Raw genomic sequence first — 53,759 nt, 5'->3', positions numbered from 1 at the left:
CACCCGTTCCCATACCGAACACGGAAGTTAAGCTTCTCAGCGCCGATGGTAGTTGGGGCACGCGCCCCTGTGAGAGTAGGACGTTGCCAGGCAAATGAAAAAAGGACAATCCGCGAGGATTGTCTTTTTGTGTTGGGATCAAACTTTTATCCAAAAATGAAAATTGGACACATTGTGGACACGAGAACTGGAGAAATAGAAGGTCGAGTCGACAAGAGGGTTTATAGAGGACAAGGGGAAAGGAAGAATTAGGAGCCGAATCCACAATAGCACTTATAGAGGACACGAGCAGTAGAAAAGTGAAAGGCCAAGTCCACAATAGTGATCTTCAATAAAAACAAACAAAAATTTATGATTTTTGAAAAGAAATCACCTATAGACATACACCCAATTGTGAAACACAACATAATATAATAAAGAGTATTCGAAAAATTGTATACAAATTTAAATTGCCGGGCAGAATGGGTGTATGGAGGTGGAGGAATTGAGTTCATTTTTAGCACATAAATATATTGAAGAAACTTGTGTAATTTGTGAGAATCTAAAACCAAAAGGCATACATCTATATACTTCGTTTATTTGTACCGACTGTGAAAATGATTTGATTCAGACAGATACAAATGATCCAAAATATAAATATTTCCTTAAACAGCTTAAAAAAATAAACACTCCAGAAATATTTTCATAACAAGTCCTTATGGGCTTTATTTTTTTTGTTAAAATAGATGAGACTATGTAAAGGAAGTATATAAAAAATGACTCAATCCCAGAAGCCCTTATATGAAGCATTAATAAAACATATAAAACAGAAGCCAATATCCTTTCATGTACCTGGACATAAATATGGGGAAATTAATCTATCACCATTTTATCAGCCTATCCTGCAGCTCGATGCAACAGAACTGACAGGACTCGATGACCTGCACTCTCCTGAAGAAGCCATCTTAGAGGCAGAAAACCTTTTAGCTGACATTTTCCAAGTAGAAAAAAGCTATTTTCTTGTAAATGGATCAACCGTCGGCAACTTAGCGATGATCATGGCAGCTTGTACAGAAGACGATACTGTCCTTGTTCAAAGGAACTGCCACAAATCTGTCCTAAATGCGTTAAAGTTAGCAAAAGTAAATCCAATCTTTTTGGAACCGGAATATAACAGGGAGTGGAAGGTAGCAGATGGGATTACTCCTGAAACAGCAGCAAAAGCGGTAAATCTATATCCCAATGCAAAAGCCATCATATTGACCTATCCAAATTATTATGGGTTAGCAACCGATGTACAAGAAATTATTGAACAGGCCCACCGGCATCAAATTCCTGTTTTAGTCGATGAAGCACATGGCGCCCATTTTATCACCGGCCAGCCCTTTCCGGCTTCTGCTGCGCAAATGGGAGCGGATATAGTCGTGCAATCCGCACATAAAACCCTGCCGGCCATGACGATGGGCTCATATCTGCATTTTAATAGTAAACTCATTGAAAAAACCAAAGTAAAAGAATACTTAGAAATGTTCCAATCCAGCAGCCCCTCCTATCCAATTATGGCGTCGCTTGATCTGGCCAGACATTATTTAGCAGGCTATGAGCAAAAGGACAAAACATTTTTACTAAAAGAGATCAACCGTTTTAAAGAGGAATTAGCAAAAATTCCGCAGATTAATGTGTTAGAGTTTCCTAATCATCATGGAGATTGTTTAAAAATAACACTTCAATCCCAATGCGGATTAAGCGGCTTTCAAATCCAAGAAAAATTAGAAGAGCAAGCTATCTATACAGAACTAGCCGATCCCTATAATGTCCTTCTCATCCTTCCATTATTAAAACAAGGACAGACCTATCCGTTGGAAGAGACGGCATTAAAAATCAAAACCATTCTAGAGGATCTTCCTTATCAAGAATGTAAGGAAGACTATCAGCCAGCTGCTGGCAGAATTTCAGGTCTAGCGATTCCTTATAAAGAGATGTCCAGCCTAAAAGAACAAGATATGCATATAAATAATGCTGTAGGCCATGTTTGTGCGGAGACTATTATTCCTTACCCGCCGGGCATACCCTTGCTGTTAAAGGGTGAAAAAATAACAGAAGAAAGGCTGACCCAGCTTAAAACACTGTTAGAATCAGGGGCTAGATTTCAGGGAGACACAAACTTAAGAAAAGAGTCCATCAGAGTTTTTATACAACATTAGATTTAAACAGTTTTGGAGGTTTTATTTGAATGAACAGCGGAACATTTATTACATTTGAAGGGCCGGATGGTGCCGGTAAAACAACGATTATCAGCATGGTGGCTGAAAAGCTTAACCACGCCCTATTAACAAGGGAGCCAGGTGGCATTGATATTGCCGAACAAATCAGAAGAGTCATTTTAGACAAGGAAAATACTGCGATGGACCCCAGAACAGAAGCCTTGCTTTATGCAGCAGCGCGCAGACAGCACTTGATTGAACGGGTGAAACCAGCGCTTAAGGCAGGAACAGATGTTCTTTGTGACCGGTTTGTCGACAGCTCCCTTGCTTATCAAGGCTATGCAAGAGGATTAGGAATAGACGAAGTATGGAGCATCAATCAATTTGCCGTCGAGAACTTAATGCCAAAGTTAACAATATACTTTGATATCGAGCCGGAATTAGGTCTGACGCGCATTAATAAAAATAAAGGCCGGGAAATTAATCGGTTAGATTTAGAGAACCTTGAATTTCACCATAAAGTACGAGAAGGATACCACCTCTTACTCGATCGCTTTCCTGAGCGTATTGTTAAAATCGATGCTTCTGGAACAGTAGACGAGGTTTTTAAAAAGACCTTACAGATTGTCGAAACAAAATTAGCTGAAAAATAGCCTTTATGTGAGGCTTTTTTTTATGGCTAAATTTCCACTTGAAATAAATCTGCTATAATATAGATAAAGGAAATAGAATCGGTTTAATAGAGGAGAGGTTGTTCGATGAAACTAATTATCGCTGTTGTACAAGACCAGGATAGCAACCGGTTATCAAAGGCATTAGTAGAGAATAATTTCAGGGCGACAAAGCTTGCCAGCACAGGCGGATTTTTAAAATCAGGCAATACGACCTTTATGATCGGGACCGAAGATATTCGCGTTGACCGTGCTCTCCAGATTATTAAGGATAACTGCAGGGCGAGAGATCAGCTCGTTTCCCCTGTGTCTCCAATGGGCGGGAATGCTGACTCCTATGTTCCATATCCAGTAGAAGTGGAAGTAGGCGGAGCAACAGTATTCGTCTTGCCAATCGAGCAATACATGCATTTTTAGATATAAACAATAAATTTTGACTTTGAGAATTGTCTAGCTCCAGCGCCTAGGGGCTCGGGTCATAAGCCAATCCGCCAAGAAGGCTAAAAGGCAAGCCTTCTCGTCGGCTCGTCTTATGCCTGTCGCCCCTGGTCAAGGCGCTTCCGCATTTCTTTCAAAAAAGTGAGTGATAATTGTGGTTAAAACATGGGATCAACTAGAAGAGCTGCAGCCAGCCGTATTGAAGATGATAAAAAACAGCTTTATAAAAAATCGAGTGGCCCATGCATATCTTTTTGAAGGCATGAAAGGGACTGGTAAAAAAGAAATAGGGCTGCTTTTGACGAAGTCCCTTTTCTGCGAGTCATTAACAGATGGCTTTAAACCGTGTGAGGATTGTAAAAATTGCCGTCGGATCAACCATGGGAACCATCCTGATGTTCATATTGTTGAACCGGATGGGCTGTCGATAAAGGTGGATCAAATCAGAAGCCTGCAGGCTGAGTTTGCGAAAAAGGGCTTAGAATCCTTGAAAAAGGCTTACCTAATCATCCATGCCGATAAAATGAGCAATAGTGCTTCTAATAGTTTATTAAAATTCCTTGAGGAACCCAATGCTGAAACCGTGGCGATTTTAATCACCGAGCAGCCTCAGCAAATATTACCTACGATTCTTTCAAGGTGCCAAACATTAAAATTTCAGCCATTATCCCCGCAAATTATGATTAAACAATTGGTGGAAAACGGCGTCGCACCCCAAAAGGCACCACTGTTAGCCCAGCTTACAAACAGCATCGATGAAGCGCTTGAACTAAATACCAATGAATGGTTTGCACAAGCCCAAAAAATAATGTTAAAATTATATGAAGTGTTGAGAAAAAATCCGTTAGAGGCGATGGTAACGCTTCAAAGCGATTGGTTCCCTCACTTTAAAGATAAAGAACAGATTCAACGAGGTTTAGATCTTTTACTTCTTATTTTTAAGGATTTACTATATATACAATTAGATAGGCAGGAGCAAATTGTTTTTAAAGGGGAAAGTGAGCGGTTAAATCAATTTGCCTTGCAAACATCCGGACGGCGTATATCGGAACAAATGTCAGCTATCCTTGAGTCAAAAAGGAAGCTTGCGGCTAATATGAATCCTCAGCTGATGATGGAACAGCTTGTGTTAAAATTGCAGGAGGGATCTTCATTTGTATGATGTTGTAGGAGTACGCTTTAAAAAAGCGGGGAAAATTTATTATTTTGATCCTGGAGACCTCTCAATTCAAAAAGATGATTTTGTCATTGTTGAAACGGTACGCGGCGTCGAATATGGAAGGGCAGTTATTCCCCGCAAACAGGTAGGGGAACATGATGTTGTTCTCCCATTGAAAAAGGTCGTTAGAATTGCAGACCCGAAGGATCGAATGATTGTTGATGAAAATAAACAAGCTGCCCAGGAAGCCTATGAAGTATGTAATGAGAAAGTAAATGAACATCAGCTGGATATGAAGCTGGTTGATGTTGAATATACATTTGACCGCAATAAAATCATTTTTTACTTTACGGCCGATGGAAGAGTCGATTTCCGTGAGCTAGTGAAAGATTTAGCGGCTATATTCCGGACAAGAATCGAACTTAGGCAAATTGGTGTCCGCGATGAAGCAAAGATGCTTGGCGGGATTGGCCCATGCGGAAGAATGCTTTGCTGTTCTACCTTTCTAGGTGACTTTGATCCTGTTTCCATCAAAATGGCGAAGGATCAAAATTTATCGTTAAATCCTACGAAAATATCTGGCTTATGCGGCAGGCTTATGTGCTGTTTAAAATATGAAAACGACGAATATGAATCTGCTAAAGAACAGCTCCCTGATTTAGGGGAAATCATTGAAACTCCACAGGGTGCAGGCAAAGTAGTAGGATTAAATATATTAGAACGAGTGCTTCAGGTTGAACTAAAGGAACAAGAACGGGTTCTGGAGTATACTTTGGATGAAATCGTTAAAGAAGGGGCCTTTTCTATACAATCCACAGATTAAGAGGTGTACGCCGTGGATAAAAAAGAAATATTTGAATCAGTAAGTAACATGGAAACACAAATTGGGAGTCTTTACCAACAGCTTGGGGAATTGAAGCAGCATTTAGCCGAAATACTAGAAGAGAATCATTATCTAAAGCTTGAAAATGAACATCTAAGGCGCCGTTTAGATGTAACCACGGAAGCAGAAAAAAAGGAAACAGAAGTTAAGAAGGGAGCTGCCCAATCGGGGGCAACTGCCATGAAGCCTTTTGATGTTGGGGAAGGATACGATAATCTTGCCCGTCTTTACCAAGAAGGCTTTCATATTTGCAATCTCCACTTTGGAAGTTTGCGCAAGGAAGGCGATTGTTTATTTTGCCTTTCCTTCCTTAATAAGAAATAGCTAAAGCCTTCCTTTAACAGGGAGGCTGTTTTTTTAGGAGGAAACTATGGTTATATTGAAGGAAGATGAGCGGCTTGATTATTTGCTTGCTGAAAATTTAAGGATTATTCAAAGTCCATCTGTATTTGCCTTTTCATTGGATGCCGTTTTGCTGGCAAGGTTTACGTATGTCCCGATTCAAAAGGGGAATTTAATTGACCTTTGCAGTGGAAATGGTGTGATTCCTTTGTTTTTAAGTGCCAGGACAAAGGGAAAGATTACAGGTGTAGAAATTCAAGAGCGGTTATATGATATGGCGGTTAGAAGTATTGAGTATAACGAGCTTCAGGACCGATTAACGATGATTCATGGTGATATTAAAGAAATGCCTAAGCAATTAGGCTTTGGAAAATTCGATGTTGTCACCTGTAATCCGCCTTATTTTACGACACCTTCTAAGGAAGAAATAAATCCGAATGAGCATTTGGCTATTGCTCGCCACGAGATTCTCTGTACGCTGGAGGATGCAGTAAAGGCTTCAAGCCAATTGGTACGTCAAGGCGGGAAAGTAGCCTTTGTACATCGGCCGGGGCGTCTCTTGGATATGATTACGTTGATGCGCACATATAGGCTTGAGCCCAAACGTATTCAGTTCGTTTATCCAAAGCAGGGGAAGGAAGCCAATACTCTTTTAGTCGAAGCGATTAAAGACGGCAGTCCCGACTTAAAAATACTGCCGCCCTTATTCGTCTATAATGAAAAGGATGAATATACACCTGAGATCCGAGAGATTTTATATGGAGAATAACAAACATTACTTTTATGTGTTAACCTGCCGGGATGGAAGCTTCTACGGGGGCTATACGAATAATCTTGAGCGCCGCCTAAGACTTCATAATGAAGGAAAAGGGGCAAAATATACAAGGGGACGCGGCCCTCTTGAGCTGACTTTTTATAAAGAATATGATAATAAAACGGATGCCCTTAGAGCGGAATACTACTTCAAAAGGTTATCACGAAAGAAAAAAATTGAGTTTTTAATGGAAGAAACGGGTGGATATAATGTGGCAGCAGAAAAGCTTTGATAATGAAGAACAAAAAGGTATTCTCTATCTTGTTCCTACTCCCATCGGAAATTTGGAGGATATGAGCTTTCGGGCAATCCGAATATTAAAAGAAGCAGACTTGATTGCTGCTGAGGATACAAGAAATACGAGAAAGCTCTGTAATTATTTTGAAATTGAGACGCCTGTTGTCAGTTATCATGAGCACAACAAAGAGACAAGTGGGGAAAAATTAATTCAAAGGGTAAAGGAGGGCCAAAAAATTGCTCTTGTCAGTGATGCGGGTATGCCGACGATTTCTGACCCAGGTTATGAACTTGTGCAGGCTGCTATAACCGAAAAAATGACGGTAGTGCCTTTACCGGGTGCCAATGCTGCCCTCACTTCCTTAATTGCCTCAGGGCTAAGCTGTCAGCCGTTTTATTTTTATGGATTTCTAGCCAGAAGTAAGAAAGAAAAGCGCTCTGAGTTAGAAGTTTTAAAGAAACAAACAGCTACGATCATTTTCTATGAATCACCGCACCGTTTAAAAGAAACATTAGCCATTATGCTTGAGGTTCTCGGGAATCGGAACATTGCCCTATGTCGAGAGCTGACAAAGAAATTTGAGGAATTTATTCGAGGCACCCTTGAGGAAGCAATGAATTGGGCCAATCAAGACGAAATTCGCGGGGAATTTTGTTTAATAGTAGAGGGAAGCACAGGTGAAGTCGAGGAAGAATATAGTTGGTGGGAAAGTTTTACAATTGAAGAACATGTTAATCACTATATTTCAGATAAAAAGATGGCCTCAAAAGAAGCCATCAAACAAACAGCAAAAGACCGCGGCTTAAACAAGCGTGAAGTTTATCAAACGTATCATATTGAATAAAATTAAAAGCTCCAGACCAATAATGATCTGGAGCCGTTTATATTAAAGATGTAAAAAAGAAAATATCTGCTTAATTTTTATTTTGCTAATTCAAAGCTGTTTTGAATTTCTTGAAGTAATTGCTCTGCACCTTCACGGCTAAGAATTAACTTGCCGCCAGCAAGTGCTAAATTGTCATCAGATACTTCACCAGTTACTTGGCAAGTCATGTTTGGCTTGTATTTCTTAAGGATGATACGATCATCATCCACATAAATTTCAAGAGCATCCTTTTCAGCAATACCAAGAGTACGTCTTAATTCAATCGGAATAACCACACGGCCTAATTCATCAACTTTACGAACGATACCAGTAGATTTCATTTTTAATATTCTCCTCTCATTAATAAAAAAGTATATTCTCTATTTTACAATTCGTCATTATTCGACAAATTTTTCTTAATTTCATAATACCAGCCATTCCCATATCCGTCAATTATTTTTATTTTGAAAAATAAAAGAAAATTTTTCCTTCAAGTGAAATTATTGATTTGATAGGGTTTTAGAGAATGTTTTTTCTATTAAACATGATTTTTAATATTATCGCAGTGTAAATTCAGTTCTGTTTTGATTCTGCAAAATTCGACAAATATCTACATAATCAGCATTTTAACAACATATATTTCGTTTAAGGTCCTATTTTTATGGGTGTATAAGGAAAATTTTTAAAAATGTTGGAAGCGAGGGATGGCGCTTTCTTGCACAAAAGTCCTTTTTTCGGTATATTTTGAGGATAGAAGCGGGAAAAAAGAGGCAATAATGGTCAGTAGGGTTAATGATTGCTGACCTAATAGGAGGAGTAAAAATGGAGGAAAAATTAAAGACCTTTTACCTAACGACACCAATTTATTATCCAAGTGGAAATTTACATATTGGTCATGCTTATACCACTGTTGCGGGTGATGCTATGGCTCGCTATAAGCGGATGAGAGGGTTTGATGTCAGGTATTTAACAGGAACAGACGAGCATGGGCAAAAGATCCAGCGTAAAGCGGAAGAAGCGGGAATTACCCCGCAGCAGTACGTAGACGGTATGGCTGAAGAAATTAAAGTCCTCTGGAAAAAGCTCGATATTTCCTATGATGATTTTATCCGGACGACTGAAGAAAGACATAAGCAAATTGTTCAAAAGATTTTTGCAAGATTGCTTGAACAGGGTGATATTTATCTCGATCAATATGAAGGCTGGTATTGTACACCTTGTGAATCCTTCTATACCGACCGTCAGCTTGTCGATGGAAACTGCCCGGATTGCGGACGCCCTGTCGAACTTGTAAAGGAAGAATCTTATTTTTTTAGAATGAGCAAATATGCCGACCGTCTTTTGCAATATTACGAGGAGAATCCTGAGTTCATCCAACCGGAATCCCGTAAAAATGAAATGATTAATAATTTTATTAAACCTGGTTTAGAGGATTTAGCAGTTTCAAGAACGACGTTTGATTGGGGGATTAAGGTCCCAGGCAATCCTAAGCATGTTATCTATGTATGGATTGATGCACTTTCAAACTATATTACGGCATTAGGATATGGCACAGAAAACGACGCTAACTATTTGAATTACTGGCCGGCTGATGTTCATCTGGTCGGGAAAGAGATTGTCCGTTTTCATACGATTTATTGGCCAATTATGTTAATGGCCCTTGATATTCCGTTGCCAAAAAAGGTATTTGCGCATGGCTGGCTATTAATGAAGGACGGAAAAATGTCAAAGTCAAAAGGAAATGTGGTCGATCCGGTTACGTTGATTGATCGCTATGGCCTTGATGCACTCCGCTATTATTTATTAAGGGAAGTCCCATTTGGTGCCGACGGAGTTTTCACACCTGAAGGCTTCGTGGAAAGAATTAATTTTGACCTGGCAAACGATCTTGGAAATCTGTTAAATCGAACTGTTGCAATGATCGAAAAATATTTTGCTGGTGTGATTCCAGCGTATTCGGGTTCTATCAGTGAATTTGATGATTCCTTGCTTCAAGTTAATCGTGAAACAGTCACAAAATACGAAGAAGCCATGGAGAAAATGGAGTTTTCTGTTGCGTTAACATCCATCTGGCAGCTAGTCAGCCGGACTAATAAATATATCGATGAAACCCAGCCATGGACACTAGCTAAGGATGAGGCTAAAAAAGCTGAGCTTGCAAGTGTAATGGTTCATTTAGCGGAATCGCTGCGCAGAACAGCCATTCTGTTAAAGCCGTTTTTAACACGGACTCCTGATGGGATCTTCAAACAGTTAGGAATAGAAGAGGAAGCTCTAAAAGCATGGGAAAGTCTTGAAGGTTTCGGATTGATTCCAAACGGAACGAAGGTAGCGAAGGATGCACCTCTATTCCCAAGACTTGAAATTGCAGAAGAAGTAGAATTCATTAAGACCAAGATGCAGGGCGGAACACCTGCGGCGGCTGAGGATAAGAAAGAGGAAAAACCTGAGGCCATCGATGAAATCTCCATTGATGATTTTATGAAGATTGACCTGCGTGTTGCCGAAGTTATCCAGGCAGAGCCAATTAAAAAAGCCGATAAACTGCTCAAGCTGCAGCTGGACCTTGGTTATGAAAAGCGCCAGGTTGTATCAGGAATTGCTCAATACTACAAGCCTGAGGAATTAGTGGGACGTAAGGTTATTTGTATAACAAATTTAAAACCGGTTAAATTACGCGGTGAACTATCACAGGGTATGATACTAGCAGGTTCAAAAGACGATCAGCTATCACTTGCAACCGTTGATCAAACCCTTCCAAATGGTTCTAAAGTAAAATAATTCTAAAATGTTACAGCGTCTAGGGGCTCGGGGTCATAAGCCAATCCGTCGAGAAGGTTAAAAAGCAACCTTCCCGCCAGCGTTTTATACCTGTCGCCCCTAGGAAAAAATGAACTGCTTTTTTCCCTGGTCAAGGCGCTTCCACTTTTCGATATAGAAATGTTCCACGTGAAACAATTTTCGGGACATTTCTATTTTTTTATTTATAGTATGACAAGGAAATCTATTGTGAAAAAAGGAGCATATGAAATGTTATTCGACACACATGTACATTTAAACGCAGAACAATACAATGAAGATTTGCAAGAAGTGATTGAAAGGGCTCTATCAGAGGGAGTTTCGAATATGGTTGTTGTCGGTTTTGATCGGCCGACGATTGAAAAAGCGATGGAATTGGCGGAAAACTATGAGTTTCTTTATGCCTGTGTTGGTTGGCATCCTGTTGATGCCATAGATATGACGGATGAGGATTTAGCTTGGATTGAGGAATTATCAAAACATCCAAAGGTAGTAGCAATCGGAGAAATGGGCTTGGATTATCATTGGGACAAGTCTCCAAAGGAAATCCAAAAAGAGGTTTTTCGCAAGCAAATCAGACTGGCTAAAAAAGTGAAGCTTCCTATTGTCATCCATAATCGGGAGGCGACGGCAGATATTGTGGAAATATTAAAAGAAGAAGGGGCTGAGGAAGTAGGGGGGATCATGCATTGCTACAGCGGCAGTCCTGAAGTGGCAAAAGAATGTGTGAAGATGAACTTTTATATTTCACTTGGCGGTCCGGTAACGTTTAAAAATGCCAAAAAGCCGAAGGAAGTAGCGGCAGAAATTCCGCTAGATAAATTGTTAATTGAAACAGACTGTCCCTATTTAGCTCCACACCCATACCGGGGAAAGAGGAATGAACCGGGTTATGTAAAGCTCGTCGCTGAGCAAATTGCCGAAATAAAGGGGGTAACATTAGAAGAAGTTGCCGAAGTAACGACACGAAATGCTAAAAAATTATTCGGCATAAACTGATAAGAGATTATGTCGAAACGATGAGAAGTTTGTCCAAATTTTTTCTTATAACAAAAAGTTCTACACGCCTCCTTTTCTACATAGGATTACCGTGTCGATAAGTTTTCCTTTGCAATTTTCCCAATATTATGCATAATTAAAAATACGTTCACAGGATAAGCAAGGGTTGACAGCCGGCAGCATGGTTCTCAATAATCTCTCCGAGAAAAGGAGGCGTTTTTCATCGTATTCAAAAACATGAAAAACCTGTTTTTCATGTCTTTGAGCGGGAGAAATTTGACCATTGCTTTTGCTAGTTTTGTAGTTTTGTTAACAACTCTTGGAATTCTTTTTTTTGAAGGATCAAAGAAAACTGTTGCAATTACTCTTAATGGCGAGCAAAAGGTCGTTAATACACATGCAGATACCGTCAAAGAGTTATTTGATGAACTGGATGTATCACTTCGCTCACAGGACTACTTGTTTCCAAAGGCGAACGCAAAGGTGAAGGACCACCTTAAGGTCGTTTGGAAACAGGCGAAACAGGTTAGCATTGTCAAGGACAACGAGAAGAAAACGATTTGGACAACAGCCGGTACAGTGGCTGAGCTCTTAAAGGAGCAGAAAATTGTTTTGAATGCACATGATCAAATCTCACCAAACCCAGAAGCGGCAATCCAAAATAAGCTGAGGGTCGGCATTAAAAAAGCCTTTAATCTAACCTATGTTGACAAGGGCAAAGCACAACAAGTTTGGACCACTTCGACTACGGTCGCTGACTTTTTAACGCAGCAGGGCATCAAGCTAAATTCATTAGACCGAGTTGAACCAACACTGACTGAAAGTGTGAAAGAAAATGGTGTTGTTAACGTCATCCGAGTAGAAAAGGTCACCGATGTAGTGGAAGAACCTGTTGAATTTGCCGTGGTAACCAAAAAGGATGAAGGGTTAGAAAAAGGAAAAGAGAAGATCTTATCAGCTGGTAAACATGGCCGTGTTTCCAGGCAATACGAAGTTTTACTTGAAAATGGCAAGGAAGTTTCAAGAAAATTACTTAGTGAGCAGATGATTGCAGAGAAGCAAGATAAAGTTGTGGCTGTCGGAACGAAGGAGTTATCTTTACAAGTTTCCCGTGGCGCAGTGGAAACGGGAAAAGAGTTTTATGTTACTGCAACCGCCTATACAGCAAATTGTAATGGCTGTTCAGGACGTACTGCAACCGGTCTTAATCTCCGTGCTAATCCAAACATGAAAGTTATTGCTGTTGATCCGAGAATTATTCCGCTCGGAACGAAGGTTTATGTCGAAGGCTACGGCTATGCTGTTGCAGCTGATACAGGCGGAGCAATAAAAGGGTACATAATTGATGTATTTGTGCCGTCTAATGCAGATGCGTATCGCTGGGGACGTAAGAAAGTCAAAATTAAAATTTTGCAGTAATTTACTTAGGTGCAGAGGGTCCTATCCTCTGCATTTTTACTTTTTCATTATTTTTTTAATACTTAACAACGAATAGTAACTAGATTTTTTAACTATGTTTTATGCTTTAATGTATGATGGCTTTTGATAATATAGACGACGAACATTACAAAAATGTTTCAAGTTTTTTTCAATTATTTTTATTTAATTTGGGAGAAGGATGAAAATTCGAGACAAGTTTCAGGAGCATCAGCTTCACACGACTGAAAGTGATAGCTTTTAAGAGGAGCGCTTAGGGGTTCGGGATCATAAGCCAATCTGTTGAAAAAGTTTAAAAAGCAACCTTCCCGTCTGCTCGTTTCATCCCTGTCGCCCAGGGCCACTAAGGAAGGCTCCGTAAGATAATCATCACAGAAACAGGCTCTGCTTGTTCTGAGGGCGCTTCCACTTTATGATATAGAAATGTTCCAAGCGAAACAAATTTTGGACATTTCTATTTTTTTATTAAGGGTATGATCAGCTTACCCCTGAAGCGGTGGTAGATATAATGTTTTCTGATTATTCGTTTATTTCAGACATGTTATTGCAATATAAATGCCACGAATGTAAACGATTTAATATCTCCCTGTTCTTTGTTTCAGAAAAATCTATGTTACGTTTATGTTAACTTAGCTACCAAAAGAGTCACCTAAGGAGATTCAAAAGGAGGCGTTTTTCATCGTATTCAAAAACATGAAAAACCTGTTTTTCATGTCTTTGAGCGGGAGAAATTTGACCATTGCTATTGCTAGTTTTGTAGTTTTGTTAACAACTCTTGGAATTCTCTTTTTTGAGGAATCAAAGAAAACTGTTGCAATGACTCTTAATGGCGAACAAAAGGTCGTTAAAACACATGCAGATACCGTCAAAGAGTTATTTGATGAACTGGATGTTTCACTTCGCTCACAGGACTACCTGTTTCCAAAGTCGGATGCAAAGGTGAAGGACCACCTTAATGTCATTTGGAAGCAGGCCAAACAGGTTAATATTGTGAAGGACAACGAGAAGAAAACAATTTGGACAACAGCCGGGACTGTGGCTGAGCTTTTAAAGGAGCAGAAAATTGATTTGAATGCACATGATCAAATCTCACCAAAACCAGAAGCGGCAATCCAAAATAAGCTGAAGGTCGGCATTAAAAAAGCCTTTAATTTAACCTATGTTGACAAGGGCAAAGCACAACAAGTTTGGACCACTTCGACTACGGTCGCTGACTTTTTAACGCAGCGGGATATCAAGCTAAATCCATTAGACCGAGTTGAACCAGCACTTACAGAAAAAGTGAAAGACAATAGTGTTGTTAACATCATCCGGGTAGAAAAAGTCACCGATGTAGTGGAAGAACCTGTTGAATTTGCCGTAGTAACAAAAAAGGATGAAAATTTGACAAAGGGCACAGAAAAAACATTAAAAGCTGGTAAACAAGGCAGTATTTCCAAGCAGTTTGAAGTTTTACTTGAAAATGGCAAGGAAGTTTCAAGAAAATTAATTAGTGAGCGGATGATTGCAGAAAAGCAGGATAAAGTTGTGGCTGTCGGAACGAAAGATTTATCTTTGCAAGTTTCCCGGGGAGCAGTAGAAACGGGAAAAGAGTTTTACGTTACAGCAACCGCCTATACAGCGAATTGTAATGGCTGTTCTGGGCGGACTGCGACGGGTCTAAATCTCCGCACTAATCCAAACATGAAAGTCATTGCTGTTGATCCGAGAATTATTCCGCTCGGAACGAAGGTTTATGTCGAAGGCTACGGCTATGCTGTTGCAGCTGATACAGGCGGGGCAATAAAAGGTTATATCATTGATGTTTTTATGGCGTCTAATTCTGATGCGTATCGCTGGGGACGTAAAAAGGTAAAAATAAAAATTTTAAATTAATATTTTTCAATGATGCAGAGGGTCCTTTCCTCTGTATTTTTACTTTTTGTTTGTTTTTCATTATACTTAAATTCGAATACATACTAGTATTTTTCCACTGAGTATTATACTTTAATGTATGAATGCATTGATAATATAGACGATGGACATTACAAAAATGTTTCAAGTTTTTTTCAAATATTTAATTATTTTTTCTGGAGGAAAAATGAAGATACAAGAAATTATTGTCGTGGAGGGTAAGGATGACACGACGGCGATTAAAAGAGCGGTGGATGCGGATACGATTGAAACGAATGGGTCTGCGGTGAATGAGTCCACCATTGAAAAGGTAAGGCGTGCCCAGGAAACAAGGGGTGTGATTATTTTTACAGACCCAGACTTTCCTGGAGAAAAAATCAGGAAAACAATCGCCGGAAAGGTCCCTGGCTGTAAGCATGCTTTTTTACCAAAGGAAGATGCGCTTGCTAAACGCGGCAGGGGACTAGGTGTTGAGCATGCCAGGCCAGAAGCAATTCGTGAGGCCTTAAAGGATGCGCAGGTCATGCATGAAACAATTTCTGAAGAAATATCCCAAGAGGATTTAATCATAGCCGGACTTATTGGCGGTGAAGGTTCTAAAGAGCGCCGAATCCTGCTGGGGAAGCTTTTGAAAATAGGCTACACAAATGGAAAACAGCTTCATAAGCGTTTAATGATGTTCCAAATCAGCAAACAGGAATTTGCAGAAGCACTTGCTATTGTTAGGCAGGAGGAAAACAATGAATAAAGATATTGCAACACCCGTAAGGACAAAGGCGATCCTTGAAAAATATGGTTTTTCGTTTAAGAAAAGCCTGGGGCAAAATTTCTTAATTGATACAAATATTTTAAAAAAAATCGTCAGTTTCGCAGACTTGACGGAGGACTCTGGTGCGATTGAAATCGGGCCGGGGATTGGCGCGCTGACAGAACAGCTCGCTCGCACAAGCAAAAAGGTCGTTGCATTCGAAATCGACCAAAGATTGCTGCCGATTTTAGCAGATACCCTATCACCGTATCCGAATGTCAGCATCATTCATAAAGACGTGCTAGCAGCGGACGTCAGGGCTGTTATGACTGAACACTTTGCCGGCCTCGACGATGTTATGGTGGTGGCGAATTTACCTTATTATGTAACGACCCCAATTATCATGAAGCTGCTAGAGGACCAGCTCCCAATCCGCGGCATCGTTTGTATGCTCCAAAAAGAGGTCGCAGACCGGATTTCAGCCAAGCCTGGGACAAAGGATTATGGCTCGCTCTCTATTGCCGTGCAGTACTATACAGAAGCGGAGACGGTGATGATTGTTCCGAAAACGGTGTTCGTGCCTCAGCCAAATGTTGATTCAGCCGTAATCAGGCTGATTAAGCGGGAGAGTCCGGCTGTCAGCGTCAAAGATGAAACTTTCTTTTTCCAAGTGACAAAGGCTAGCTTTGCGCAAAGAAGAAAAACTTTGCTTAATAATTTAACAAGTCAGCTGCCGGATGGGAAACAAAAGAAAGAGAGCATCATTAAGGCGTTAGAAGCCAGTGGAATTGAACCCTCACGAAGAGGTGAGACCCTCTCATTAGAGGAATTCGGCCGTCTTGCAGACGAACTATATTCATATTTCCATTAGACCTTTTTAGAAGGTCTTTTTTTATTTTGCACAGTGCTCACGCAAGGGGCTCTAATCGGATTGCGGGCACTGTGAGGAGTTGACAATGCCCGAGGAGAGCGAAAAAAACGGTTCGCGGGCACTGTGAGACGTTCACAATGCCCGAGTAAAGCAAAAGGAACGGTTTGCGGGCACTCAAAGGCGTTGACAGTGCCTGTAAAAAGCAAATAAAACGGATCATGGTCCTTGTGAAATCTTCACAAGGACCATGAAACGAACTTTTATCACATCTTAGGCATTATGAGTTATCTGCCCAATAAATAACCATAAAATCCTTAAAAATAAATAATCCTAATTATTGTTCGTCACATGGACAAAGCCGGTGGCATAGCCTATGAGGGAAACTTTTATTATTTTGAAAGGCCTTTTTGCTGGTCTAATTGGAGTGACGGCAGTGGATATAAAATTAATGGATATTGTCGGCAGACGTTCGTACAACTGTGACATTCTTTTTCGTGTAATCGATTTTAGAAAAATAAATGACCAGAAATATGCGATCCTTTACGGGGAAGATTTCCGCATCGTAGCAGATGCTCCATATAATGATTTGGTTGTCATCAACCAGACCGAGAGATTAAAGCTTACACAAGAATTTAGGACACTAGAAGAGCAGTCTTTAAGACTTTTTAAGCAGGATGTTGATTTATTGAAACAGAGACAAGAATATACTGCAACAGGCGGGTATGTGAAGCCGAGCAATTATTTTCAAATCCCCGGCAGGGTCCTGCATTTAGATGGAGATCCCTCCTATCTGAAAAAATGTATGACTTTGTACGAAAAAATCGGAGTCCCCGTATTAGGCATCCATTGCAATGAAAAGGAAATGCCCAATAAAATCGGCGAATTAATGGACTATTACCGGCCGGATATTCTCGTCATCACCGGGCATGACGCCTACTCAAAGGCAAAAGGAAAGATGAGCGATATCAACGCCTATCGGCATTCCAGGCACTTTGTCCAGACTGTTAGGGAAGCAAGGAAAAGAGTACCTCATCTCGATCAACTGGTTATCTTTGCGGGTGCATGCCAATCACACTTTGAATCCCTGATTCATGCAGGGGCAAATTTCGCCAGCTCTCCCACAAGAGTCAATATACACGCACTTGATCCAGTATATATTGTTGCCAAAGTAAGCTTTACCCCGTTTATGGAGAGAATCAACGTGTGGGATGTTTTGCGCAATACGTTAACAGGAGAGAAGGGACTTGGCGGCATCGAAACAAAAGGTGTTTTAAGAACAGGTATGCCTTATAGACCAATCCCGGACGAGAATGAAGAAGAAAATCAAGATCAAGATACAGAGACAGTATGAGCCTTTTAATCCCCGGGGCTTATTTTTTTTAATATTGTACACATATTCCATTGACATTAAGGTAACGATAAAAATGTTGAAATTTAGAAGAAAAAGTAGAAGAAAAAATATTGACAAACTTTTTGTCGGACTGATATAATTTATATTTTTGTTTGACAGGACTATGTCAGTGTGTTATACTTTACATAGTGAGGTGGACCGAATGCCAAAAACCTTAGCCGATATTAAAAAGGCTCTTGACACAAATTTAGGGAAAAGATTATTGCTGAAAGCAAATGGCGGACGCAGGAAAACAATTGAACGTTCCGGTGTTTTAGCTGAAACTTACCCGTCTGTTTTTGTTATTGAATTAGATCAGGATGAAAATTCATTCGAGCGAGTGTCTTACAGCTATGCGGATGTATTAACAGAAACAGTTCAAATTACATTCTACGATGAAGCAGCAGGACATGTAGCATTAAGTTAGTATATAAGCAATGAGCGGCAGTAAACTTTAGGTTTACTGCTTTTTGCTATCATGAAAAACCATTTTTCCCCCAATACTAATAATGCTGCAACAGGAAAGGGGTTGTTTAGATGGGCAGAAGAAGAAGAGGGATTATGTCAAGCCAATTTAAAGAAGAGCTTGCCAAAGATCTTGGTTTCTATGATATTGTTCAAAAAGAGGGTTGGGGCGGTATCCGGGCGAAGGACGCAGGGAATATGGTTAAACGCGCCATAGAGCTTGCAGAAGCACAGCTGGCTGGTAAAGGCCGGCAGTCTTAACTCAAAATCAAAATGCACTTCCGCTTGTAATTTAAACGAATCACTGCTGCAGCATGGCCAGGGGGAACTTTTCCTCTGGCCTTTAATTTTCACCATATAACCCCAATGCGCTTGCGCTTTACTAGTCGTTTTGTGGTAAAATAGGACAAATGTGGATTGCGGAATATTGCACTATATAGAAGTAGGTGGACCTATTGAAGCTTTTAGTCAAAGCACCGGCTAAAATCAATTTAGCACTAGATGTTTTACATAAACGTTCCGACGGCTATCACGAGGTTGAAATGATCATGACGACCATTGATTTAGCCGATAGAGTGGAACTGACCTTATTAAATCAAGATCAAATACATATTCTTTCCCATAATCGTTATGTACCGGATGATCAGCGAAACTTAGCCTATCAAGCAGCACAGCTGTTAAAAAACCGTTTCAAGGTAAAAAAAGGTGTCATGATTGCCATTGAAAAAACCATTCCTGTTGCGGCTGGACTTGCGGGCGGGAGCAGTGATGCCGCTGCTACTTTACGGGGCCTGAATAAACTATGGGACCTCGGCTTATCACTAGATGAATTAGCGGAGCTCGGGAGCGAAATTGGTTCAGATGTGTCATTTTGTGTTTATGGGGGCACGGCGTTAGCGAAGGGCAGGGGAGAAATGATTACCGAACTGCCGCCGCCGCCGACATGCTGGGTAATTCTCGCTAAACCCTTTATCGGAGTTTCGACGGCTGAGGTCTATCGGCGCTTAGATATTAACAGAATGAATCATCCCGATATTGGACAAATGGTCGAGGCGATTAACAGCCGTGATTATCAAAAGGTTTGTCAAAATGTGGGGAATGTATTAGAGGATGTTACCTTAAATCTTCATCCAGAAGTGGCGCAGATAAAGGAGCAAATGAAGCGTTTTGGAGCAGACGCCGTCTTAATGAGCGGCAGTGGGCCAACCGTTTTTGGAATTGTCCAGCATGATTCGAGAATGCACCGAATCTATAACGGCCTTCGAGGCTTTTGTGACCAGGTTTTCGCTGTCAGGATGCTTGGAGAACGGCACTCACTTGATTAAATCCGAACATTATTGGTATTTTTATGGCAAACACTTGATTGAAGACGTACAATAATGATATCCTCTAATTAGAATATTCGGCTTTTGGGGGTTTGTTATGAAATTTCGCCGCAGTGAACGTTTGATTGATATGACCAACTATTTATTGGACCATCCTCGCCAATTAGTACCGCTAACGTATTTTGCCGAGCGCTATGCATCGGCTAAGTCTTCTATCAGTGAGGATTTAGCCATCGTCAAGGAAACCTTTGAACAAAGGGGAATCGGAACGTTGCAAACTGTGCCCGGAGCCGCTGGCGGGGTTAAATTTATTGTAAAAGTAACTAAAGAGGAAGCACAGCCATTCATGAATGAGCTATGTGACTTAATTGCTAATCCTGATAGGCTCTTGCCTGGAGGGTATTTATATTTAACGGATATTTTGGGGAATCCTTCCGTTGTGCAGCAGGCCGGGCGAATTATTGCCTCAGCCTATGCAGAAGCCAAAATAGATGTGGTGATGACTGTTGCCACTAAAGGAATTCCACTGGCTTATGCAGTAGCCAGTCAATTAAATGTTCCGGTAGTTATTGTCCGAAGGGATAGTAAAGTTACTGAAGGGCCAACCGTCAGCATTAATTATGTGTCTGGGTCAGCCAAGCGCATCCAAACTATGGTCCTGTCAAAACGTAGCATGAAGGAAGGATCACGGGTACTTATTGTTGATGATTTTATGAAGGCAGGCGGTACTGTCATGGGTATGATCAGTATCATTGAGGAATTCAATTCCCAAGTCTCCGGTATTGCTGTTTTAGTTGAAGCGGAAAAAATTGAAGAGCGATTGGTTGATGAATATATATCGCTTGTCCAGCTATCTGATGTGGATGTAAAAGAAAAAAAGATCAATGTCCAAATAGGGAATTATTTTAATAAACAGGGGGAGATCGTATGAAAGTAGTTCAAACAAATCATGCGCCAGCAGCCATTGGGCCATATTCACAAGGAATCATTGTCAACAATTTATTCTACAGCTCAGGACAAATTCCGCTAACAGCAGAAGGCACTCTGGTGACTGGAGACATTAAAGAACAAACCCATCAGGTTTTCCGCAATTTGCAGGCTGTACTTGAAGAAGCTGGGGCCTCTTTTGAAACAGTCGTAAAAGCTACTGTATTTATTAAAAATATGGACGAATTCGCGGCAGTTAACGAAGTTTATGGGGAGTATTTCTCCACGCATAAACCGGCCCGTTCCTGTGTAGAGGTCGCTCGTTTGCCAAAAGATGTATCAGTTGAAATCGAAGTAGTAGCGCTCGTGAAATAAACGAGCGTTTTTTTTTTGTCTGCATTTTACAAAAGTTCACAATTTCGTCCTAATTTTTTTAAAAAATTTTGAAAATAAAGAAGGAATAAGCAAATTATTTGTTGAATTTATTAAACTAGCTTTTTATCATTAGAAAAAGGGTGTGAGCACATGGAAGTAACTGACGTAAGATTACGCCGGGTTAATACGGATGGAAGAATGAGAGCGATTGCATCAATCACATTGGACAATGAATTTGTTGTTCATGACATTCGTGTTATTGACGGGAACAACGGTTTATTTGTAGCTATGCCAAGTAAACGTACTCCTGATGGAGAATTTCGTGATATTGCGCATCCAATCAATTCAGGAACACGCGGTAAAATCCAAGAAGCTGTTTTGGCTGAGTACCACCGTTTAGGTGAATTGGAAGTAGAATTTGAAGAAGCCGGAGCTTCCTAAGGATTATTACAACTAGGGCCTTTCTTCTAAGTAAGGCTCTTTTTTATGGTTTTTAAAAACCCACGAAACTTTCTTCTGTCCTCCACTAAAAAGACTCAAAATTACAACAATAGACACAATTCCTTCATTCCTTGAAAAGCCGCCCCATTTACGTTAATATTTTTAGTGGATAAAAAGGTTAAATTGGAGGACTTGAACATGCCCAATCGTTATGCTGTGATTTTGGCCGCAGGACAAGGCACGCGGATGAAATCTAAGCTTTATAAAGTATTACACCCAGTTTGCGGTAAACCGATGGTCGAGCATGTGGTTGACCAAGTGGAAAAGCTGAATGTCCAAGAAATGGTCACCATCATTGGACACGGAGCGGAAATGGTGCAGGGCCAATTAGGCGGCAGAAGCCATTATGCACTGCAGGAGCAGCAGCTAGGAACCGCACATGCGGTCATGCAGGCTGCCGGAATGCTGGAAGGAAAAGAAGGCGTTACCATCGTTGTTTGCGGTGATACCCCGTTAATTAAAGCCGAAACGATGGAGTCCTTATTTAAACACCATGAAGAATTAAAGGCAAAAGCGACCATACTTACGGCAAGGATTGATGATCCTGCAGGATATGGCCGAATTATTCGCAATGAAAAAGGTCTTGTCGAGAAAATTGTCGAACATAAAGATGCTTCGGAAGATGAGCGCAAAGTAAATGAAATCAATACGGGAACCTACTGTTTTGATAATGCTGCCCTTTTTGAAGCATTAAAAAATGTTTCTAATGACAATGTACAAGGAGAATACTATTTACCAGATGTCATTGAAATCTTGAAAAAACAAGGTGAAATTGTTACAGCCTTCCAAACAAATACGATAGAAGAAACCCTGGGCGTCAATGACCGGGTAGCTTTATCAGAGGCAGAGCGAATCATGCGAACACGTTTGAATGAAGCGCATATGCGAAACGGAGTAACAATCATTGACCCATCTAACACCTACATTGGAACGGATGTTGAAATCGGTCAGGATACCGTTCTTTATCCTGGAACCATTTTAACGGGAAAAACCATTATCGGTGCGGAATGTCATATTGGACCAAACACGGAAATTGACACGTGTGAAATTGGGGATGAAACAGTCATCCGTCAATCAGCTGCCTTTAAAAGCTCAATTGGATCCCACGTCAATATCGGTCCTTTTGCTCACATTCGCCCTGAGTCAAATATTGATGATGATGTGAAAATTGGAAACTTCGTCGAAATTAAGAAAGCTGTATTCGGAAAAGGAAGCAAAGCCTCGCACTTAAGCTATATTGGGGATGCCGAAGTCGGCAGTGATGTAAACATCGGCTGCGGATCGATTACAGTGAATTACGACGGTAAAAATAAATTTTTAACTAAAATTGAAGATGGAGTCTTTATTGGCTGCAACTCCAATCTTGTTGCCCCTGTCACTATTGGAAAGGGCGCTTATGTAGCTGCCGGATCCACGATTACAAAAGACGTACCTGGCGAGGCTTTATCTATTGCCCGTGCCAAACAAGTGAATAAAGAAAATTACGTTGCAAAGCTTAATCTAAAGAAATAAGCGAATGATTTCAGGAGGGCCCTCATGTCAAATCAATATTTAGATCCAAATTTAAAGGTATTCAGTTTAAATTCAAATCTTCCTCTTGCAAGAGAAATTGCCAGAGTAATTGGTGTTGAGCTTGGAAAGAGCTCGGTAACTAGATTCAGTGATGGAGAAATTCAAATCAATATTGAGGAAAGTATCCGCGGCTGTGATGTGTATGTGATTCAGTCCACAAGTTCACCTGTAAATGAAAATATCATGGAATTGTTAATCATGATTGATGCTTTAAAGAGAGCTTCAGCCAAAACGATTAATATTGTGATGCCTTATTATGGCTATGCACGTCAGGATCGTAAAGCGCGTTCACGTGAACCAATCACAGCAAAGCTTGTGGCAAACCTGCTTGAAACAGCTGGCGCGACACGTGTACTTTGTTTAGATTTGCATGCCCCGCAAATTCAAGGGTTCTTCGATATTCCGATTGACCACTTGATGGGTGTGCCTATTTTAGCTGATTATTTTTCAAATAAACAATTAAACGGTGATATTGTTGTTGTTTCTCCGGACCATGGCGGGGTTACAAGAGCAAGAAAAATGGCTGAACGCTTGAAAGCACCAATTGCGATTATTGACAAGCGTCGTCCAAGACCGAATGTGGCTGAGGTTATGAATATCGTTGGTAATATTGAAGGAAAAGTAGCGATTTTAATTGATGATATCATTGATACAGCAGGTACAATCACATTGGCTGCTAACGCATTAGTAGAAAATGGTGCATTGGAAGTATATGCATGCTGTACACATCCCGTTCTTTCAGGACCGGCGATTGAGAGAATCCAAAATTCAAAAATTAAGGAATTAGTGGTGACTAATTCTATTGCCCTTTCAGAAGAGAAAAAGACGGATAAAATCATTAATTTATCTGTCGCACCATTAATTGGGGAAGCGATTATCCGCATCCACGAAGAACAATCTGTAAGTACCCTATTTGATTAATAGGCCATATTAGGATCTGACTTTTTAGGTCAGGTCCTTCTTCGCTATAAGTGTTATTTTTTGCGAAAAAATGTTTAGTCCTTCCTGTTTTGGGGCAATTTTATATAGAATGTTTTATTCAAAATAGGAAGGTGACAATACATGAGTACTGTTTTACAAGCAAAAGAGCGGAAAGAACTCCGCCATTCGGCATTACGGAAAATCAGAGATAATGGGAATATTCCTGCTGTCATCTATGGAGCAAGAGTGGACAGCAAGCCGGTCTATATCAGTTCAGCTGATTTAACAAAGACAATCCGCGCTGTCGGACGTAATGGGGTCATTTCACTTGATGTTGAGGGCAGCAAACAGGATGTTATCTTAACTGATTATCAAGAGGATTTTATTAAAAGAGAAATTCTTCATGTTGATTTCTTAGCCGTAGATAAATCCTCCAAGATCAACGTTAATGTAAGACTTGCTCTTGTAGGTGAGGCAATTGGAGTGAAGGACGGCGGTGTCCTTCAGCAGCCGCTTCATGAAATTTCGATCACGGCAACCCCTGATAATATTCCACAGCAAATTGAAGTCGATATCACGAACCTTCAAGTCGGCGAAAACATAATTGTTGGCGATATTCCATCGGCAGGTGCTTTCAGCATTAACCACGAGGATGAAGAAGTCGTTGCTTCTATCCTGCCGCCTAAGGTCGAAGAGGAAATTGATGCTGGGGAGCAGCAAGAAGGCGGCCACCCTGATAATGAAGAAGGAAGAGAAACCACTCCAGTTGGTGGAGAATAGAAACAAAGACGTAACCTATCCTTGGTTACGTCTTTATCGCATTTCCATAGAAAATATATTATATTATGGGAGATAGCTATGTTCCAAAATTTTTTTAAAAGGTTGGCTAAACCAAAAGAGGAGGGACCGCCTATGAAATTAATAGTTGGTTTAGGGAACCCGGGGAAACAGTATGACCAAACAAGGCATAATATCGGTTTTGAAGTCATTGATGCCTTATCAATCCAAATGAATATACCGCTTAATCAATCCAAATTTAAAGGATTATATGGGATTGGTTTTCATAAAGGAGAGAAGATTCTTCTCTTAAAACCTCTTACATACATGAATTTATCTGGAGAGTCGATCAGAGCTGTAATGGACTATTACCAAATCGAGTTAGAAGATCTGCTAGTTATTTATGATGATCTCGATTTGCCCGTCGGAAAAATCAGACTGCGTCAAAAGGGAAGCCCTGGCGGACATAACGGAATTAAGTCAACCGTTGCTCACCTTGGTACGCAGCAGTTCAACCGGATTCGAATTGGAATTGACCGCCCTGAGCCGGGAATGAGCGTGCCGGATTATGTTTTAGGACGGTTCCGTCAGGATGAAAGGCCTTTAACACAGGAAGCTGTGAAAAAAAGTTCTGAGGCATGTGAAGTCTGGCTGGAGAAACCTTTCTTACAGGTGATGAATGAATATAATCAGTAAGTATTCATGATACAGGCTAAAATGACATACAATAAAGTGCATAAGAACTAGTTGAATAAGTTCCTCCTATCAGGTTAATACTAAAAGGGAATCGTAGATTAGGGAGGGACAGGCGTGGCCATCCATTACCATTGTCGTCATTGCGGTACGAACCTTGGTTCCATTGAAAAAGCATCGGTACATTCAGAAAGCCTTGGTCTTCATAAATTAACGGATCAAGAAAGAATAGATATGGTTGCTTATGACTCATCAGGTGATATTCATATCACGGCCATCTGTGAAGACTGTCAGGAAGCTTTGGAACGGAATCCAGACTACCACCAATACGATTACCTTATTCATTAACCAGCTTTGGATGCTATTCCAAAGCGTTTTTCTATTTATATTTTTCTAGATATTTAAAAATATACGTGTTTAAGAAGGGAGGAGAAACCTTGAACGGTTTAAAGTCATTATTCCTGAAGCAGGAAGATGTACACTCCATCATAGCCGGTGTGCAAGAAGGCTTAAGAGAACAGCTAATTGCCGGATTATCAGGCTCGTCTAGGACAGTCCTTACGGCTTCGGTCTATGAACAAATGAAAAGGCCGATTATGCTCGTCACCCACAATCTATTACAAGCCCAAAAACTCTATGATGATATTGTAAATCTACTAAGTGAAAAAGAAGTGTTTCTTTTTCCGGCTAATGAATTGATTGCCGCTGAAATGAGTATTGCCAGTCCAGAATTAAAGGCGCAGCGAATTGAGGCCTTAAATCACTGGAGCAAGCAGCAGCAAGGTATATTAATTGTCCCAATTTCCGGATTAAAGAAAATCCTTCCTCCTAAATCGTTATGGAAGGAATACCAGCTTTCTTTAAAAGTTGGCGAAGATTTAAATATTGATAAAATGTTAAATACCTTTGTCCAAATGGGCTATGTTCGGGCTGAAATGGTCACGACACCGGGGGAATTCAGTGTTAGAGGCGGAATTATCGACATCTATCCGCTTACTGAAACGAACCCGCTCCGAATTGAATTATTTGATACAGAGGTAGATTCGATTCGCTATTTCTCTTTGGAGGATCAGCGTTCCAAAGAAAAGGTTTCAGAAGTTATGATTGGCCCGGCAACGGAGGTATTGCTTAAAGCTGAGGATTATAGCCGAGTGATCGGCAAGCTTGAAGATGGTTTATCCAGAAGTCTAAAAAAATTAAAAGATGATAAAGCGAAGATCCAGTTATCACAAAATATCAGTTTCGAACTGGAGCAATTGAAAAATGGCCATAAGCCTGATCAAGTCTTTAAATACCTCTCGCTGGCATATGAAAGGCCTAGTAGTTTACTAGACTACCTGCCAAGTAATGGATTGGTGTTTATTGATGAAATCAGCCGTGTTCAAGAGATGAACGACTCCCTTATAAAAGAGGAAGCTGAATGGTATACCTCTTTACTTAGTGAAGGCCAAATTATTCATGATTTACATATTTCACATGATTTGCAGTCGATACTGCAAAAAAAGGAATTTCCAATCCTGTATATGTCCCTGTTTTTACGACATGTAGCCAATACGAGTCCGCAGAATATTATTAATATCTCTTGCAAGCAAATGCAAAATTTTCATGGACAAATGCATGTGTTAAAGGCAGAAATTGATCGTTGGAAAAAAGGCAATTATTCTATCTTATTTTTAGGACCAGACGAAGAACGGGTCAAAAAGCTTGAGCGGGTGCTAGAGGATTATGAAATTGATGCCAGCATTATAAAGGGAGAGCAGCAGCTGCTCCCTGGCAAAGTTCAGATTATGAAAGGAAACCTGCAAACAGGTTTTGAGCTTTCAATTCAAAAAATTGCCGTTATCACAGAAGAAGAGCTGTTTAACAAACGGGTGAAAAAGTCTGCCAGTCGTCAAAAGCTATCAAATGCTGAAAGAATCAAGAGTTACTCAGAGCTTAGAATTGGCGATTATGTTGTTCACGTCAATCACGGAATAGGCAAGTATTTAGGAATTGAAACACTAGTCATCAACGGAATTCATAAGGATTATCTCCATATTCGTTATCAGGGGACCGATAAACTCTATGTTCCGGTAGAACAAATCGACCAGGTCATGAAGTATGTCGGCTCAGAAGGAAAAGAACCGAAAATCTATAAACTGGGCGGCACGGATTGGAAAAAGGTAAAGAAAAAGGTTCAATCCTCTGTTCAGGATATCGCCGACGATTTAATTAAGCTGTATGCGGAACGAGAGGCGGCCGTTGGTTATGCTTTTACACCGGATGGTGATATGCAGAGAGAATTTGAAACCTCCTTTGCCTATCAGGAAACGGAAGACCAATTGCGCTCGATTCATGAAATTAAAAAGGATATGGAACGTGGACGTCCAATGGACCGCTTATTGTGCGGTGACGTTGGCTATGGAAAAACAGAGGTTGCCATCCGCGCCGCTTTTAAAGCTATTGCAGATGGCAAGCAGGTTGCGTTCCTGGTGCCGACAACGATTTTGGCGCAGCAGCATTTTGAAACACTCCGGGAAAGATTTCAAGACTATCCGATTAATATTGGCCTGTTAAGCCGTTTCCGCTCGAAAAAACAACAAACCGAAACTATAAAAGGTTTAAAGGCCGGTACATGTGACATTGTCGTCGGAACCCACCGCCTATTATCAAAGGATATTGTCTATAGAGATTTGGGGCTGTTAATTATTGATGAGGAACAACGATTTGGTGTTACACATAAGGAAAAAATTAAGAAGTTAAAAACCAACGTTGATGTCCTTACGTTAACGGCAACGCCAATCCCTAGGACGCTGCATATGTCGATGCTTGGAGTCCGCGACTTATCGGTCATCGAGACACCGCCAGAGAATCGATTCCCTGTCCAGACTTATGTCATGGAGTACAATGGATCATTGGTGAGAGAGGCAATCGAAAGAGAACTAGCCCGTGACGGACAAGTCTACTTTTTATATAACCGGGTGGAAGACATTGAGCGGAAGGCCGAGGAAATTTCCATGCTTGTCCCGGATGCACGCGTTACCTATGCACATGGCCAGATGACGGAAAACGAATTGGAATCGGTAATGATTAGTTTCTTAGCCGGGGAGTTTGACGTTCTGGTCAGTACGACCATCATTGAGACAGGGGTTGATATTCCAAATGTGAATACGCTCATTGTCTTTGATGCCGACCGCATGGGGTTGTCTCAGCTTTATCAGCTTCGCGGCCGTGTCGGCAGGTCAAACCGCGTTGCCTATGCCTACTTTACGTACCGCAAGGATAAGGTACTGACGGAAGTGGCCGAAAAACGCCTGCAAGCAATTAAAGAATTTACCGAGTTAGGTTCTGGCTTTAAAATCGCGATGCGCGATTTATCCATCCGCGGGGCCGGTAATTTATTAGGGGCCCAGCAGCATGGCTTCATTGATTCGGTTGGGTTTGATTTGTATTCGCAAATGCTGAAGGAAGCGATTGAGGAGCGTAAAGGCGACCTGGTTTCGGCAGAGGTAAAAACAAATGTAGAAATCGATCTTGAGATTGATGCTTACATTCCGGATACGTATATCAAGGATGGCCATCAAAAGATTGAGATGTATAAGCGATTTAGAGGAGCTCAGGCGCTTGAGGATATTGAAGAGCTACAGTCGGAAATGCAGGACCGTTTCGGTGAATATCCGGATGAGGTTTCCTACCTTTTCCAAATTGCTGAAATGAAGATCTATGCTGCGCTAAGCGGAGTCGAGCAAATCAAACAGGTTAAACAAGACGTAACCATATTAATCAATGAAAAGGTCACCAACACCATTGATGGAAGCAAGCTTTTCAGAATCGCCAACCAATTCGGCAGAAATGTCACGCCGGGAATGGATGGCCAAAAATTAAAAATAATGATCAAGACAAAAGAATATGAAACAGCCGAATGGCTGAACATTGCTTTTGAAATGATAAAGGCCATTCCCACTGCTAAAAGAGAACAGGAAAATCCGGTGAATTAAAAAGAGTCCTCATGGAGTGTTCATGAGGACAAAAACCATGTTGTGAAAGTAAAATCTGTCCTCATGGAGCGTTCATGAGGACAAAAACCCGGTTAAAAAGGCAAACCTGTCCTCATGGAGCATTCATGAGGACCAAATTCAGTTAGAAAAAGCAAAACCTGTCCTCATAAAATACTTAGAGACCCAAATCTTCAAAAATCTCCTCCAGCCTAGGATTTATTTAACCTAAATACTATACTTTCCCTTATTTTCATCCCAAGTTCTTTGGGAAAATTTCCTGTAAATGTGAAATTTATATGTCGAATGTGTATAGAACTTTCCAGTTGAAAGATACTAAGTTCAAAGTTGGTGATGATTGCTATTAAAGGAAACACAGTCAATCACCAAGTTGAAAAATCATCAGATGAAAGTGAGGCAACATTGGATGAAAGCAACTGGAATAGTTCGTCGAATCGATGATTTGGGTCGTGTTGTAATTCCTAAAGAAATACGCAGAACCCTGCGTATCCGCGAAGGGGACCCGTTAGAGATCTTTGTTGATCGGGACGGAGAAGTCATATTAAAGAAGTATTCACCAATCAGCGAATTAAGCGATTTTGCCAAAGAATATGCAGAAGCCCTATTTGATAGCCTCGGTAACCCAATTTTAATTTGTGATAGAGACGCCTTCATTGCAGTAGCAGGCGGTTCCAAAAAGGATTATTTAAATAAAAATATTAGTGATTTAGTTGAAAAAACAATGGAAGAACGTAATTCAGTCCTGGTTAACCAGCAAGGTGAAATTGCTCTAGTGGATGGCAATGATGAAACTGTATCATCGTATACCATTGGACCGATTATTGCAAATGGGGATCCAATTGGAGCGGTCATTATCTACTCCAAAGAAGGCTCCCTTGGTGAAGTAGAACAAAAGGCTGTAGAAACAGCAGCAGGTTTCCTGGCAAGACAAATGGAGTCATAATATTTTCATTTAAAAAGGCAGCATCGGCTGTCTTTTTTATTTTCCAGCTCCAGCGCCTAGCCCCTCGAGGTCATAAGCCACTCCCAAAATGAAGGCAAAAAGCGCCTTCTTTTTGGGAGCGTCTTATGCTGGTCGGGTCTGACCACTAAGGAAATCTCCTTAGAATGATATCGCAGGAACAAGCTCTGCTTGTTCCGAAGGCGCTTCCGCTTTTCTTATTAGCGATAAATCAAGCATCACTATGCTATAATAACCTCGAGTTTACATAGTAGGTGAAAAAATGCAAAAGACTCATAACCCTTCAAAGACTCTATTTAGAGGAGCCTTTATCTTAACCCTTGCAGCCATCATAACCAAAATACTCAGCGCGTTTTACCGGATTCCATTTCAAAACATTGTCGGTGATATTGGTTTTTACATTTATCAGCAAGTGTACCCGTTTTATGGGATTGCCATGGTCCTGTCAACTACAGGCTTTCCCGTTGTGATCTCAAAGCTTTATGCAGAACAAAAAGCAAAAGGGGACGATCAAAAATCTCGCCTCCTTCTGCTGGTATCGTTTATTTATTTACAGTTATTTGGCTTTGTCTGCTTTCTTGTCCTATATTTTGGGGCGAATCAAATCGCCTTGTGGATGAATGATCCTCATTTATCCATCCTATTAAGGGTGGTCGCGATTGTCTTTTTAACCTTTCCAGTTGTTTCGCTCCTCAGGGGCTATTATCAAGGAATCGGCGACATGGTGCCGACGGCTCTATCCCAGGTAGGAGAACAAACAACTAGGGTGCTTACGATTATCCTTTTATCGTATTTGTTTATGCAAAGAGGATCCTCACTTTACCTTGTTGGCGGCGGAGCGATGTTTGGCTCTATTACTGGAAGTCTAGTCTCAGCGATTATCCTGTTTATGTTCTTATGGATTCGTAAAGAATGGAAATGGGTAGCTCCCAAAAAGGCAATATTCCCAAGTTATATGGAGGATGCAAAACAGATTTTCAAGTCGCTCGTTTTTCAGGGGCTGACCATTTGTCTGAGCGGAATGTTGCTAATTTTTCTCCAATTAGGCGATTCTTTGAATCTGTTTTATTTGCTTACTTCTAGCGGAATTGAGCAGGATATTGCGAAAGGCTTAAAAGGTGTATTTGACCGCGGTCAGCCTCTAATTCAGCTGGGCACAACTGTAGCTACAGCAATGTCGTTAACGTTGGTTCCCTTGATTACTAAGGAGCGAATGGCGCACAAACCCCAATTTTTACATCATAAAATAAAACTGGCCATCAAGGTTAGCATTGTCATCGGTCTTGGCGCCTCTGCAGGTTTATGGGCCATCATTGAACCGGCAAACACCATGCTGTTTGAGAATGAAGCGGGTTCATCTGTCTTAGGAATTCTAGGTTTTGTGATTTTGTTTACTTCGATTATTTTAACTTTGATTGCCATTATGCAGGGGATGGGGTATCTTATTTTTCCGGCATTAGTTGTCCTATGTGCATTTCCAATGAAGTATTACCTTAACATTATTTTCGTCCCGAGGTTTGCAACAATGGGAGCAGCATTTTCTTCCTTGATTACCTTAGCCATTATAAGTGTTTTCTTGTTTTTGAGATTAAAAAAACTGGTCAAAATCTCGTTGTTTAACTCTCATTTTCTAGGAACTGTGCTAGCGGCAACCGTTCTGATGGTTCTTTTTTTAAAGGGCTATTTAATTGTATCAGGTTTCATCATCAGCCCATTGGACTTGGGCCGGATAGGGGCTGCTTTTCAAGCAATCAGCTCTGCCTGTTTCGGCGGCTTGCTGTTTTTACTGATTATTATTAGAGGAAGCGTGTTTCATGAAGAAGAACTCTCCTTATTTCCATTGGGAAGTAAGCTCATTTATTTAATGGTTCGAAAGGATAGAAGATAAAATGGTGAAAAAAATTGAAGTTTTAGGCTTAGGGGCAGGCGACCTAGAACAGCTGCCAATGGGAATTTATAAAAAATTACTGAATGTAAGCCACCTTTTTTTAAGAACAAAAGAACATCCTGTAGTTAACGAATTAGAAAAAGAAGGGATGAACTATTCTTCATTTGATTCTGTTTATGAAAAACATGATCAATTTGATGCGGTATACCAAGAAATCGCCAGAACTCTTTTGGAAAAGTCACAAACGGAAGACATTTTTTATGCGGTTCCGGGCCATCCGCTTGTTGCCGAGCAAACTGTTCAGCTTCTTTTAGAAAACGGACCAAAACAAGGGGTAGAAATTATCATCGGCGGCGGTCAAAGCTTTATTGATGCCCTTTTTGCTTCGTTAAAAATTGACCCAGTTGATGGATTTCAGCTGCTTGACGGGACGATGCTCCATGCCAGTCAGCTGAATTTGAACCAGCACATGATGATTAGCCAGGTCTATGATCAATTTGTTGCCTCCGATGTGAAATTAACTTTAATGGAAAAATTACCTGATGATTATGAGGTATGGATTGTGACGGCAGCAGGCAGTAAAGAGGAAGTCATTGAAAAGGTGCAGCTGTATGAGCTTGACCGCAATGTATCGCTCAATAATCTCACCTCTGTCTATGTCCCTCCTGTAAAGGACGAACAAATCTTGTGGAAAAATTTCTCCAAGCTGCGCGAAATTATTGCTGAATTAAGAGGACCTGACGGTTGCCCGTGGGATAAGGAACAAACCCATGATTCCCTGAAAAAATACTTAATTGAAGAAACCTATGAAGTCATCGAGGCAATCAACAGCGAAGATATCGACCATCTCGTGGAGGAACTTGGAGATGTTCTCCTTCAAGTGATGCTTCATGCCCAAATTGGTGAGGATGACGGATATTTTACCATCGATGATGTAATTGAAGGCCTTTCTGCCAAAATGGTTCGCAGGCATCCCCATGTCTTTGGTAATGTAATAGCCGAAAATGCCGAACAAGTGCTTCAAAACTGGGAAGATATAAAAAAGAAGGAAAAAGGCGATGTACAATCTTCATTATTAGAAGGTGTTTCAAAATCCCTTCCGAATCTGCTTCAGGCCTACGAATTGCAAAAGAAAGCTGCCAAAGTTGGCTTCGACTGGCAGGAAATTTCTCCAGCCTTGGAGAAAGTGAAGGAAGAGCTCGAGGAATTTGTAAATGAACTCGATGGAACGGAAGAAGGTCTTAAGCGAGCGAAAAAGGAATTTGGCGACTTGTTGTTCGCGTTTGTCAATGTAGCAAGATTTTTAAAGATTCATCCCGAAGAAGCCCTATCTGAAACGAACGGAAAGTTCAAGCGCCGGTTTCAATATGTCGAAGAAATGGTGGAAAAGAGCGGCCGGACGTTTGAGCATCACTCGCTGGAAGAGCTGGATCAGTACTGGGATGAAGCAAAGTTAAAAGGATTATAGAATGGGGGACGAAGCATGCGTCTAGATAAGTTTTTAAAAGTTTCAAGATTAATAAAAAGAAGAACATTAGCTAAAGAGGTATCTGACCAAGGCAGAATCGAAGTAAATGGGAAAGAAGCTAAGGCCAGTACTACGGTCAAGGTGGGTGATGAATTAACAATTCGCCTCGGGCAAAGAAGGGTCACAGCCAAAATCGACCGGATTCAGGAAACCACTCGTAAGGAAGAAGCGGCTGAGATGTATACAATCATTAATGAGGAACGGCTGGGTTCAGCAGAAAATCCACTAGATTAATGAAAGTTCTATTTTCCTCTATCCTCACATAAAAATGTACAAAAAGGTTGTACAAATGATTGTGAGGGATGAAGGATGAGCCAATATTATGATAGCAATCCACAAAAGAGCAGCAATGTTCCTGATCATGATGTGATTATGCGGGGAAGAAAGCTGCTGGATATTACTGGTGTTAAACAAGTAGAAAGCTTTGATAATGAGGAATTTTTATTGGAAACATCGATGGGGTTTTTAGCCATTAAAGGGCAAAACCTGCAAATGAAGAATCTTGATGTCGAAAAAGGCATTGTCTCTATCAAGGGGAAGATTTTTGATTTAGTATACTTAGATGAGCAGCACGGGGAGAAAGCTAAAGGCTTCTTTAGCAAGTTATTCCGATGACCCTTTCGACGCAATTTTTAACGATGCTTTCGATGATTGGAATGGGGGCGCTATTCGGTGCCATGTTTGATACGTATCAGCGTTTTTTAAACCGCCCCAAACAAAAGCGCTGGATTGTTTTTATTAACGATCTATTATTTTGGATGATTCAAGCGTTAATTATCTTTTATAGCCTATTCCTCGTCAATAATGGAGAATTACGATTTTATATCTTTATTGCATTAATTTGTGGCTTTGCGGCTTATCAAAGCTTGTTTAAAGGGATTTACCTCCGTTTACTTGAGTTTTTAATTCAAACGATTATTTCCATTGCCAGATTTATTAAACAGACCTTTCTTCTCCTTGTGTATAAACCAGTCGTCGGTTTGATCCAGCTGGTCATCATCATACTTCTTTCCATTGGCAGGGGGCTTTTATCCCTTGTCAAATTTATTTTTAAGATTTTAATGTCCATTGTTAAAATTCTTCTCAGTATTTTCCAAAAAATATTATTAATATTTTGGAAACTTTTGCCGAAAAGCCTTAAAAAATCCGTCGAGAAGTTATATAATAGAACGGCAGGAAAATTCAAGGAAATCGTGAATTATATTGTAAAGTGGATAGATAAGTGGAAAAGGAAAAAAGAGTAAGGGGGGAAGGGAATGGGAACGCCAGCCCAAAAAAATGTATCCAAGATTCAGACAACCTATGTTGCCCAGCAGGAGTACGCGGAAATTGCCTCGGCTAGGAAAAGGAAGCAGGTTATAAGACGCCTTTCAGTGTTTTTCGTTTTTGCCTGCTTACTATCATACCTGATGATTTCCAGTTTTCTTTCCCAAACCACTAAGCTCGAGGCCAAAATAGCACAAAAAAAACAAGTGGACAACCAGCTTGCTGATCTAAAAAAAGAACGGGATAGTTTAAAACAGGAAATAATTAATTTAAATGATGATGACTACATTGCTAAATTTGCCAGGAAAGAGTTCTTTTTCTCTAAGCAAAACGAAGTCATCTTTACGATCCCAGATGGGAAAAAGGAAAAATGAACCAATGTGTAGTCTTATTGACACTCAATTTTTTCTTTCTGTATAATATAGAGTAAGATTGATTTTTTAAATTATTAAGGAGGAACATTCTTTTTATGTCAATTGAAGTAGGCAGCAAGTTACAGGGAAAGGTAACAGGAATTACAAATTTCGGAGCGTTTGTGGAGCTGCCGGATGGCTCAACAGGACTTGTCCACATCAGTGAGGTTGCTGACAACTATGTCAAAGATATTAACGACCATCTTAAAGTTGGCGACCAAGTTGAGGTAAAAGTCATCAATGTTGAGAAGGATGGAAAGATTGGCCTATCCATTAAAAAGGCAAAGGATAGACCTGAACAGCCGGAAAGAGAAAGAAGACAGCACTCACATTCGCAACGTCCTCGTCAAGGCAGATCAAACGATCGTAACAATGCCAGACCAGAAAACTTTGAAACAAAAATGGCAAAATTCTTAAAAGATAGCGAGGATCGTTTAACTTCCTTAAAGCGCCACACGGAATCTAAGCGTGGAGGAAGAGGAGCTAGACGGGGTTAACTTGCTGCTCGCTTTTATCGGAAAAAGCAGGTTCCACTAATATCTAATAGATCAAGACAGGTCTTAAACGACTTGTCTTTTTTGTTTTTATTTTAAATTATCAATTTCGACTTTGAGAATTGTCCAGCTACAGCGCCTAGGGGCTCATTGGTCTACAGCCAATCCGTCGAAAAGGTTAAAAAGCAATCTTACCGCCGTCTTGTCTTATGCTTGTCGCCCCTAGGATAAAATGAACTGCTTTTTCCCCTGGTCAAGGCGCTTCCTCTTTTCTTATTCCGACATTAATTGATTAAAAATAGTGAAAACCGTCGAACGATTTTCCATATTCTGTTCACTATTTTGACAAACTTCTGAATCTAGCAAATTTATAATAGACTCCAACGATGAATAAGTAGGGAGTGTGATTTATGGAAAAGCTAGAGCGGAATTTAATAGAACCAATCGGAGAAGTCAACCTTCATTCATCAAAGTGGGACCTTGCGCTAGGAGTCAAAAAAGTTCAATTATTACTAGAGTCCTTTTTTATAAAGAAAGGTTTTCTATTATTAATAGTAGGGTTTTTGCTGGGAAGGGCACTGATCCTGGCGAAGTTGACCCCATTTTGCCTGCCTTTTTTTGCCTCTGTCTATTTAATTAGAAGGGATCGGGCACCGCTTGCCCTAATTGGGCTGATTGCAGGAGCAGCCACCCTTTCTTTAGCTAATGCAGCCTCAACTTTTGCAATCTCAATCCTTTTCCTAGTCATTTATCGGATCAGCAAGAAATGGCTGACAAATGAAATGAGAGCTTTGCCGCTTTTTGTCGGCATTATTTTAGGAATTGGGAAATTAGCAGAAAGCTTCATCCTCTCAAGACAATTGACCCTATACGATGCGATGATGGTTGGCGTCCAGGCCAGCCTTGCCTTTATTTTAACTCTGATTTTCTTACAAAGTATCCCGCTCTTGACCTTAAATAAACGCAGACAACTATTAAAAACAGAAGAAATCGTCTGCCTAATCATCATGCTTGCTTCAATTATGACGGGAACCATTGGCTGGAAGTTATATGATTTGTCGATAGAGCATATTATGTCCCGATATTTAGTATTAGTCTTTTCCTTTATTGCAGGGGCAACCGTTGGCTCAACTGTTGGGGTCGTGACGGGATTAATTTTCAGCCTTGCAAGCGTATCAAGCTTTTATCATATGAGTTTACTGGCCTTTTCTGGTGTTCTGGGCGGATTGTTGAAGGAAGGGAAAAAAATCGGTGTTTCAATCGGCTTATTTATTTCTACTCTATTAATCGGTATGTATGGAGAAGGCGGCGGGTCGATCACATTGACAGTTTTAGAGACATCGGCGGCCGTACTTTTATTTCTGCTGACTCCACAAAGTCTGACCTCAAGATTAGCAAAATATATTCCGGGAACCCCTGAATATACAGCGGAGCAGCAAAAATATATGCGTAAAATGCGTGATGTTACCGCACAGCGGGTTTCGCAGTTTTCAAGTCTATTTCATACGCTGTCGAAAAGTTTTTCACAGACGGAAGTTATACCAAATGAAGAATATGACCAGCGGGAAATGGATTATTTTATGAGTAATGTAACGGAAAAGACGTGCCAAACCTGCTTTAAAAAAGAACAATGCTGGGCAAAGAACTTTGCAGGAACTTATTCATATATGGAAGAAATTATTCATGAAATGGACCAAAATGATGGCAATGTTTCTTTAAGACTTTCAAAGGAATGGGAAAAAATATGTTCCCGTCCGAAAAGGGTATACGAAACCATTGGACAAGAGTTAACGTTTTTCCAAGCTAATCAAAAATTAAAAAAACAGGTGCATGAGTCCAGAAAGCTGGTCGCCGACCAATTGCTGGGTGTATCCGAGGTGATGGATAATTTCGCTAAGGAAATTCAGCGTGAAAGGGAAAATCATTATAAGCAGGAAGAACAAATCATGGAAGCGCTTCAAGGTTTCGGAATTCATATTGAGCAAGTGGAGATTTATAGCCTGGAGCCTGGGAATGTAGATATCGAAATGAGTGTCCCATTCTGCAATGGCCACGGTGAATGTGAAAAGCTGATTGCCCCGATGTTATCAGATATTCTAGCAGAAACAATTATCGTCAATCAGGAGGAATGTGCCACCTATCCAAATGAGTTCTGTTACGTTACCTTTAGGTCGTCAAAGGCTTTTACTGTTGAAACGGGGGTAGCCCATGCGGCCAAGGATGGCGGCTTGGTCTCTGGCGATAGTTATTCAACCATTGAGCTCGGCTTCGGCAAATATGCAATTGCAATAAGCGATGGCATGGGAAATGGGGAGAGAGCCCATTATGAAAGTAAAGAAACACTGCAGCTATTACAAAAGATTCTCCAGTCAGGTATTGATGAAAAAGTGGCAATTAAATCGATCAATTCCATCCTTTCACTAAGAACAACAGATGAAATTTTTTCTACCTTGGATTTAGCAATGATTGATTTAAAGAATGCTGCCGCTAAATTCCTTAAAATTGGTTCGACACCAAGCTTTATTAAAAGGGGTAATAAGATTATTAAGATTCAAGCGAGTAATCTGCCAATTGGAATTCTGCAGGAATTTGAAGTCGATGTTGTCAGCGAGCAATTAAAAGCTGGCGATTTGTTAATTATGATGAGCGATGGGGTGTTCGAGGGGCCAAAGCATGTTGAAAATTATGATTTGTGGATGAAACGAAAATTACATGAATTAGAAACAGAAGATCCGCAAGAAATAGCCGATTTAATAATGGAGGAAGTGATTCGCTCAAGAGCAGGAATGATCGCTGACGATATGACAGTAACCGTAGCAAAAATAAAACATAATACCCCAAAATGGGCGTCCATCCCGGTTTATAAAAAAAGAAAGCATGCATAAACGCTTATTTTATACAGATCCTTCCTAAATTATGTATAAATCACCTCCACGCGGTCGAAAATGGTAGCAATACATGTAGTGGAGGGAGAAGTTATGTATACAGGGAAAATACGGCAAATTTTGTTGATCACAGATGGATGCTCCAATCAAGGAGACGATCCGATCGCGATGGCTGCACTCGCCAGAGAGCAGGGAATTACTGTTAACGTCATTGGTGTGATGGAGCATGATGTTATTGATGAAAAAGGAATGACCGAAATTGATGGGATCGCGATGTCAGGCGGAGGTGTCAGCCAAATTGTCTATGCCCAGCAGCTTTCCCAAACCGTCCAAATGGTCACCCGAAAAGCGATGAATCAAACAATTCAAGGTGTGGTCAACCGCGAGCTCCAACAGATTTTGGGACGTTCTCAAACAATGGAAGACCTGCCTCCTGAAAAACGCGGTGAGGTCATGGAGGTTGTCGACGAATTAGGGGAAACTGTCGAATTAGAAGTGTTGATTCTTGTCGATACTAGTGCAAGTATGAAGCATAAGTTAGAAACGGTAAAAGAGGCACTGTTAGACCTTTCGCTTAGTTTAAATGCCAGGACAGGGGAAAATCAGTTTTCTGTTTATGTATTTCCCGGGAAAAAGAATGATGTCGAAAAATTGCTGGATTGGACGCCAAAGCTACAATCTTTGACAAGTATCTTTTCACAGCTATCAACCGGAGGGATTACCCCTACAGGCCCGGCCATACGTACCGCCCTTTCAGCTTTCAGTCAAAAACGATCATTAAGGAGTCTGCTTGCACGTGATGATGAATCATTCTTTGAAGAGTCAATGTAAAGTCAGTCCCGGAACCGTCATTTCAGGAAAATGGCATGGAAATAAATATTCGATTATAAAGGAACTAGGATTTGGAGCAAACGGGGTTGTCTACCTTGCAAAATACAATGACACTCAAGTCGCGTTAAAAATGAGTGATAATGGCATGTCGATCACCTCTGAGGTAAATGTTTTAAAATCCTTTGCAAAGGTCCAGGGGCCGTCATCCCTCGGGCCTTCTTTGCTTGATGTAGATGATTGGCAAACGAATCGCGGGCGCATTTCCTTTTATGTAATGGAATATATCCACGGCCCTGATTTTCTTTCTTTTTTACAACAAAAGGGGAAATCATGGACGACTGTTTTATTTTTGCAGCTTCTCAATGATTTAGATAACTTGCATGAAAACGGCTGGGTTTTCGGTGATTTAAAACCAGAAAATTTAATTGTTACTGGACCGCCCCCTAAAATTAGATGTATTGATGTGGGTGGAACGACTATCCAAGGCAGAGCCATTAAGGAATTCACCGAGTTTTATGATCGGGGCTATTGGGGGCTGGGTGGAAGAAAGGCGGAACGCTCCTATGATTTATTCTCAGTTGCCATGATCATGATCAATACAGCCTATCCGAAACGTTTTACCAAAACAACGGGAGGAATCGCTCAGCTAAGAGAGGCGATTCGCCAAAAATCAGAGTTAATTCCCTTTGAAAAAGTAATGTTGAATGCACTTCAGGGGCATTATACGAGCGCCAAACAAATGCGGACGGACTTATTAAGTTTACTGAACGATCATCCAAGTTCTATTCCGAAACAAAGCCCTCCTAAGGCATACTCTACAGTCCAGGCGAAGCCATCGCAGGGAAGTCCGCCCATTTCAAGGCGCCATTATCGGAAAAAGAAGAAAAAGAGCAGCTGGATTGAATTTTTTGTGATCGCGGCGGTATTAGCCGTTTTATATAGCGGGTATATTTTTTTAAAATTACTATAAAAATTGAAACCATTTTGAAGGTTATTCGTATTAAAATAAAGAAAATATTTCTATAGGCATAGCAAAGCCTAAATTTTGATAGTTCCTTCGTTGTAGTGGTATGCTATTAATATTCTCATCTTATTTTAATAAGGAAGTTTTTTATATGTTGGAAACAAAGGTCACGGCCTTTCTTGAACGCCATTCTTTCAAACTGAACAATAAAAAAATTGTCGTTGGTGTATCAGGCGGGCCGGATTCTTTAGCATTACTTCACTTCTTGCTGGGGGAAAGAGATAAAAATAATCTTTCCATTGTTGCAGCCCATGTTGACCATATGTTCCGTGGTCAAGAATCCTATGAGGACGCGATGTTTGTTAAAAACTTTTGTGAACAAAATCAAGTCCCCTTTGAAATGGCCCGGATTAATGTTCCCAAGATCATGGAGGCTGCCGGGAAAAGCTCACAGCTGGCAGCAAGAGAAGTGAGATATGATTTTTACTTAAGTACAATGGAAAAGTATAATTTTCCTTGTTTAGCCCTTGGTCACCATGGGGATGACCAAATCGAAACGATGCTGATGCGGGCAACGAGGGGAAGCACGGGGATGGCACGAGCAGGAATACCTTTCTCCCGCCCTTTTCATAACGGCCAAATCTTTCGTCCATTTTTATGCTTATCCAAGGATGAGATTTGGAGTTATTGTAAATCCAATAAGCTTACTCCAAGGCTGGACCCGAGTAATGAAAAGGGAGTTTATAGCAGGAATCGATTCCGTAAGCATGTTCTCCCGTTTTTGAAAACGGAAAATCCCAATGTGAATGAGAATTTTCAACGATTTAGTGAAGATTTACAATCAGATGAAACCTTTCTTCTGGAATTAACAGAAAGACACATGAATACAGTAGTGAAAATAAGGGAAAAGAGCAAAATAACGATTGACATTAACCAGTTTCTAGAAGTGCCTTTACCTTTACAAAGAAGAGGGATTCAACTAATATTAAACTATCTTTACATGGGAAAATCGGCTGATCTTTCTGCTGTACATATCGAGCAAGTATATCACTTAATACGTCATAGTGAACCTTCAGGTAAACTTGACTTTCCCAGTGGTTTAAAAGTGATTCGCTCCTATCATCAATTATCTTTCCAATTTCAAGCGGATCTGGTTAAACCTTATTTTTTTGAAGTGAACGAGCCAGGAACGATTTTGCTGCCAAGTAAAGGGAATATTAGGATAGAACGCGCTAACGGCGGCATTCCCTCTAACGAGCCGTACATGGCCTTGTTTAATGAGGAAAAACTAAAATGGCCGATTATCATTCGGACGCGGCATATTGGCGACCGGATGACATTAAAAGGAATGCAGGGTTCGAAAAAGCTAAAGGATATTTTTATCGATCAAAAAATTCCTGTTCATGACCGGGATAACTGGCCGGTGGTAACAGACAGTGACGGAAATATTATTTGGCTTCCAGGTCTGAAAAGATCATCATTTGAAGGCATAGATTCTGCAGCAAAGCAATATATACTACTCACATATAATAAGTAATGATCTTCTAGGGGGCACAATTATGATGAACCAGGATATTGAAAAAGTTTTAGTTTCAGAAGAGGAAATACAAGGAAAAATTAGGGAGCTTGCAGCCCAATTAACCGAAGAGTATCATGACCGTTTCCCACTTGCAATTGGGGTTCTGAAGGGAGCCATGCCTTTCATGGCAGATTTATTAAAACGAATGGACTGCTATTTAGAAATGGACTTCATGGATGTTTCCAGCTATGGTTCGGGATTAGTATCCTCAGGCGAAGTCAAAATCATTAAAGACTTAGACACATCTGTTGAAGGCAGAGATATTTTAATTATTGAAGATATCATTGACAGTGGACTGACTCTTAGCTATTTAGTCGATTTATTCCGTTATCGGAAAGCGAAATCTATCAAGATTGTCACTTTACTTGATAAGCCAACCGGAAGAAAAAGCAAAATTCAAGCAGACTATGTAGGATTTATTGTTCCTGATGAATTTGTTGTCGGTTATGGGTTAGATTACATTGAAAAATATCGAAACCTTCCATATATTGGGGTACTAAAACCAGAGGTATACAGCAATAATCAATAATAAGGATTTTTCTTGAACATTTACTAGGAAAACCCTTGACATAAAGGACAATTCCTTGAATTTGTAAGATTTTCTATGATACTATTTATTATAGTTTTTACCCGTGGGAGGAGGTAAGAGATGAATCGGATTTTCCGTAATACCATCTTTTATTTATTGATATTTTTAGTCATTATTGGCGTAGTGAGCTTTTTTAATGGAAGCAGCGAATCGACCAAACACATTACGTATGATAGGTTCGTTTCGCAGTTAGAAAATGGCGAAGTAAAGTCATTTTCCATGCAGCCCGAACGAGGTGTATATGAAGTTCGAGGTGAATTAAAGGCAAAGAGTGAAAAATTCCTAACCTATATTCCAAACAGTGAAAAAATTATTGGAAGCATCCAGGATTCAGAAGCTAAAGTTGACGTAATGCCTGCTAAAGAAACAAGTGGATGGGTTACGTTCTTTACATCCATTATTCCATTTGTCATCATCTTTATTTTGTTTTTCTTTTTATTAAACCAAGCTCAAGGCGGCGGCAGCCGGGTTATGAATTTTGGTAAATCTAAAGCTAAGCTTTATAACGATGATAAGAAAAAAGTCCGTTTTAGAGATGTAGCTGGAGCAGATGAAGAAAAAGCTGAATTAGTCGAAGTGGTTGAGTTTTTAAAAGACCCTCGCAAATTTGCTGAACTTGGCGCCCGTATTCCAAAAGGGATCCTTTTGGTTGGACCTCCAGGAACAGGTAAAACGTTATTAGCGAGAGCGTGTGCTGGTGAAGCAGGCGTTCCATTCTTCTCGATAAGTGGTTCTGATTTCGTTGAGATGTTCGTTGGGGTCGGTGCATCTCGTGTTCGTGACTTATTTGAAAACGCAAAAAAGAATGCTCCTTGTATTATCTTCATAGATGAGATTGATGCTGTTGGTCGTCAGCGTGGTGCAGGTCTTGGCGGCGGTCACGATGAACGTGAGCAAACCCTGAACCAGTTGCTCGTTGAAATGGATGGTTTCGGTGCCAATGAAGGAATTATTATTGTAGCTGCAACAAACCGTCCGGATATTCTCGATCCAGCCCTTTTACGTCCGGGCCGCTTTGACCGACAAATTACGGTTGACCGTCCAGATGTTATTGGACGGGAAGCAGTCCTTAAGGTTCATGCACGCAATAAGCCTTTAGATGAATCCGTAAACTTAAAAAATATTGCGATGCGTACACCAGGTTTTTCAGGGGCAGATTTAGAAAATTTATTAAATGAAGCTGCATTGGTAGCGGCTCGTCAGAATAAAAAGAAAATCGAAATGACTGACATTGATGAAGCAACAGACCGTGTCATTGCGGGACCTGCCAAAAAGACGCGTGTCATTTCTCAAAAAGAAAGAAACATTGTTGCCTTCCATGAAGGCGGACATACCGTTATTGGGTTAGTGCTTGATGAGGCCGATATGGTCCACAAGGTAACGATTGTTCCTCGCGGCCAGGCAGGAGGATATGCGGTAATGCTTCCTAGAGAAGACCGCTACTTTATGACAAAACCGGAATTGCTTGATAAAATTGTTGGTTTATTAGGCGGCCGTGTGGCAGAGGAAATTGTCTTTGGTGAGGTAAGTACGGGGGCACATAATGACTTCCAGCGTGCTACGGGAATTGCCCGCCGTATGGTGACAGAATTTGGAATGAGTGATAAACTCGGACCATTGCAGTTCGGTCAAGCTTCAGGCGGTCAAGTGTTCCTAGGCCGTGACCTTCATAATGAACAGAATTACTCAGATGCGATTGCTTATGAAATCGATCTTGAAATTCAGCGTATCATTAAAGAACAATATGAAAGAGCTAGAAAGATTCTGACAGAGAATCGGGATAAGCTTGATCTAATTGCCAAGACTCTTCTTGAGGTGGAAACACTTAATGCTGAACAAATTCGCTATTTAGTTGACAATGGCCACATGCCAGACCCTTCTGTTGTTTTAGAAGCGGTTAAGGTTGAACCTAAAAAAGCCGAAGATGTAAAGGTAAATATCAACATTAAAAAGGATGAGGCTGAAAAGGATGAAAAATCCTTCTTAGATACTCCTCCTGATGAAATTGACTATAAGTAATTTGGAAAGAGTGCTTCGATGAAGCACTCTTTTTTTCATGCGGCAGATAATTATGGTATGATATGTGCAATATGAGAAAAGAAAAATCCAATAAAGCGAGTGATAGATTTGATTTTTGTTTTTGACGTGGGAAATACGAATATTGTACTTGGCGTTTATCAAGGGGATGAACTGAAATACCATTGGCGGATTGAAACAAATCGAAATCGGACGGAAGATGAGTTTGGGATGAATGTAAAAGCCTTGTTTGATCATTCTGGCCTTTCTTTTTCGGATATAGATGGCATTATCATTTCATCTGTTGTTCCACCGATTATGTTTGCGTTAGAGCGCATGTGCCAAAAGTATTTTCATATTAAACCGCTTGTCGTAGGCCCAGGAATTAAGACTGGATTAAATATAAAATATGAAAATCCCCGCGAGGTTGGAGCAGACCGAATTGTTAATGCCGTTGCGGCCATCCATGAATATGGAAGTCCATTGGTTATTGTCGATTTTGGAACCGCAACCACTTATTGTTATATCAATGAGGAACGTCAATATATGGGTGGTGCAATTGCTCCGGGGGTGGGCATTTCTACCGAAGCCCTATATTCTAGAGCGGCGAAATTACCGCGGATTGAAATTGCCCGTCCTGAAGGTGTTATTGGAAAAAATACCGTTGCAGCGATGCAGGCAGGGATTGTCTATGGGTATGTTGGACAAGTTGAAGGCATTGTAAGGCGGATGATGGAACAAGGTGAGAAAAAGCCAACTGTTATAGCCACAGGCGGTTTGGCTAATCTAATTGCCCAAGAATCAACGGTTATTGATATTGTAGACCCATTTTTAACATTAAAAGGCTTGCAGCTTATCTATAAGCGCAACATAGGATAACCTAAGAAGGGACAGCACGAAAGGAGTTTGACAATGAAGGATTATCTAGTTAAGGCACTTGCCTATGATGGAAATATTCGCGCTTATGCGGTCCGTACTACTGAAACGGTTCGTGAGGCGCAGCGCCGCCACCAAACCTGGAGAACAGCGTCGGCTGCACTTGGCCGCACGATGACCGCAGGGGTGATGATGGGGGCCATGCTAAAAGGAGACGATAAGCTGACGATTAAAATTGACGGCGGTGGTCCGCTTGGTCCTATTTTAGTTGACAGTAATGCTAAAGGTGAGGTCCGCGGCTATGTAACTCATCCGGAGGTCGACTTTGAATCGAATGAAAATGGCAAGCTTGATGTCCGCCGCGCGGTCGGAACCGATGGCCTGTTATCCGTCGTGAAGGATGTCGGGCTGCGTGATTTCTTTTCAGGACAGGTACCGATCGTATCAGGGGAATTAGGGGAAGACTTTACTTACTACTTCGCCACTTCTGAGCAGGTACCATCCTCCGTAGGTGTCGGGGTTTTAGTGAATCCAGATGATTCAATTTTGGCTGCAGGAGGCTTTATTTTTCAATTAATGCCGGGGATTGAAGATGAAATTATTTCCAAGATGGAAGAACGGTTAAAAACAATTGAACCGGTATCCAAATTAATTGAACGCGGTTTAACTCCAGAGGATATATTGGAGGAGCTTTTTGGCAAGGAAAATGTAAAGATACTTGAAACTATGCCAGTTGGATTTCAATGTTCCTGTTCTAAGGAGCGCTTTGCTGATGCGATCGTCGGCCTAGGCACAAAGGAAATTAATGATATGATAGTAGAAGACGGACAAGCTGAGGCACACTGTCATTTCTGCAATGAAAAATACCTATTCACAAAAGAAGAATTAGAAGAACTTAAAAAAGAGGCGAAATAAGAGAATCATTAGGGGGAGAACCGGTTGGGCAGGAAGCAGCTTTGGATGGTGATTGCTGCCCTCATTATGCTTAATTGCCTGACGGCTGCCTTTTTCTTATCTAAGGTGAACGAGGCAAATGGAGCATTGGTCAATGATGAGGCGGTAGCGACAATCGGGAAAAAGACCATTTCGAGACAAGATTGGCTGAATGAACTTGAAACAAGATATGGCAAAGACGTCTTAAAGGAAATGGTTGATCAAAAGGTCATTGAAGAAATGGCGGCCAAATACGATATTGAAATTGCGGATGAAGATGTTGAACGTGAATATCGCATGCTTCAGACCACTTATAATACTTTTAGTCCAAAAAAACAGGCCAATGAGAAAAAGTGGAAGGAACAAATTCGCAGCACTCTTTTATTAGAAGAGCTTTTAACGAGAGATGTAGAGATCTCAAATAAAGAATTAAAAAGCTATTATGAAAAGAATAAAGATCTTTTTGATGTACCGGATGCCTACCATTTATCGCATATCATTGTGAAAACAAAGGCAGAAGCTGTTAAGGCATCAAAGGAATTGGCCCATGGCTCCAGCTTTTCTGCACTGGCAATGGAAAAATCCATAGATGAGTTTTCCGCAAATGAAGGCGGGGATATTGGTTTTATCACGGAAGAGGATGAGCGCTACCCTAAACTTTATCTCCAGACAGCTAAAAAGCTAAAAAAGGGGAAATACAGTAAACCAATCAAAGTAGAGCAAGGGTATGCTTTAATTAAGCTTGAAGGGAAAATTAGCGGAGAAACCTATTCTTTTTCCGAGGTAAAGAATCAACTTCGCAGGCAAATTGCTCTCGATCAAATGAAAAAACCTGCATCAGCAGCAACTTTCTGGGACGAAGCAAAAGTTGACTGGTTTTATGGCAAGAATAAGGAATAAAAGAAAACACGGTACTATTCTGTGTTTTCTTTTTTTATAGTCGAGTTAAAAGAACAATGCTAATTTTTTACCCCTGTTGATTGGAGTGAAAGGCGCGAGACTCCTCGAAAATGCTATCGCATTTCCTTCGTGCGTGGGCGGATCCGAGGTTGCAGTTCAATGTCCTGCGGGAGTACGGCACAGGGGAGACCCCGCAGGCGTTGAAGCGCCGAGGAGGCTCCCCGAGCTGCCCTAAGGTGCGCGAAGCGCCTGAAGTGGAAATCAACAGGCAAGTTTATATAGTATTTTTAAAATATTTTCATAATTCTACAAACAAAACAATTGACAATAGGACTATGTAACTGGTAAATTTAATAATATAAATCCAATGAAATTACTCGGAATAGGGGTGTCCTTTATGGTACGTGTTGCAAATTCTGTAGCAGAATTAGTTGGTCAAACACCAATCGTAAAATTAAACAGATTAGTAGATGAAAATAGCGCTGAGGTTTACTTAAAGCTAGAATATTTTAACCCTGGCAGCAGTGTAAAGGACCGTATTGGTTTAGCGATGATTGAAGCGGCAGAAGAACAAGGCTTAATTAAGCCTGGTGTTGATACAATTATTGAACCGACAAGCGGTAATACTGGAATTGGACTTGCAATGATTGCAGCTGCCAAAGGATACAAAGCGATTTTTGTAATGCCGGAAACAATGAGTTTAGAAAGAAGAAACCTTCTACGCGCCTATGGTGGTGAGCTTGTGTTAACACCTGGACCAGAAGGTATGAAGGGAGCCATCGCCCGTGCAGAGGCTCTTGCATCTGAAAATGGCTATTTCATGCCGCAGCAGTTCAAAAACCAGGCTAACCCTGAGGTTCACAGAAGAACAACAGGTAAAGAAATTGCCGAGCAAATGGATCAATTAGATGCGTTTGTTTCAGGAATTGGAACAGGAGGGACCATTTCAGGAGCGGGAAGTGTTCTTCGCGAAAAATTCCCTAATGTAAAAATTGTTGCAGTTGAGCCGCAGGATTCTCCAGTCCTATCTGGCGGAAAACCTGGCCCGCATAAGCTGCAAGGACTTGGAGCAGGCTTTATCCCTGATACGCTTAACACAGAAATCTATGATGAAGTTATCCAAATTAATACAGAAGAAGCATTTGAAGCTTCCCGCCGTGCTGCCAGAGAAGAAGGAATTCTAGGCGGTATCTCTTCTGGAGCCGCTATTTCTGCAGCATTAAAAGTTGCTCAACAATTAGGCAAAGGTAAAAAAGTGCTTGCGATTATTCCGGATAACGGAGAACGTTACTTAAGTACACCGCTTTATCAATATGAAGCTGAGTAAAATTACTTAGGAGGTGTTGGCATTTGCCGACACTTCTTTTTTTTGTATATGATTGGCCATATCATGTATGATAAAAGAAGTATTTAATAGGGGGCATAAGGATGAGTACAGCTCAAGAACAAATTCATTGCGGTCCATATACCTTAGACTTTCGAAAAAAAACAATCGTGATGGGAATTTTAAATGCAACTCCAGATTCCTTTTCGGATGGCGGTAAATTCAATCAAATTGAACATGCAGTCCGCCATGCAAAGGAAATGGCGGCGAATGGTGCGGATATTATTGATATCGGCGGCGAATCAACACGTCCGGGTTTTGCGGCTGTTTCAGCAGAGGAAGAACTCGAACGGGTCATTCCAGTTATTAAGGCTATTTCTGAGAACGTCCAAATACCGATTTCCATCGATACATATAAGGCAGAGGTAGCCAAGCAGGCAATTGAAGCAGGAGCTCATATCATTAATGATATTTGGGGAGCAAAAGCAGATGATCAAATGGCGGAGGTAGCTGCCCAGTATGATGTTCCAATCGTATTAATGCATAACCGCCATGAACGAAACTACAGTTCTTTTATAAGAGATGTTTTAAATGACCTTTATGAAAGTATTGCAATCGTAAAAAAAGCAGGAGTAAAGGATGAAAAAATTATCCTCGACCCAGGTATCGGCTTTGCCAGAAACTATCAGGAAAATCTTCTAACCATGCAGAATTTAGATAAGTTTGTCATGCTGGGTTATCCTGTTCTTTTAGGTACATCTAGAAAAACCATGATTGGACAAGCGTTAAATCTCCCCGTTGATCAAAGGATGGAAGGAACAGGTGCAACCATTTGCTACGGAATTCAAAAGGGTTGTCAAATCATTCGAATTCATGATGTTAAGGAAATGAGCCGGATGGCCAAAATGATGGACGCACTAATGGGGAAGGGTGAAGTGATTGGATAAAATATTTGTGAACCAAATGGAGTTCTATGGATATCACGGGGTTTTCCCGGAAGAGACCAGACTTGGCCAGCGTTTTATCGTCGACTTAACCGTTTCCTTAGAGTTAAAAAGAGCGGGCGAAACCGATGAACTGAAGCATTCCGTAAATTATGGCGAGCTTTATCAATTATGTAAGGAAATCGTCGAAGGAACTCCTTTTAAATTACTTGAAGCGGTTGCTGATAAAGTGGCTGGAAGTGTGCTGGCTGCATTCCCGCTTATTGATGAAGTGACGGTGAAGGTGATTAAACCGGACCCGCCGATTCCGGGACATTACAAATCCGTTGCTGTAGAAATAACGAGGAGTAGATAAAAGTGGAAAATACAGCATTTATTGCCCTTGGCTCTAACATGGGAAACCGTTATGATAATATGGTAAGTGCAATTAAAAAACTAACAAGTCATTCCAAAATTAAGCTGGTAAATTATTCTTCCATTTATGAAACAGATCCTGTCGGATATGAAGACCAGGATTTATTTTTAAATATGGTGATTGAGATTACCACTGAATTGAATGCAAATGAACTACTAGATAGATGTTTAACAACGGAATTTGAACTTGGGAGAAAAAGGGAAATAAAGTGGGGGCCAAGGACAATAGACCTTGACATTCTGACCTTTAACCAAGAAAATATTGAAACAGAGAAGCTAATGGTTCCGCACCCTAGGATGCTAGAGCGGGCCTTTGTTATGATTCCATTTTTAGAAATTAATCATGATAGTAGATTACCTATCAAAGATAAACCTCTTGAAGCATGGTTAAATGAATTACCAGATAAAGAAGGAGTCAGAATATGGAAGCGGAAAAATGGGGAAGACGAATTCGTGCCTATCGAAAGCTAAAAGGATATACACAGGAAAGCTTTTCAAGGCAGCTAGGTGTATCAGTGTCCATCTTAGGAGAGATTGAAAGGGGAAACCGCCTGCCAGCAGGGGAATTACTCGAGAGAATTGCACATTCCTTAAAAATTACCATAGATGATTTAACACCAAAAGAATAGGAGGTTGTTAGATGTTGAAAATCGGTGATATTGAAATGAAGAACCAAGTCGTTTTAGCACCAATGGCCGGCGTATGTAACTCTGCATTCCGTTTAACGGTAAAAGAGTTTGGTGCTGGTTTGGTTTGTGCGGAAATGGTCAGTGATAAAGGAATCGTTCTTAAAAACGAAAAAACGATGAATATGCTGTATATTGATGAGCGGGAAAAACCGCTTAGCCTGCAAATTTTCGGCGGCGAAAAAGAAACGCTAGTCGAAGCGGCAAGATTCGTTGATCAAAACACCAATGCCGATATTATCGATATTAATATGGGCTGCCCGGTACCGAAAATTACAAAATGTGACGCCGGTGCCAAGTGGCTCTTAGATCCAAATAAAATCTATGAAATGGTCTCTGCAGTTGTGGATGCTGTGGAAAAGCCAGTTACGGTGAAAATGAGGATAGGCTGGGATGAAGACCATATTTACGCTGTTAAAAATGCGCAAATGGTTGAAAAAGCGGGCGGAAAGGCAGTTGCCCTGCACGGCCGTACCCGTGTGCAGATGTATGAAGGAAATGCAAACTGGGACATTATTCGTGAGGTAAAGCAATCGGTTAATATCCCACTCATCGGGAATGGTGATGTACAAACCCCGCAGGATGCCAAGAGAATGCTCGATGAAACAGGTGTTGACGGCGTCATGATCGGCCGCGCCGCGCTTGGAGACCCATGGATGATCTACCGCACGGTGCAATATCTAGAAACAGGCAAGCTAATGGATGAACCATCTGTCCGGGAAAAAATTGATGTTTGTATTCTTCATTTAGACCGATTAATTGCCTTGAAAAATGAAAATATTGCCGTTCGTGAAATGCGCAAGCATGCTGCTTGGTATTTAAAAGGAGTGCGCGGAAACGCAAGAGTGCGTAACGCCATCAATGAGTGCAATACTCGTGAAGATTTAGTCCTTTTGTTAAATGGTTTAGTTCAAGAGGTTGAGGAGATGGAACAAAACGAGGCAATTGTTGGCTGAGTTTGACTTTCTTTGTCTCATTTTCTATAATACTTTTGTTTACGAATGCAAGCTGCCAGTAGAACAAACTGGCAGTTTTTCTTCTATCTAAAAACATTTTTAATGTCTGAATACTCAAGTTTGTGTAAAATAATATAGTATGTAAAAAAATTGGTGAGTATTCTTTTTAGTTTTACATAAAAAAGAAGTAATGGAGTTGAATTAGTCATGAGTCAGGAAGAATTAAATGACCAATTAAGGGTCAGACGGGAAAAAATGCAAAGCATGCGTGAAAATGGACTTGACCCATTTGGCAAGCGCTTTGATCGTTCTCACAATACCCTTGAATTGATTGAACAATATGGAGAGCTGGAAAAGGAAGAACTTGAAGCAAAAAATGTTTCTGTTTCACTCGCAGGTCGTATTATGACAAAGCGTGGAAAAGGAAAAGCAGGTTTTGCCCATATTCAAGACTTAACCGGCCAATTGCAAGTATACGTAAGGAAAGATGCAGTCGGCGAAGAACAGTATGAAATCTTTGATTCTGCTGATTTAGGGGACATCATTGCAGTAACAGGAACCCTATTTAAAACTCAAGTTGGAGAGTTATCTGTAAAGGTTCAAGAATTTGTATTCTTAACAAAAGCACTTCGTCCGCTTCCTGATAAATTCCACGGTCTAAAAGATGTTGAGCAGCGCTACCGTCAGCGTTACTTGGATTTAATTATGAGCCAGGAAAGCAAAGCGACTTTTATTGCCCGCAGTAAAATTATTCGCGCGATGCGCCGTTATTTAGATGATCAAGGCTATTTAGAAGTAGAAACACCAATGATGCATTCCATTGCAGGTGGTGCGTCTGCACGTCCGTTTATTACGCATCATAACGCGCTGGATATGCAATTATATATGCGGATTGCTATCGAACTTCACTTGAAACGCTTGATTGTCGGCGGCCTTGAAAAAGTGTATGAAATTGGCCGTGTATTCCGGAACGAGGGTGTTTCTACTCGTCACAACCCAGAATTCACAATGATTGAATTGTATGAGGCATATGCTGATTACCGTGATATCATGAGCTTAACTGAAAATTTAATTGCCCATATTGCACAAGAAGTAGTAGGAACAACCACGATTCAATATGGCGACCACGAAGTAGACCTTAAGCCGGAATGGAAGAGACTCCACATGGTAGACGCTATCAAGGAATATACAGGAGTAGATTTCTGGAAGGAAATGAGCGTGGAAGAGGCTCGTGCGCATGCCAAGGAGCATGGAGTAGAAATTAATGATAACATGCTTTATGGTCATATTGTAAATGAGTTCTTTGAGCAAATGGTAGAGGAAAAGCTCATTCAGCCCACCTTTATTTTTGGCCACCCAGTGGAAATCTCTCCGCTTGCCAAGAAGAATGACGAAGATCCACGCTTCACTGATCGTTTTGAGTTATTTATCGTAGCACGTGAGCATGCAAATGCCTTCACTGAGCTTAACGATCCAATTGATCAAAGAGAGCGCTTTGAAGCACAGCTAAAAGAGCGCGAGCAGGGTAATGATGAAGCCCATATGATGGACGAAGACTTCGTCGAAGCATTAGAGTATGGTATGCCTCCTACAGGCGGATTGGGAATTGGAATTGACCGTCTAGTAATGCTGTTAACGAATTCTCCTTCAATTCGTGACGTACTATTATTCCCACTAATGCGTCACCGATAATAAATTATAAAAAAGTGCCGGTGGATCCGGTGCTTTTTTTGTTATGAGAAATTCGAATATTTCTACTTTAACATTTCTTCATAAAAAGTATAAAAAAGCTATTGCATGGAAGGATAATTGGTGGTATATTAATAAACGTTGTTGCGAAACAACATGAATTAAAAAAAGAAAAACAAAAAAGTTATTGACTTCAAGTTAATAACTTGGTATGATAAGAAAGTCGCTTTTAGGCGACGTTGAAATTGCTCTTTGAAAACTAAACAAACAAAAACGTCAACAAACAATAATATTCGTTTCATTTGAAACGAAGCCAACGTTTTATTTTATGAGCTAATCAAC

The 53,759-nt window shown here is 40.7% G+C and carries 54 protein-coding genes and 1 rRNA gene; 54 read left to right on the top strand and 1 reads right to left on the bottom strand.

Annotation, left to right across the window (positions count from 1 at the left end; genetic code table 11):
- The 11 genes from rrf to rsmI form a co-directional block, all read left to right on the top strand.
- Positions 1–92 (top strand): 5S ribosomal RNA (rrf, locus tag PH210_RS28125); the annotation flags it as partial.
- Between the two features lie 377 nt (positions 93–469).
- A complete protein-coding gene (locus PH210_RS28120; protein ID WP_289989793.1) occupies positions 470–688 on the top strand; it encodes a sigma factor G inhibitor Gin in 219 nt (72 codons plus the stop codon).
- Positions 689–755: 67 nt separating this feature from the next.
- Positions 756–2,183 carry an aminotransferase class I/II-fold pyridoxal phosphate-dependent enzyme gene (locus tag PH210_RS28115; protein ID WP_289989791.1) on the top strand — a complete coding sequence of 476 codons (1,428 nt, stop codon included), beginning with the start codon at positions 756–758 and terminating at the stop codon, positions 2,181–2,183.
- 29 nt (positions 2,184–2,212) lie between these two features.
- Positions 2,213–2,836 carry a dTMP kinase gene (tmk, locus tag PH210_RS28110; protein ID WP_289989789.1) on the top strand — a complete coding sequence of 208 codons (624 nt, stop codon included), beginning with the start codon at positions 2,213–2,215 and terminating at the stop codon, positions 2,834–2,836.
- Between the two features lie 105 nt (positions 2,837–2,941).
- Positions 2,942–3,271: a cyclic di-AMP receptor DarA gene (gene darA / locus PH210_RS28105; protein ID WP_223596413.1), complete on the top strand. Its 330-nt coding sequence runs from the start codon at positions 2,942–2,944 to the stop codon at positions 3,269–3,271.
- Between the two features lie 175 nt (positions 3,272–3,446).
- Positions 3,447–4,454, top strand: a complete 1,008-nt coding sequence (holB, locus tag PH210_RS28100) for a DNA polymerase III subunit delta' (protein WP_289989787.1) — start codon at positions 3,447–3,449, stop codon at positions 4,452–4,454.
- Positions 4,447–5,274 carry a PSP1 domain-containing protein gene (locus tag PH210_RS28095; protein WP_223596411.1) on the top strand — a complete coding sequence of 276 codons (828 nt, stop codon included), beginning with the start codon at positions 4,447–4,449 and terminating at the stop codon, positions 5,272–5,274. The genes holB and PH210_RS28095 overlap by 8 nt, the downstream gene beginning before the upstream one ends.
- Before the next feature lie 12 nt (positions 5,275–5,286).
- Positions 5,287–5,658 (top strand): DNA replication initiation control protein YabA, encoded by a 372-nt coding sequence (gene yabA / locus PH210_RS28090; protein WP_289989786.1) that lies wholly within the window; start codon positions 5,287–5,289, stop codon positions 5,656–5,658.
- Positions 5,659–5,704: 46 nt separating this feature from the next.
- Entirely contained in the window at positions 5,705–6,445 is a 741-nt protein-coding gene (locus tag PH210_RS28085) for a tRNA1(Val) (adenine(37)-N6)-methyltransferase (protein ID WP_289989784.1), read from the top strand.
- Positions 6,435–6,722: a GIY-YIG nuclease family protein gene (locus PH210_RS28080; RefSeq protein ID WP_289989782.1), complete on the top strand. Its 288-nt coding sequence runs from the start codon at positions 6,435–6,437 to the stop codon at positions 6,720–6,722. The genes PH210_RS28085 and PH210_RS28080 overlap by 11 nt, the downstream gene beginning before the upstream one ends.
- Positions 6,700–7,572 carry a 16S rRNA (cytidine(1402)-2'-O)-methyltransferase gene (rsmI, locus tag PH210_RS28075; protein WP_289989780.1) on the top strand — a complete coding sequence of 291 codons (873 nt, stop codon included), beginning with the start codon at positions 6,700–6,702 and terminating at the stop codon, positions 7,570–7,572. Before PH210_RS28080 ends, rsmI begins: the two co-directional genes overlap by 23 nt.
- Positions 7,573–7,649: 77 nt before the next feature.
- Here rsmI and abrB read toward each other — a convergent pair whose 3' ends face one another.
- A complete protein-coding gene (gene abrB, locus PH210_RS28070) occupies positions 7,650–7,934 on the bottom strand; it encodes a transition state genes transcriptional regulator AbrB (RefSeq protein WP_223596406.1) in 285 nt (94 codons plus the stop codon).
- A gap of 481 nt (positions 7,935–8,415) precedes the next feature.
- On the opposite strand from abrB, the gene metG reads away from it, so the two are divergent.
- The 43 genes from metG (at position 8,416) to lysS (ending at position 53,420) form a co-directional block, all read left to right on the top strand.
- Positions 8,416–10,374, top strand: a complete 1,959-nt coding sequence (gene metG, locus PH210_RS28065) for a methionine--tRNA ligase (RefSeq protein ID WP_289989777.1) — start codon at positions 8,416–8,418, stop codon at positions 10,372–10,374.
- 249 nt (positions 10,375–10,623) lie between these two features.
- Complete coding sequence (locus PH210_RS28060) at positions 10,624–11,391, top strand: TatD family hydrolase (RefSeq protein WP_289989776.1); 768 nt, start codon at positions 10,624–10,626, stop codon at positions 11,389–11,391.
- 237 nt (positions 11,392–11,628) lie between these two features.
- Complete coding sequence (locus PH210_RS28055; RefSeq protein ID WP_289989775.1) at positions 11,629–12,810, top strand: G5 and 3D domain-containing protein; 1,182 nt, start codon at positions 11,629–11,631, stop codon at positions 12,808–12,810.
- 711 nt (positions 12,811–13,521) lie between these two features.
- Positions 13,522–14,703, top strand: a complete 1,182-nt coding sequence (locus PH210_RS28050) for a G5 and 3D domain-containing protein (RefSeq protein ID WP_289989774.1) — start codon at positions 13,522–13,524, stop codon at positions 14,701–14,703.
- A gap of 205 nt (positions 14,704–14,908) precedes the next feature.
- A complete protein-coding gene (gene rnmV / locus PH210_RS28045; RefSeq protein ID WP_289989773.1) occupies positions 14,909–15,469 on the top strand; it encodes a ribonuclease M5 in 561 nt (186 codons plus the stop codon).
- Positions 15,462–16,340: a 16S rRNA (adenine(1518)-N(6)/adenine(1519)-N(6))-dimethyltransferase RsmA gene (gene rsmA, locus PH210_RS28040; protein ID WP_289989772.1), complete on the top strand. Its 879-nt coding sequence runs from the start codon at positions 15,462–15,464 to the stop codon at positions 16,338–16,340. The genes rnmV and rsmA overlap by 8 nt, the downstream gene beginning before the upstream one ends.
- A gap of 448 nt (positions 16,341–16,788) precedes the next feature.
- Positions 16,789–17,691, top strand: coding sequence for a sporulation peptidase YabG (gene yabG / locus PH210_RS28035; RefSeq protein WP_483312151.1), 903 nt, complete (start codon positions 16,789–16,791; stop codon positions 17,689–17,691).
- A gap of 202 nt (positions 17,692–17,893) precedes the next feature.
- Complete coding sequence (gene veg, locus PH210_RS28030; protein ID WP_205181638.1) at positions 17,894–18,157, top strand: biofilm formation stimulator Veg; 264 nt, start codon at positions 17,894–17,896, stop codon at positions 18,155–18,157.
- A gap of 110 nt (positions 18,158–18,267) precedes the next feature.
- On the top strand, positions 18,268–18,456 hold the full coding sequence (locus tag PH210_RS28025; protein ID WP_289989768.1) for a small, acid-soluble spore protein, alpha/beta type: 189 nt from the start codon (positions 18,268–18,270) through the stop codon (positions 18,454–18,456).
- 194 nt (positions 18,457–18,650) lie between these two features.
- Positions 18,651–19,520, top strand: coding sequence for a 4-(cytidine 5'-diphospho)-2-C-methyl-D-erythritol kinase (gene ispE / locus PH210_RS28020; protein ID WP_289989766.1), 870 nt, complete (start codon positions 18,651–18,653; stop codon positions 19,518–19,520).
- Positions 19,521–19,617: 97 nt separating this feature from the next.
- Positions 19,618–20,451, top strand: a complete 834-nt coding sequence (purR, locus tag PH210_RS28015; RefSeq protein ID WP_289989764.1) for a pur operon repressor — start codon at positions 19,618–19,620, stop codon at positions 20,449–20,451.
- Positions 20,448–20,822 (top strand): 2-iminobutanoate/2-iminopropanoate deaminase, encoded by a 375-nt coding sequence (gene ridA / locus PH210_RS28010; protein ID WP_289989762.1) that lies wholly within the window; start codon positions 20,448–20,450, stop codon positions 20,820–20,822. The genes purR and ridA overlap by 4 nt, the downstream gene beginning before the upstream one ends.
- Before the next feature lie 150 nt (positions 20,823–20,972).
- Positions 20,973–21,263 (top strand): septation regulator SpoVG, encoded by a 291-nt coding sequence (spoVG, locus tag PH210_RS28005; protein WP_003347151.1) that lies wholly within the window; start codon positions 20,973–20,975, stop codon positions 21,261–21,263.
- A 198-nt stretch (positions 21,264–21,461) separates the two neighbouring features.
- Positions 21,462–22,835, top strand: a complete 1,374-nt coding sequence (glmU, locus tag PH210_RS28000; RefSeq protein WP_289989742.1) for a bifunctional UDP-N-acetylglucosamine diphosphorylase/glucosamine-1-phosphate N-acetyltransferase GlmU — start codon at positions 21,462–21,464, stop codon at positions 22,833–22,835.
- 24 nt (positions 22,836–22,859) lie between these two features.
- Positions 22,860–23,816 carry a ribose-phosphate diphosphokinase gene (locus PH210_RS27995; protein WP_289989740.1) on the top strand — a complete coding sequence of 319 codons (957 nt, stop codon included), beginning with the start codon at positions 22,860–22,862 and terminating at the stop codon, positions 23,814–23,816.
- Between the two features lie 141 nt (positions 23,817–23,957).
- Positions 23,958–24,596 (top strand): 50S ribosomal protein L25/general stress protein Ctc, encoded by a 639-nt coding sequence (locus tag PH210_RS27990; protein WP_289989738.1) that lies wholly within the window; start codon positions 23,958–23,960, stop codon positions 24,594–24,596.
- A gap of 132 nt (positions 24,597–24,728) precedes the next feature.
- Positions 24,729–25,289, top strand: coding sequence for an aminoacyl-tRNA hydrolase (pth, locus tag PH210_RS27985; RefSeq protein WP_289989736.1), 561 nt, complete (start codon positions 24,729–24,731; stop codon positions 25,287–25,289).
- 114 nt (positions 25,290–25,403) lie between these two features.
- A complete protein-coding gene (gene fin, locus PH210_RS27980; RefSeq protein ID WP_223596381.1) occupies positions 25,404–25,634 on the top strand; it encodes an anti-sigma-F factor Fin in 231 nt (76 codons plus the stop codon).
- A gap of 89 nt (positions 25,635–25,723) precedes the next feature.
- Positions 25,724–29,263, top strand: coding sequence for a transcription-repair coupling factor (gene mfd, locus PH210_RS27975; RefSeq protein ID WP_289989732.1), 3,540 nt, complete (start codon positions 25,724–25,726; stop codon positions 29,261–29,263).
- A gap of 424 nt (positions 29,264–29,687) precedes the next feature.
- Positions 29,688–30,224 carry a stage V sporulation protein T gene (gene spoVT / locus PH210_RS27970; RefSeq protein WP_289989730.1) on the top strand — a complete coding sequence of 179 codons (537 nt, stop codon included), beginning with the start codon at positions 29,688–29,690 and terminating at the stop codon, positions 30,222–30,224.
- A 280-nt stretch (positions 30,225–30,504) separates the two neighbouring features.
- Positions 30,505–32,130 (top strand): putative polysaccharide biosynthesis protein, encoded by a 1,626-nt coding sequence (locus PH210_RS27965; RefSeq protein WP_289989729.1) that lies wholly within the window; start codon positions 30,505–30,507, stop codon positions 32,128–32,130.
- Position 32,131: 1 nt separating this feature from the next.
- Positions 32,132–33,598 (top strand): bifunctional methyltransferase/pyrophosphohydrolase YabN, encoded by a 1,467-nt coding sequence (yabN, locus tag PH210_RS27960; protein ID WP_289989726.1) that lies wholly within the window; start codon positions 32,132–32,134, stop codon positions 33,596–33,598.
- 15 nt (positions 33,599–33,613) lie between these two features.
- The gene (locus PH210_RS27955; protein WP_289989724.1) at positions 33,614–33,892 is read left to right on the top strand and encodes an RNA-binding S4 domain-containing protein; all 279 of its coding nucleotides are present in this window, start codon (positions 33,614–33,616) and stop codon (positions 33,890–33,892) included.
- A 75-nt stretch (positions 33,893–33,967) separates the two neighbouring features.
- A complete protein-coding gene (yabP, locus tag PH210_RS27950) occupies positions 33,968–34,273 on the top strand; it encodes a sporulation protein YabP (protein ID WP_223596371.1) in 306 nt (101 codons plus the stop codon).
- Positions 34,270–34,902 carry a spore cortex biosynthesis protein YabQ gene (gene yabQ, locus PH210_RS27945; protein WP_289989721.1) on the top strand — a complete coding sequence of 211 codons (633 nt, stop codon included), beginning with the start codon at positions 34,270–34,272 and terminating at the stop codon, positions 34,900–34,902. The genes yabP and yabQ overlap by 4 nt, the downstream gene beginning before the upstream one ends.
- Positions 34,903–34,914: 12 nt before the next feature.
- Positions 34,915–35,298: an FtsB family cell division protein gene (locus PH210_RS27940; protein ID WP_289989720.1), complete on the top strand. Its 384-nt coding sequence runs from the start codon at positions 34,915–34,917 to the stop codon at positions 35,296–35,298.
- 95 nt (positions 35,299–35,393) lie between these two features.
- Positions 35,394–35,834: a S1 domain-containing RNA-binding protein gene (locus tag PH210_RS27935; RefSeq protein ID WP_289989718.1), complete on the top strand. Its 441-nt coding sequence runs from the start codon at positions 35,394–35,396 to the stop codon at positions 35,832–35,834.
- Positions 35,835–36,241: 407 nt separating this feature from the next.
- Complete coding sequence (spoIIE, locus tag PH210_RS27930) at positions 36,242–38,716, top strand: stage II sporulation protein E (RefSeq protein ID WP_289989716.1); 2,475 nt, start codon at positions 36,242–36,244, stop codon at positions 38,714–38,716.
- A 93-nt stretch (positions 38,717–38,809) separates the two neighbouring features.
- Entirely contained in the window at positions 38,810–39,547 is a 738-nt protein-coding gene (locus PH210_RS27925) for a VWA domain-containing protein (protein WP_289989714.1), read from the top strand.
- Entirely contained in the window at positions 39,516–40,517 is a 1,002-nt protein-coding gene (prkT, locus tag PH210_RS27920; protein ID WP_289989713.1) for a serine/threonine protein kinase PrkT, read from the top strand. Before PH210_RS27925 ends, prkT begins: the two co-directional genes overlap by 32 nt.
- 145 nt (positions 40,518–40,662) lie before the next feature.
- Positions 40,663–42,048 carry a tRNA lysidine(34) synthetase TilS gene (tilS, locus tag PH210_RS27915; RefSeq protein WP_289989711.1) on the top strand — a complete coding sequence of 462 codons (1,386 nt, stop codon included), beginning with the start codon at positions 40,663–40,665 and terminating at the stop codon, positions 42,046–42,048.
- Positions 42,049–42,073: 25 nt separating this feature from the next.
- A complete protein-coding gene (hpt, locus tag PH210_RS27910) occupies positions 42,074–42,619 on the top strand; it encodes a hypoxanthine phosphoribosyltransferase (protein ID WP_483312150.1) in 546 nt (181 codons plus the stop codon).
- A 120-nt stretch (positions 42,620–42,739) separates the two neighbouring features.
- Positions 42,740–44,698, top strand: a complete 1,959-nt coding sequence (ftsH, locus tag PH210_RS27905; protein WP_289989706.1) for an ATP-dependent zinc metalloprotease FtsH — start codon at positions 42,740–42,742, stop codon at positions 44,696–44,698.
- Between the two features lie 108 nt (positions 44,699–44,806).
- The gene (locus PH210_RS27900) at positions 44,807–45,574 is read left to right on the top strand and encodes a type III pantothenate kinase (RefSeq protein WP_223596356.1); all 768 of its coding nucleotides are present in this window, start codon (positions 44,807–44,809) and stop codon (positions 45,572–45,574) included.
- Between the two features lie 33 nt (positions 45,575–45,607).
- Complete coding sequence (gene hslO, locus PH210_RS27895; protein WP_289989703.1) at positions 45,608–46,486, top strand: Hsp33 family molecular chaperone HslO; 879 nt, start codon at positions 45,608–45,610, stop codon at positions 46,484–46,486.
- A 24-nt stretch (positions 46,487–46,510) separates the two neighbouring features.
- Positions 46,511–47,404 (top strand): peptidyl-prolyl cis-trans isomerase, encoded by an 894-nt coding sequence (locus PH210_RS27890; protein WP_289989701.1) that lies wholly within the window; start codon positions 46,511–46,513, stop codon positions 47,402–47,404.
- Positions 47,405–47,801: 397 nt separating this feature from the next.
- Entirely contained in the window at positions 47,802–48,731 is a 930-nt protein-coding gene (gene cysK / locus PH210_RS27885) for a cysteine synthase A (protein WP_289989699.1), read from the top strand.
- 101 nt (positions 48,732–48,832) lie between these two features.
- Positions 48,833–49,675, top strand: a complete 843-nt coding sequence (gene folP / locus PH210_RS27880) for a dihydropteroate synthase (RefSeq protein ID WP_289989696.1) — start codon at positions 48,833–48,835, stop codon at positions 49,673–49,675.
- On the top strand, positions 49,668–50,027 hold the full coding sequence (gene folB / locus PH210_RS27875; RefSeq protein WP_289989693.1) for a dihydroneopterin aldolase: 360 nt from the start codon (positions 49,668–49,670) through the stop codon (positions 50,025–50,027). The genes folP and folB overlap by 8 nt, the downstream gene beginning before the upstream one ends.
- Before the next feature lie 2 nt (positions 50,028–50,029).
- Positions 50,030–50,557, top strand: coding sequence for a 2-amino-4-hydroxy-6-hydroxymethyldihydropteridine diphosphokinase (gene folK, locus PH210_RS27870; RefSeq protein WP_289989691.1), 528 nt, complete (start codon positions 50,030–50,032; stop codon positions 50,555–50,557).
- Positions 50,509–50,715 carry a helix-turn-helix domain-containing protein gene (locus PH210_RS27865; RefSeq protein ID WP_289989690.1) on the top strand — a complete coding sequence of 69 codons (207 nt, stop codon included), beginning with the start codon at positions 50,509–50,511 and terminating at the stop codon, positions 50,713–50,715. Before folK ends, PH210_RS27865 begins: the two co-directional genes overlap by 49 nt.
- A gap of 11 nt (positions 50,716–50,726) precedes the next feature.
- The gene (gene dusB, locus PH210_RS27860) at positions 50,727–51,728 is read left to right on the top strand and encodes a tRNA dihydrouridine synthase DusB (protein WP_289989688.1); all 1,002 of its coding nucleotides are present in this window, start codon (positions 50,727–50,729) and stop codon (positions 51,726–51,728) included.
- Between the two features lie 207 nt (positions 51,729–51,935).
- Complete coding sequence (lysS, locus tag PH210_RS27855) at positions 51,936–53,420, top strand: lysine--tRNA ligase (RefSeq protein WP_289989686.1); 1,485 nt, start codon at positions 51,936–51,938, stop codon at positions 53,418–53,420.
- Positions 53,421–53,759: the final 339 nt, after the last annotated feature.

This window comes from Paenibacillus sp. BSR1-1 (assembly GCF_030403775.1).
GTDB lineage: Bacteria > Bacillota > Bacilli > Bacillales > Cytobacillaceae > Neobacillus.
Note: the sequence above shows the minus strand (reverse complement) of the source record. Positions and strands in the feature narration are given on the sequence as shown.

What these genes read in the sequence shown, in the direction of transcription:
- PH210_RS28120 (WP_289989793.1), top strand. Translation starts at nt 470, where the DNA reads ATGGAGGTGGAGGAATTGAGTTCATTTTTAGCACATAAATATATTGAA.
- PH210_RS28115 (WP_289989791.1), top strand. Translation starts at nt 756, where the DNA reads ATGACTCAATCCCAGAAGCCCTTATATGAAGCATTAATAAAACATATA.
- tmk (WP_289989789.1), top strand. Translation starts at nt 2,213, where the DNA reads ATGAACAGCGGAACATTTATTACATTTGAAGGGCCGGATGGTGCCGGT.
- darA (WP_223596413.1), top strand. Translation starts at nt 2,942, where the DNA reads ATGAAACTAATTATCGCTGTTGTACAAGACCAGGATAGCAACCGGTTA.
- PH210_RS28085 (WP_289989784.1), top strand. Translation starts at nt 5,705, where the DNA reads ATGGTTATATTGAAGGAAGATGAGCGGCTTGATTATTTGCTTGCTGAA.
- PH210_RS28080 (WP_289989782.1), top strand. Translation starts at nt 6,435, where the DNA reads ATGGAGAATAACAAACATTACTTTTATGTGTTAACCTGCCGGGATGGA.
- rsmI (WP_289989780.1), top strand. Translation starts at nt 6,700, where the DNA reads ATGTGGCAGCAGAAAAGCTTTGATAATGAAGAACAAAAAGGTATTCTC.
- abrB (WP_223596406.1), bottom strand. Translation starts at nt 7,934, where the DNA reads ATGAAATCTACTGGTATCGTTCGTAAAGTTGATGAATTAGGCCGTGTG.
- metG (WP_289989777.1), top strand. Translation starts at nt 8,416, where the DNA reads ATGGAGGAAAAATTAAAGACCTTTTACCTAACGACACCAATTTATTAT.
- PH210_RS28060 (WP_289989776.1), top strand. Translation starts at nt 10,624, where the DNA reads ATGTTATTCGACACACATGTACATTTAAACGCAGAACAATACAATGAA.
- PH210_RS28055 (WP_289989775.1), top strand. Translation starts at nt 11,629, where the DNA reads ATGAAAAACCTGTTTTTCATGTCTTTGAGCGGGAGAAATTTGACCATT.
- PH210_RS28050 (WP_289989774.1), top strand. Translation starts at nt 13,522, where the DNA reads ATGAAAAACCTGTTTTTCATGTCTTTGAGCGGGAGAAATTTGACCATT.
- rnmV (WP_289989773.1), top strand. Translation starts at nt 14,909, where the DNA reads ATGAAGATACAAGAAATTATTGTCGTGGAGGGTAAGGATGACACGACG.
- rsmA (WP_289989772.1), top strand. Translation starts at nt 15,462, where the DNA reads ATGAATAAAGATATTGCAACACCCGTAAGGACAAAGGCGATCCTTGAA.
- yabG (WP_483312151.1), top strand. Translation starts at nt 16,789, where the DNA reads ATGGATATTGTCGGCAGACGTTCGTACAACTGTGACATTCTTTTTCGT.
- veg (WP_205181638.1), top strand. Translation starts at nt 17,894, where the DNA reads ATGCCAAAAACCTTAGCCGATATTAAAAAGGCTCTTGACACAAATTTA.
- PH210_RS28025 (WP_289989768.1), top strand. Translation starts at nt 18,268, where the DNA reads ATGGGCAGAAGAAGAAGAGGGATTATGTCAAGCCAATTTAAAGAAGAG.
- purR (WP_289989764.1), top strand. Translation starts at nt 19,618, where the DNA reads ATGAAATTTCGCCGCAGTGAACGTTTGATTGATATGACCAACTATTTA.
- ridA (WP_289989762.1), top strand. Translation starts at nt 20,448, where the DNA reads ATGAAAGTAGTTCAAACAAATCATGCGCCAGCAGCCATTGGGCCATAT.
- spoVG (WP_003347151.1), top strand. Translation starts at nt 20,973, where the DNA reads ATGGAAGTAACTGACGTAAGATTACGCCGGGTTAATACGGATGGAAGA.
- glmU (WP_289989742.1), top strand. Translation starts at nt 21,462, where the DNA reads ATGCCCAATCGTTATGCTGTGATTTTGGCCGCAGGACAAGGCACGCGG.
- PH210_RS27995 (WP_289989740.1), top strand. Translation starts at nt 22,860, where the DNA reads ATGTCAAATCAATATTTAGATCCAAATTTAAAGGTATTCAGTTTAAAT.
- PH210_RS27990 (WP_289989738.1), top strand. Translation starts at nt 23,958, where the DNA reads ATGAGTACTGTTTTACAAGCAAAAGAGCGGAAAGAACTCCGCCATTCG.
- pth (WP_289989736.1), top strand. Translation starts at nt 24,729, where the DNA reads ATGAAATTAATAGTTGGTTTAGGGAACCCGGGGAAACAGTATGACCAA.
- spoVT (WP_289989730.1), top strand. Translation starts at nt 29,688, where the DNA reads ATGAAAGCAACTGGAATAGTTCGTCGAATCGATGATTTGGGTCGTGTT.
- PH210_RS27965 (WP_289989729.1), top strand. Translation starts at nt 30,505, where the DNA reads ATGCAAAAGACTCATAACCCTTCAAAGACTCTATTTAGAGGAGCCTTT.
- yabN (WP_289989726.1), top strand. Translation starts at nt 32,132, where the DNA reads ATGGTGAAAAAAATTGAAGTTTTAGGCTTAGGGGCAGGCGACCTAGAA.
- PH210_RS27955 (WP_289989724.1), top strand. Translation starts at nt 33,614, where the DNA reads ATGCGTCTAGATAAGTTTTTAAAAGTTTCAAGATTAATAAAAAGAAGA.
- yabP (WP_223596371.1), top strand. Translation starts at nt 33,968, where the DNA reads ATGAGCCAATATTATGATAGCAATCCACAAAAGAGCAGCAATGTTCCT.
- yabQ (WP_289989721.1), top strand. Translation starts at nt 34,270, where the DNA reads ATGACCCTTTCGACGCAATTTTTAACGATGCTTTCGATGATTGGAATG.
- PH210_RS27940 (WP_289989720.1), top strand. Translation starts at nt 34,915, where the DNA reads ATGGGAACGCCAGCCCAAAAAAATGTATCCAAGATTCAGACAACCTAT.
- PH210_RS27935 (WP_289989718.1), top strand. Translation starts at nt 35,394, where the DNA reads ATGTCAATTGAAGTAGGCAGCAAGTTACAGGGAAAGGTAACAGGAATT.
- spoIIE (WP_289989716.1), top strand. Translation starts at nt 36,242, where the DNA reads ATGGAAAAGCTAGAGCGGAATTTAATAGAACCAATCGGAGAAGTCAAC.
- PH210_RS27925 (WP_289989714.1), top strand. Translation starts at nt 38,810, where the DNA reads ATGTATACAGGGAAAATACGGCAAATTTTGTTGATCACAGATGGATGC.
- prkT (WP_289989713.1), top strand. Translation starts at nt 39,516, where the DNA reads ATGATGAATCATTCTTTGAAGAGTCAATGTAAAGTCAGTCCCGGAACC.
- tilS (WP_289989711.1), top strand. Translation starts at nt 40,663, where the DNA reads ATGTTGGAAACAAAGGTCACGGCCTTTCTTGAACGCCATTCTTTCAAA.
- hpt (WP_483312150.1), top strand. Translation starts at nt 42,074, where the DNA reads ATGAACCAGGATATTGAAAAAGTTTTAGTTTCAGAAGAGGAAATACAA.
- ftsH (WP_289989706.1), top strand. Translation starts at nt 42,740, where the DNA reads ATGAATCGGATTTTCCGTAATACCATCTTTTATTTATTGATATTTTTA.
- hslO (WP_289989703.1), top strand. Translation starts at nt 45,608, where the DNA reads ATGAAGGATTATCTAGTTAAGGCACTTGCCTATGATGGAAATATTCGC.
- cysK (WP_289989699.1), top strand. Translation starts at nt 47,802, where the DNA reads ATGGTACGTGTTGCAAATTCTGTAGCAGAATTAGTTGGTCAAACACCA.
- folP (WP_289989696.1), top strand. Translation starts at nt 48,833, where the DNA reads ATGAGTACAGCTCAAGAACAAATTCATTGCGGTCCATATACCTTAGAC.
- PH210_RS27865 (WP_289989690.1), top strand. Translation starts at nt 50,509, where the DNA reads ATGGAAGCGGAAAAATGGGGAAGACGAATTCGTGCCTATCGAAAGCTA.
- dusB (WP_289989688.1), top strand. Translation starts at nt 50,727, where the DNA reads ATGTTGAAAATCGGTGATATTGAAATGAAGAACCAAGTCGTTTTAGCA.
- lysS (WP_289989686.1), top strand. Translation starts at nt 51,936, where the DNA reads ATGAGTCAGGAAGAATTAAATGACCAATTAAGGGTCAGACGGGAAAAA.